Source organism: Herminiimonas aquatilis (assembly GCF_042665175.1).
Lineage (GTDB): Bacteria > Pseudomonadota > Gammaproteobacteria > Burkholderiales > Burkholderiaceae_D > Oxalicibacterium > Oxalicibacterium aquatilis.
In genome coordinates, this window is the sequence record NZ_JBHTCC010000003.1 from 115,344 (window position 1) to 173,014 (window position 57,671).

The 57,671-nt window shown below is 51.7% G+C and carries 53 protein-coding genes and 2 tRNA genes (2 of these 55 cut by a window edge); 42 read left to right on the top strand and 13 right to left on the bottom strand.

What is annotated here, in order from left to right; all coding sequences use genetic code 11:
* The 5 genes from hflK to ACFQO0_RS13005 form a co-directional block, all read left to right on the top strand.
* A protein-coding gene (gene hflK, locus ACFQO0_RS12985) for an FtsH protease activity modulator HflK (RefSeq protein ID WP_382235291.1) crosses the window boundary here: on the top strand, positions 1 to 173 show its 3' portion. It extends 1,129 nt beyond the left edge of the window; the window shows 173 of its 1,302 coding nt (coding positions 1,130-1,302); its start codon lies off the left edge, out of view; its stop codon occupies positions 171 to 173.
* Positions 173 to 1,063 carry a protease modulator HflC gene (hflC, locus tag ACFQO0_RS12990; protein WP_382235293.1) on the top strand — a complete coding sequence of 297 codons (891 nt, stop codon included), beginning with the start codon at positions 173 to 175 and terminating at the stop codon, positions 1,061 to 1,063. Before hflK ends, hflC begins: the two co-directional genes overlap by 1 nt.
* 209 nt (positions 1,064 to 1,272) lie before the next feature.
* Complete coding sequence (locus ACFQO0_RS12995) at positions 1,273 to 2,424, top strand: ATP phosphoribosyltransferase regulatory subunit (protein WP_382235295.1); 1,152 nt, start codon at positions 1,273 to 1,275, stop codon at positions 2,422 to 2,424.
* Positions 2,425 to 2,427: 3 nt separating this feature from the next.
* On the top strand, positions 2,428 to 3,741 hold the full coding sequence (locus tag ACFQO0_RS13000) for an adenylosuccinate synthase (RefSeq protein ID WP_382235297.1): 1,314 nt from the start codon (positions 2,428 to 2,430) through the stop codon (positions 3,739 to 3,741).
* Positions 3,742 to 3,764: 23 nt separating this feature from the next.
* A complete protein-coding gene (locus tag ACFQO0_RS13005) occupies positions 3,765 to 4,301 on the top strand; it encodes a phosphoribosyltransferase (RefSeq protein WP_382235299.1) in 537 nt (178 codons plus the stop codon).
* A gap of 183 nt (positions 4,302 to 4,484) precedes the next feature.
* Here ACFQO0_RS13005 and ACFQO0_RS13010 read toward each other — a convergent pair.
* Positions 4,485 to 4,569: transfer RNA gene (locus tag ACFQO0_RS13010), tRNA-Leu, on the bottom strand.
* Between the two features lie 148 nt (positions 4,570 to 4,717).
* On the opposite strand from ACFQO0_RS13010, the gene rnr reads away from it, so the two are divergent.
* From rnr to ACFQO0_RS13030, 4 genes are all read left to right on the top strand, one after another.
* The gene (gene rnr, locus ACFQO0_RS13015) at positions 4,718 to 7,180 is read left to right on the top strand and encodes a ribonuclease R (protein ID WP_382235301.1); all 2,463 of its coding nucleotides are present in this window, start codon (positions 4,718 to 4,720) and stop codon (positions 7,178 to 7,180) included.
* A gap of 2 nt (positions 7,181 to 7,182) precedes the next feature.
* The gene (rlmB, locus tag ACFQO0_RS13020; protein ID WP_382235303.1) at positions 7,183 to 7,926 is read left to right on the top strand and encodes a 23S rRNA (guanosine(2251)-2'-O)-methyltransferase RlmB; all 744 of its coding nucleotides are present in this window, start codon (positions 7,183 to 7,185) and stop codon (positions 7,924 to 7,926) included.
* 155 nt (positions 7,927 to 8,081) lie between these two features.
* Positions 8,082 to 8,825: a serine O-acetyltransferase gene (gene cysE, locus ACFQO0_RS13025; protein ID WP_382235305.1), complete on the top strand. Its 744-nt coding sequence runs from the start codon at positions 8,082 to 8,084 to the stop codon at positions 8,823 to 8,825.
* Between the two features lie 23 nt (positions 8,826 to 8,848).
* Positions 8,849 to 9,553, top strand: a complete 705-nt coding sequence (locus tag ACFQO0_RS13030) for a YceH family protein (protein WP_382235307.1) — start codon at positions 8,849 to 8,851, stop codon at positions 9,551 to 9,553.
* A 75-nt stretch (positions 9,554 to 9,628) separates the two neighbouring features.
* Here ACFQO0_RS13030 and ACFQO0_RS13035 read toward each other — a convergent pair whose 3' ends face one another.
* The 3 genes from ACFQO0_RS13035 to ACFQO0_RS13045 all read right to left on the bottom strand — a co-directional run bounded on the left by ACFQO0_RS13035 (position 9,629) and on the right by ACFQO0_RS13045 (position 11,637).
* Complete coding sequence (locus ACFQO0_RS13035; RefSeq protein WP_382235309.1) at positions 9,629 to 10,432, bottom strand: UDP-2,3-diacylglucosamine diphosphatase; 804 nt, start codon at positions 10,430 to 10,432, stop codon at positions 9,629 to 9,631.
* A gap of 38 nt (positions 10,433 to 10,470) precedes the next feature.
* Positions 10,471 to 10,959: a peptidylprolyl isomerase gene (locus ACFQO0_RS13040; RefSeq protein ID WP_382235311.1), complete on the bottom strand. Its 489-nt coding sequence runs from the start codon at positions 10,957 to 10,959 to the stop codon at positions 10,471 to 10,473.
* 99 nt (positions 10,960 to 11,058) lie between these two features.
* Positions 11,059 to 11,637: a peptidylprolyl isomerase gene (locus tag ACFQO0_RS13045; RefSeq protein ID WP_382235313.1), complete on the bottom strand. Its 579-nt coding sequence runs from the start codon at positions 11,635 to 11,637 to the stop codon at positions 11,059 to 11,061.
* A 499-nt stretch (positions 11,638 to 12,136) separates the two neighbouring features.
* Here ACFQO0_RS13045 and cysS point away from each other — a divergent pair, with 499 nt between their 5' ends.
* The 7 genes from cysS (at position 12,137) to ACFQO0_RS13080 (ending at position 18,808) form a co-directional block, all read left to right on the top strand.
* Positions 12,137 to 13,534 carry a cysteine--tRNA ligase gene (gene cysS / locus ACFQO0_RS13050; RefSeq protein WP_382235315.1) on the top strand — a complete coding sequence of 466 codons (1,398 nt, stop codon included), beginning with the start codon at positions 12,137 to 12,139 and terminating at the stop codon, positions 13,532 to 13,534.
* Positions 13,535 to 13,539: 5 nt separating this feature from the next.
* Positions 13,540 to 14,187, top strand: a complete 648-nt coding sequence (locus tag ACFQO0_RS13055) for a DNA-3-methyladenine glycosylase family protein (protein WP_382235922.1) — start codon at positions 13,540 to 13,542, stop codon at positions 14,185 to 14,187.
* 42 nt (positions 14,188 to 14,229) lie between these two features.
* Positions 14,230 to 15,204, top strand: a complete 975-nt coding sequence (locus tag ACFQO0_RS13060) for an acetyl-CoA carboxylase carboxyltransferase subunit alpha (RefSeq protein ID WP_382235317.1) — start codon at positions 14,230 to 14,232, stop codon at positions 15,202 to 15,204.
* A 3-nt stretch (positions 15,205 to 15,207) separates the two neighbouring features.
* Complete coding sequence (tilS, locus tag ACFQO0_RS13065; RefSeq protein WP_382235319.1) at positions 15,208 to 16,599, top strand: tRNA lysidine(34) synthetase TilS; 1,392 nt, start codon at positions 15,208 to 15,210, stop codon at positions 16,597 to 16,599.
* Between the two features lie 152 nt (positions 16,600 to 16,751).
* Positions 16,752 to 18,005, top strand: coding sequence for an aspartate kinase (locus ACFQO0_RS13070; protein WP_382235321.1), 1,254 nt, complete (start codon positions 16,752 to 16,754; stop codon positions 18,003 to 18,005).
* A 100-nt stretch (positions 18,006 to 18,105) separates the two neighbouring features.
* Positions 18,106 to 18,199 (top strand) — tRNA-Ser (locus tag ACFQO0_RS13075).
* An 84-nt stretch (positions 18,200 to 18,283) separates the two neighbouring features.
* Positions 18,284 to 18,808: a hypothetical protein gene (locus ACFQO0_RS13080; RefSeq protein ID WP_382235323.1), complete on the top strand. Its 525-nt coding sequence runs from the start codon at positions 18,284 to 18,286 to the stop codon at positions 18,806 to 18,808.
* A gap of 127 nt (positions 18,809 to 18,935) precedes the next feature.
* Here the strand turns inward: ACFQO0_RS13080 and ACFQO0_RS13085 are convergent, their stop codons facing one another.
* Complete coding sequence (locus ACFQO0_RS13085; protein WP_382235325.1) at positions 18,936 to 19,202, bottom strand: hypothetical protein; 267 nt, start codon at positions 19,200 to 19,202, stop codon at positions 18,936 to 18,938.
* 749 nt (positions 19,203 to 19,951) lie between these two features.
* Between ACFQO0_RS13085 and flhD the strand changes: the two genes are divergently transcribed.
* The 23 genes from flhD (at position 19,952) to ACFQO0_RS13200 (ending at position 41,494) form a co-directional block, all read left to right on the top strand.
* The gene (flhD, locus tag ACFQO0_RS13090) at positions 19,952 to 20,269 is read left to right on the top strand and encodes a flagellar transcriptional regulator FlhD (RefSeq protein WP_382235327.1); all 318 of its coding nucleotides are present in this window, start codon (positions 19,952 to 19,954) and stop codon (positions 20,267 to 20,269) included.
* A 64-nt stretch (positions 20,270 to 20,333) separates the two neighbouring features.
* Positions 20,334 to 20,882 carry a flagellar transcriptional regulator FlhC gene (flhC, locus tag ACFQO0_RS13095; protein WP_382235329.1) on the top strand — a complete coding sequence of 183 codons (549 nt, stop codon included), beginning with the start codon at positions 20,334 to 20,336 and terminating at the stop codon, positions 20,880 to 20,882.
* Positions 20,883 to 20,915: 33 nt separating this feature from the next.
* On the top strand, positions 20,916 to 21,722 hold the full coding sequence (locus ACFQO0_RS13100; RefSeq protein WP_382235331.1) for a class I SAM-dependent methyltransferase: 807 nt from the start codon (positions 20,916 to 20,918) through the stop codon (positions 21,720 to 21,722).
* A gap of 188 nt (positions 21,723 to 21,910) precedes the next feature.
* Complete coding sequence (gene motA / locus ACFQO0_RS13105) at positions 21,911 to 22,771, top strand: flagellar motor stator protein MotA (RefSeq protein ID WP_382235333.1); 861 nt, start codon at positions 21,911 to 21,913, stop codon at positions 22,769 to 22,771.
* A gap of 56 nt (positions 22,772 to 22,827) precedes the next feature.
* Positions 22,828 to 23,913, top strand: coding sequence for a flagellar motor protein MotB (motB, locus tag ACFQO0_RS13110; protein WP_382235335.1), 1,086 nt, complete (start codon positions 22,828 to 22,830; stop codon positions 23,911 to 23,913).
* A 40-nt stretch (positions 23,914 to 23,953) separates the two neighbouring features.
* Positions 23,954 to 24,502 carry a chemotaxis protein gene (locus ACFQO0_RS13115; protein WP_382235337.1) on the top strand — a complete coding sequence of 183 codons (549 nt, stop codon included), beginning with the start codon at positions 23,954 to 23,956 and terminating at the stop codon, positions 24,500 to 24,502.
* Between the two features lie 63 nt (positions 24,503 to 24,565).
* Complete coding sequence (locus ACFQO0_RS13120) at positions 24,566 to 24,931, top strand: response regulator (RefSeq protein WP_382235339.1); 366 nt, start codon at positions 24,566 to 24,568, stop codon at positions 24,929 to 24,931.
* A 50-nt stretch (positions 24,932 to 24,981) separates the two neighbouring features.
* Complete coding sequence (gene cheA / locus ACFQO0_RS13125; RefSeq protein ID WP_382235341.1) at positions 24,982 to 27,132, top strand: chemotaxis protein CheA; 2,151 nt, start codon at positions 24,982 to 24,984, stop codon at positions 27,130 to 27,132.
* 14 nt (positions 27,133 to 27,146) lie between these two features.
* Positions 27,147 to 27,638 (top strand): chemotaxis protein CheW, encoded by a 492-nt coding sequence (locus ACFQO0_RS13130; RefSeq protein ID WP_304931824.1) that lies wholly within the window; start codon positions 27,147 to 27,149, stop codon positions 27,636 to 27,638.
* 177 nt (positions 27,639 to 27,815) lie between these two features.
* A complete protein-coding gene (locus ACFQO0_RS13135; RefSeq protein WP_382235343.1) occupies positions 27,816 to 28,691 on the top strand; it encodes a CheR family methyltransferase in 876 nt (291 codons plus the stop codon).
* 10 nt (positions 28,692 to 28,701) lie between these two features.
* The gene (cheD, locus tag ACFQO0_RS13140; RefSeq protein ID WP_382235345.1) at positions 28,702 to 29,313 is read left to right on the top strand and encodes a chemoreceptor glutamine deamidase CheD; all 612 of its coding nucleotides are present in this window, start codon (positions 28,702 to 28,704) and stop codon (positions 29,311 to 29,313) included.
* 42 nt (positions 29,314 to 29,355) lie between these two features.
* On the top strand, positions 29,356 to 30,432 hold the full coding sequence (locus ACFQO0_RS13145) for a protein-glutamate methylesterase/protein-glutamine glutaminase (RefSeq protein WP_382235347.1): 1,077 nt from the start codon (positions 29,356 to 29,358) through the stop codon (positions 30,430 to 30,432).
* 147 nt (positions 30,433 to 30,579) lie between these two features.
* Complete coding sequence (cheY, locus tag ACFQO0_RS13150) at positions 30,580 to 30,978, top strand: chemotaxis response regulator CheY (RefSeq protein ID WP_382235349.1); 399 nt, start codon at positions 30,580 to 30,582, stop codon at positions 30,976 to 30,978.
* Between the two features lie 97 nt (positions 30,979 to 31,075).
* A complete protein-coding gene (gene cheZ, locus ACFQO0_RS13155; protein ID WP_382235926.1) occupies positions 31,076 to 31,645 on the top strand; it encodes a protein phosphatase CheZ in 570 nt (189 codons plus the stop codon).
* Between the two features lie 63 nt (positions 31,646 to 31,708).
* A complete protein-coding gene (locus ACFQO0_RS13160; protein ID WP_382235351.1) occupies positions 31,709 to 32,917 on the top strand; it encodes an EAL and HDOD domain-containing protein in 1,209 nt (402 codons plus the stop codon).
* A 154-nt stretch (positions 32,918 to 33,071) separates the two neighbouring features.
* The gene (gene flhB, locus ACFQO0_RS13165; protein ID WP_382235353.1) at positions 33,072 to 34,244 is read left to right on the top strand and encodes a flagellar biosynthesis protein FlhB; all 1,173 of its coding nucleotides are present in this window, start codon (positions 33,072 to 33,074) and stop codon (positions 34,242 to 34,244) included.
* The gene (flhA, locus tag ACFQO0_RS13170) at positions 34,241 to 36,325 is read left to right on the top strand and encodes a flagellar biosynthesis protein FlhA (RefSeq protein WP_382235355.1); all 2,085 of its coding nucleotides are present in this window, start codon (positions 34,241 to 34,243) and stop codon (positions 36,323 to 36,325) included. Before flhB ends, flhA begins: the two co-directional genes overlap by 4 nt.
* A complete protein-coding gene (gene flhF, locus ACFQO0_RS13175; RefSeq protein WP_382235357.1) occupies positions 36,322 to 37,620 on the top strand; it encodes a flagellar biosynthesis protein FlhF in 1,299 nt (432 codons plus the stop codon). The genes flhA and flhF overlap by 4 nt, the downstream gene beginning before the upstream one ends.
* Positions 37,613 to 38,428, top strand: a complete 816-nt coding sequence (locus ACFQO0_RS13180; protein ID WP_382235359.1) for a MinD/ParA family ATP-binding protein — start codon at positions 37,613 to 37,615, stop codon at positions 38,426 to 38,428. Before flhF ends, ACFQO0_RS13180 begins: the two co-directional genes overlap by 8 nt.
* A 3-nt stretch (positions 38,429 to 38,431) precedes the next feature.
* Complete coding sequence (locus ACFQO0_RS13185; RefSeq protein ID WP_382235361.1) at positions 38,432 to 39,163, top strand: RNA polymerase sigma factor FliA; 732 nt, start codon at positions 38,432 to 38,434, stop codon at positions 39,161 to 39,163.
* The gene (locus ACFQO0_RS13190; protein WP_382235363.1) at positions 39,145 to 39,885 is read left to right on the top strand and encodes a flagellar motor protein; all 741 of its coding nucleotides are present in this window, start codon (positions 39,145 to 39,147) and stop codon (positions 39,883 to 39,885) included. Before ACFQO0_RS13185 ends, ACFQO0_RS13190 begins: the two co-directional genes overlap by 19 nt.
* A 25-nt stretch (positions 39,886 to 39,910) precedes the next feature.
* Positions 39,911 to 40,693 carry a flagellar motor protein MotD gene (gene motD / locus ACFQO0_RS13195; RefSeq protein ID WP_382235365.1) on the top strand — a complete coding sequence of 261 codons (783 nt, stop codon included), beginning with the start codon at positions 39,911 to 39,913 and terminating at the stop codon, positions 40,691 to 40,693.
* A 57-nt stretch (positions 40,694 to 40,750) separates the two neighbouring features.
* Positions 40,751 to 41,494, top strand: a complete 744-nt coding sequence (locus ACFQO0_RS13200) for a hypothetical protein (protein WP_382235367.1) — start codon at positions 40,751 to 40,753, stop codon at positions 41,492 to 41,494.
* 64 nt (positions 41,495 to 41,558) lie between these two features.
* On the opposite strand, the gene ACFQO0_RS13205 is transcribed toward ACFQO0_RS13200, so the two are convergent.
* The 8 genes from ACFQO0_RS13205 to dapC form a co-directional block, all read right to left on the bottom strand.
* The gene (locus ACFQO0_RS13205; protein WP_382235369.1) at positions 41,559 to 42,404 is read right to left on the bottom strand and encodes a Rossmann-like and DUF2520 domain-containing protein; all 846 of its coding nucleotides are present in this window, start codon (positions 42,402 to 42,404) and stop codon (positions 41,559 to 41,561) included.
* Positions 42,405 to 42,429: 25 nt separating this feature from the next.
* A complete protein-coding gene (locus ACFQO0_RS13210; RefSeq protein WP_382235371.1) occupies positions 42,430 to 44,406 on the bottom strand; it encodes an ATP-binding cassette domain-containing protein in 1,977 nt (658 codons plus the stop codon).
* 214 nt (positions 44,407 to 44,620) lie between these two features.
* Entirely contained in the window at positions 44,621 to 45,511 is an 891-nt protein-coding gene (prmB, locus tag ACFQO0_RS13215) for a 50S ribosomal protein L3 N(5)-glutamine methyltransferase (RefSeq protein ID WP_382235373.1), read from the bottom strand.
* 162 nt (positions 45,512 to 45,673) lie between these two features.
* Entirely contained in the window at positions 45,674 to 46,801 is a 1,128-nt protein-coding gene (gene dapE / locus ACFQO0_RS13220) for a succinyl-diaminopimelate desuccinylase (RefSeq protein WP_382235375.1), read from the bottom strand.
* A 4-nt stretch (positions 46,802 to 46,805) separates the two neighbouring features.
* Complete coding sequence (locus tag ACFQO0_RS13225; RefSeq protein WP_382235377.1) at positions 46,806 to 47,159, bottom strand: ArsC family reductase; 354 nt, start codon at positions 47,157 to 47,159, stop codon at positions 46,806 to 46,808.
* Positions 47,160 to 47,161: 2 nt separating this feature from the next.
* Positions 47,162 to 48,289, bottom strand: coding sequence for a PilT/PilU family type 4a pilus ATPase (locus tag ACFQO0_RS13230; protein WP_382235379.1), 1,128 nt, complete (start codon positions 48,287 to 48,289; stop codon positions 47,162 to 47,164).
* 52 nt (positions 48,290 to 48,341) lie between these two features.
* Positions 48,342 to 49,166, bottom strand: coding sequence for a 2,3,4,5-tetrahydropyridine-2,6-dicarboxylate N-succinyltransferase (dapD, locus tag ACFQO0_RS13235; protein ID WP_382235381.1), 825 nt, complete (start codon positions 49,164 to 49,166; stop codon positions 48,342 to 48,344).
* 61 nt (positions 49,167 to 49,227) lie between these two features.
* On the bottom strand, positions 49,228 to 50,442 hold the full coding sequence (dapC, locus tag ACFQO0_RS13240) for a succinyldiaminopimelate transaminase (RefSeq protein WP_382235383.1): 1,215 nt from the start codon (positions 50,440 to 50,442) through the stop codon (positions 49,228 to 49,230).
* Positions 50,443 to 50,696: 254 nt separating this feature from the next.
* On the opposite strand from dapC, the gene smc reads away from it, so the two are divergent.
* From smc to ligA, 3 genes are all read left to right on the top strand, one after another.
* Positions 50,697 to 54,224: a chromosome segregation protein SMC gene (gene smc / locus ACFQO0_RS13245; RefSeq protein ID WP_382235385.1), complete on the top strand. Its 3,528-nt coding sequence runs from the start codon at positions 50,697 to 50,699 to the stop codon at positions 54,222 to 54,224.
* A gap of 285 nt (positions 54,225 to 54,509) precedes the next feature.
* Positions 54,510 to 55,634, top strand: coding sequence for a cell division protein ZipA C-terminal FtsZ-binding domain-containing protein (locus tag ACFQO0_RS13250; RefSeq protein ID WP_382235387.1), 1,125 nt, complete (start codon positions 54,510 to 54,512; stop codon positions 55,632 to 55,634).
* A gap of 2 nt (positions 55,635 to 55,636) precedes the next feature.
* Positions 55,637 to 57,671, top strand: partial view of an NAD-dependent DNA ligase LigA gene (ligA, locus tag ACFQO0_RS13255; protein WP_382235389.1) — the 5' portion only. It continues 68 nt past the right edge of the window; 2,035 of the gene's 2,103 nt are visible here — the first part of the coding sequence; the start codon lies at positions 55,637 to 55,639; its stop codon lies beyond the right edge, outside the window.

The following is a 57,671-nucleotide window of genomic DNA, read 5'->3' on the forward strand; positions in this document are numbered from 1 at the left end:
CATTGGATAAGTTGATTTCGCAGACATCTGCCGACGCTGCAGCGAACGCGCCATCTACAGCAGCCTCTACTACACCCGTAGTACCATCTGGTTCAGTCGCATTGGAGACGCAATTGCAGCAGGAATCCCGTACCCGTGATAGCCGTATTTCCCGTGATCGGGAGGCTCGATAATGAATCGCCTAATTTCTGTTGTAATCGCATTAGCGATCCTGGTTGGCGTATTTTTTTCGACCATATTTGTAGTGGATCAGCGTCAGTACGCAATCGTGTTTGCGCTGGGTGAAGTAAAAACAGTCATCAGCGAACCTGGTCTGCATTTCAAGTTGCCGCCCCCGTTCCAGAATGTGATTTTCCTTGATAAACGTATTCTGACACTGGATACACCAGACGCTGATCGCTTCATCACTGCGGAAAAGAAGAATATTCTGGTCGATGCTTTCGTGAAATGGCGTATCGTCGATCCACGTTTGTATTACGTCAGCTTTAGTGGCGATGAACGCAGTGCGCAAAATCGCATGGCGCAAATCGTCAAGGCTTCGCTGAACGAAGAAATTACTAAGCGCACAGTGCGTGAAGTAATTTCCGGTGAGCGCGGCGCGGTCATGGACGGCATTCAGAAAAAAGTAACGGAAGAAGCGAAGCAGATCGGTGTCGAAATTGTTGACGTACGTTTGAAGCGTGTTGATTACGTCGATCAGATCAATGCCTCCGTTTTTGAACGCATGAAGTCCGAGCGTGCACGTGTGGCCAATGAATTACGTTCTACCGGTGCTGCGGAATCCGAGAAGATTCGTGCGGATGCTGATCGTCAACGTACCGTGATTCTGGCTGAAGCGTATCGCGATGCCGAGCAGGTTCGCGGTGAGGGCGATGCCAAAGCGTCGCAAATTTACGCACAAGCATTTGGCCAAAGCCCTGAGTTCTACAAGTTCTATCGTAGCCTCGAGGCCTATCGTGCCAGCTTCAAGACGCGTAACGATATGCTCGTGATTGATCCGAATTCTGAATTCTTTAAATACTTCAAAAATCCGACGACTGGCAGTAGCGCTCCGAAGAAATAATCTGTCTGCCGTGAATGTATAGAGATTGACCTCTCGGGACCTAAGATCCTGTCCATTCACGGTGGTAGTTTCTTTTTAGAGCCATTGCCTTATAACAAGAGCGAATAATTTTGACAGGCAGAATCTGCTTTGGGATTTTGTCTTGCCACATATGTGGGCAATATTAGTCGTGTTCTATTTTCTTTTTTTGACCTAATTCATTTCCCGTCATGCCTAATTGGCTATTGCCTGAAAATATTGCCGATGTTTTGCCGTCTGAAGCGCGCAAGATTGAAGAACTGCGCCGTTTAATCATCGACAGCTTTCACCTATACGGCTACGAGCTGGTTATGCCACCGATGCTGGAATATCTGGAGTCACTGCTTGCAGGTGCGGGTCAGGATATGGATTTACGCACCTTCAAGCTGGTCGATCAACTGTCGGGTCGCACCTTGGGTGTGCGTGCAGACATGACCACACAAGTGGCACGCATAGATGCGCATCTGTTGAATCGCAGCTCGGTAACACGCTTGTGTTATTGCGGTAGCGTACTGCAAACGCGTCCTAACGGTTTGCATGCAACGCGCGAACCTTTGCAAATCGGTGCCGAAGTATACGGTCACGCCGGTTTGGAGGCCGATGGCGAAATTCAGGAGCTGGCACTGGCCTCTCTGGCATTGGCCGGCTTTACGCATGTGCGCTTGGATTTGTGTCACGTCGGGGTGTTGCGTGCGCTGCTGGAAAACGATGTAAGCGCGCAGAAGGATGAGCGCGCACTGTATACTGCGTTGCGTGCGAAAGACGTGCCTGCTTTGGAAGAGATCACCGCGGCCTACGGCGCCGAAACGCGTCGTGCCTTGCTGGCATTGCCAGGTTTGTATGGTGATGTGGCTGTCATTGCGAAGGCGCGCGAAGTATTACCGAACTTGCCTGGGATTACCAAGGCTCTGGATGAATTGAATGCCTTGGTCAGCCTCGCAGGAAATGCCAACGTGACGATCGATCTGGCAGACTTGGGCGGCTATCAATACGAGAGTGGCGCGATGTTTGCGATCTATGTTCCCGGCCTGCCGAACGCGGTTGCACGTGGTGGTCGGTACGACCATGTAGGTGAAGCATTTGGCCGCGCCCGTCCGGCTACCGGCTTTTCGATGGATTTGCGCGAATTGGCGCGACTGTTACCAGTAGCTGAGCCCAAGCGTGCGATACGCGCACCATGGGGACGCGAACCGGCATTAGGTAAAGAAATTGGCGCATTGCGCAAGGCTGGGGAAGTCGTGATTCAAAGTCTTTCCGGCCACGAAAACGATCAGGATGAGTTCGAGTGCGATCGCGCACTCGTGCTTGAAGATGGCAACTGGATTATCAAAAAATTAGGTTAAGTGATGTCTACAAAAAGCATGGCAAAAAACGTCGTAGTAATCGGTACCCAGTGGGGCGATGAAGGCAAGGGCAAGATCGTCGATTGGCTGACCGATCATTCGCAAGGCGTGGTGCGCTTTCAGGGCGGCCACAATGCGGGCCATACGCTGGTTATCGGCGGTCACAAAACCGCATTGCAACTGATTCCATCCGGCATCATGCGCGACGGCGTGGCGTGCTATATCGGTAATGGTGTGGTGCTGTCGGTCCCCGACGTGCTGCGCGAAATCGACAAGCTGGCTGCGATCGGCGTAGAAGTGCCGTCGCGTCTGAAAATCTCGGAAGCTTGCCCGATCATTTTGCCTTATCACACAGCACTCGACGTTGCGCGTGAAGTAGCCCGTGGCGATGCGAAGATTGGCACCACTGGCAAAGGCATCGGGCCGGCATACGAAGATAAGGTTGCACGTCGCGCCATTCGTGCAGCCGATCTGCTGAACGAAAAACGTTTTGCAGAAAAGCTGCGTGAAAACCTCGACTATCACAACTTCGTTTTGGCTAATTACCTGAAGGTCGCGACAGTCGATTACCAAAAAACATTGGATGATGCGTTGGCCGATGTACCGCGCCTGAAACCAATGGTAGGTGATGTCTCGAGCGCGCTCTATGCAGCATTCAACGCAGGTGCGAACCTGCTGTTTGAAGGTGCGCAAGGCAGCTTGCTCGACGTTGATCACGGTACTTATCCCTACGTCACTTCCAGCAACTGCGTGGCAGGTAATGCGTCGACCGGTTCGGGAGTTGGTCCAGGCATGTTGCATTACATTCTGGGTATTACCAAGGCATACACCACACGCGTAGGTTCAGGTCCGTTCCCATCCGAACTGCCAACCGATGCAGGCGTCGGCAAGCATCTGGCAACCGTTGGTCATGAGTTCGGTACGGTTACCGGCCGTGCGCGTCGTTGCGGCTGGTTCGATGCCGCATTGCTGAAGCGCTCGGTCCAGATCAATGGCGTGACCGGCATGTGCTTTACCAAACTGGACGTGCTGGATGGTTTGGAATCGCTGCGTATTTGCACGGGTTATAAATTGAATGGCAAAACGGTTGATATCTTCCCGGTTGGTGCGGAAGATGCAGCAGCCTGCGAGCCGATTTACGAAGAAATGCCAGGCTGGAAAGAAACAACAGTCGGTGCAAAAACGCTGGAAGCCTTGCCGGCAAATGCACGTGCTTATATCGACAGAATCGAGAAACTCGTAGGCGTACCTATCGACATGATTTCAACCGGTCCTGATCGAGAAGAAACCATCGTATTGCGTCATCCGTTCAAATAAGATTAATACGAACAGTCGGCAGTATGTCTGAAGCCAGCGATAAGGATTTATGGGTTGCATGGGATGAATATCACCATGCAATCGAACGTCTTGCTTTGCTAGTGTATGAGTCTGGCTGGAAATTCGATCAAATACTTTGCCTGGCGCGTGGCGGTTTGCGTCCAGGCGATGTCTTCTCCCGCATTTTCGATGTTCCACTGGCGATACTCTCGACCAGTTCTTATCGCGAAGATGCCGGCATGACGCAAGGCATGCTGGATATCGGCAGGCACATCACGATTACCAACGGCACCTTGAGCGGCCGCATTTTGCTGATTGATGATCTGGTTGATTCCGGCGTGACGCTGGAAAAAATTCAATCGCATCTCGCACAGCAATTCCCTGAAGTGACAGAAGTAAAGTCTGCCGTCATCTGGTACAAAGCTTGCTCATCAGTCAAGCCTGACTACTATCTTGAATATTTGCCGCACAATCCATGGATACATCAGCCGTTTGAAGAATACGATGGGCTGCGTCCGCAACAATTAGCGGCGTGGATGAAAAAAGGCGAAGTTGAATAGTTGCGTGTAGTGATGCTGTCATGCTCGGCTGGCAATATGCGGTGAGCGGGGTGGGTAACACAGAGCGATACTAGGAAAAAATGCGAGCAATCGGATATCAAATCGACTGCAATATATGACTGCAAGAAAAAGCAGTCTGAAAAAGAAAAACCCCGTTGACGAATCAACGGGGTTTTAATAACTTGGTGCCCACGGAGGGACTCGAACCCCCACACCTTGCGGCACATGGACCTGAACCATGCGCGTCTACCAATTCCGCCACGTGGGCCTACAGAAAGATCAGCAGTATAGCGGAAAACATTTGAAAGTCAATCACGGAATGCAATGAATTTGCATGATTGCTGACTTATTGTGCAAACATTGTCACCGTCCGTTACACTGACTCCCGTTCCAATAACAATTAACTGAAACAGCTTTTGAGCCAATACTCTTATACCATTCCCAGCCGTGAGGAAATTCTCGGCATCTTACGCACAGCGACCACGTCGCACGATGCGCCATCCCTTGCCACCGCACTCGGCGTAAAGCCTGATGAGATGGACGGCCTCATGCGCCGCCTGAACGCCATGGAGCGCGATGGCCAGATCAAGCCGGATCGTTCCGGTAATTATCAACTCGCGAACTCGTCCAATTTTATTGAGGGCCGCGTCAGCAGTCATCGTGATGGCTTCGGTTTCCTGATTCCTGATGACGCCAGTGCGGACATCTTTCTGCCAGAAAAAGAAATGCAGAAAGTCCTGCACGGTGATCGTGTACAAGCACGCATCATCGGTACCGACAGACGCGGTCGTCCTGAGGGCACCATCGTTGAAGTTGTATCGCGTGCGAACACCCATGTGATTGGTCGTTTGCTGAATGAAAACGGCATATGGGTAGTCGCACCTGAAGATAAGCGCATTGGCCAGGACATCATACTTGCGGGTTCGCCAGGCAAGGCTAAAACCGGTCAGGTGGTTAGCGTAGAGCTCACAGAGCAGCCTTCGCGTTTTAGTCAGCCTGTAGGCAAGATCGCCGAAGTACTGGGTGACATCGATGATCCAGGGATGGAAATTGAAATCGCCGTGCGCAAGTACGGTGTGCCGCATGAATTTTCAGAAGAAGCCAAAAAAGCAGCAGCCAAATTGCCAAGTGAAGTCCGCGCTATCGATATAAGCGATCGCGTCGATTTGCGTGATGTACCGCTAGTGACTATCGACGGCGAAGATGCGCGTGACTTTGACGATGCAGTTTATTGCGAGCCATGCAAAATTGGTAAGGCAGATGGCTTCCGGTTGATCGTTGCCATTGCTGACGTCAGCAACTATGTCAAACCAAACGAAGCGCTGGATGTCGATGCGCTGGAACGCAGTACTTCCGTGTATTTCCCGCGTCGCGTGATTCCCATGCTGCCGGAAAAATTATCGAATGGCTTGTGTTCGCTGAATCCGGGTGTTGATCGTTTGACCCTGGTGTGCGATGCAGTGATCACGGCTAAAGGTGAAATCAAGGCTTACCAGTTCTATCCAGCCGTGATTCATTCCGCCGCACGTCTGACGTATACCGAAGTTGCCGCTGTCCTTGGTAATACCAAAGGCATAGAAGCCGCGAAGCGCCCGGCGCTGGTGCCGCATCTGTTGAACCTGCACGGCGTATATCAAGCCTTGCTGCAAGCGCGTCACGCGCGCGGTGCGATTGATTTCGAAACGACAGAAACCTACATTGTTTGTAACGAAGTCGGCAAGATTGAACAAATTCTGCCGCGCACGCGTAACGAAGCGCACAAGCTGATTGAAGAATGCATGCTGGCCGCCAACGTATGTGCCGCTGATTTGCTGGAGCGTCACAAGCATCCAAGTCTGTATCGCGTGCACGCGTTGCCGACCAAGGAAAAATTGAATCAGGTGCGTACCTTCCTGAAGCAAGTCGGCTTGAATCTGGGCGGCGGCGACAAGCCTAGCGCATCCGATTATGCCGAGTTGATGCCGAAGATCAAGACGCGTCCCGATGCATTGCTGCTGCAAACGATGTTGCTGCGGTCGATGCAGCAAGCGGTTTACAGTCCTGAAAATATCGGTCACTTTGGCTTGTCGTATGAGGCTTATGCCCATTTCACTAGCCCGATTCGCCGTTATCCGGATTTGCTGACACATCGTGCTATCAAGGCGATTTTGCAAGGCAAGCGTTATACGCCTAAGGGCATAGACACCAGCGTGTTGAACACGATGTTATCGCCTGCAGCGCGCAAGAAGCATGCGCAAGATAAAGCCGAAGGCAAGCAAAAAGCTGAAGGCGATCTGGCGATCTGGGAAGCACTGGGCATCCATTGCTCCGCCAATGAGCGACGTGCCGACGAAGCGTCGCGTGACGTAGAGGCATGGCTCAAGTGCTACTTCATTCGCGACAAGCTGGGAGAAGAATTCACTGGTGTGATTTCCGGTGTGGCAACCTTCGGTATTTTCGTGCAGCTGGATTCACTGTTCATTGAAGGCATGGTGCATGTGACCGAGCTGGGTGCCGATCACTTCAAATTCGATGAAGCACGTCACGAGTTGCGTGGCGAGCGCACGGGCATTCGATATCAGTTGACTGATAGGGTGACGGTTCAGGTCAGTCGAGTCGATCTGGATGCACGCAAAATCGATCTGCGCCTGGTTACCGAGCCCGGCATCCGTACGGTCTTGAAGAATGAAGCTCGCCGTGCCGATAACGAGCACCTGCAACGTACGCAAAAAGCGGAACAAAAAGGTGTTGCAGGCAATAGCGCTAAAAAGAGTACCGTGAAAACCGGCACCAGCACGGCTAGCGCGCCGCCTGCCAAAAAAACCAAAGCCAAACGTGCGCCGGCGACGCCAAACAAGCAGCGTCCACCGGCAACCAAACCAAGCAAGAAGAAACGATAAAAATGAAGAGCAAGATGATTTTCGGCTTTCATGCCGTGACAGCGCGTTTGCGTCATGAAGCCTCTTCGGTAGAAGAAATTTATATTGACGCCAGTCGTCACGACCAGCGTATGAAGGATTTGATACGCGCTGCCGAAGCTTCCAAGGTAAGAATTATTTCAGCCGATGACGCACGCCTGAGCAGTATCGTTGGCACGCGTCGTCACCAAGGTGTCGTGGCCAAGGCCGGCGAACTGTCGCTGGCACGCAATCTGGATGAGTTGCTGGATGCAGTCGATGGTCCGCCGTTGTTGCTGGTACTTGACGGTATTACCGATCCGCATAATTTGGGTGCTTGCCTGCGTGTGGCGGATGGCGCAGGTGCGCACGCGGTGATTGCGCCTAAAGACCGTGCAGTAGGTTTGAATGCGACAGCAGCCAAAGTTGCCAGTGGTGCGGCGGATACGGTTCCATACATTACGGTAACGAATCTGGCACGTACCCTGCGTGAACTCAAGGAGCGCGACATCCTGTTGATCGGCACCACCGACGATTCTGAAAAAGGGCTGTATGAAGCCGATTTTTCCGGCCCGGCGGCATTGATCATGGGCTCGGAGGGTGAGGGCATGCGTCGCCTGACCCGCGAAACCTGTGATGTGCTGGTTGGCATCCCCATGTTCGGTTCGGTGGAAAGCTTGAATGTTTCCGTGGCTTCGGGCGTTTGCCTGTATGAAGCACGCAGGCAACGGATCGCCAGCGGTTCATAAGACGCGATGTCATAAACGCGATGGATGTAGCAGTCATCCATCGATCAATACATAAAAGCCGTACAACTCATGATGGAAGGCTACTCAGCGTCCATCATGACTTGCTATAACAGGCTAATATTGTTGCTTCAGCATTTTTCGCATATCCATATTCCATGTTTAGTCGTATTCGAGAAGATATCGCCAATATCATTGTCCGCGATCCCGCCGCGCGCAGTGAATGGGAAGTCATAACCTGCTATCCGGGTTTGCATGCCATCGTGATGCAACGCTGGGCAAACTGGTTCTGGCGCAATGATTTGAAGTGGCTGGGACGGTTTACCTCGCATATTGCACGCTGGTTGACCGGGATTGAAATTCATCCGGGCGCAAGAATCGGTCGCAGGGTTTTTATCGATCACGGTTTTGGCGTGGTGATCGGTGAAACAGCTGAGGTTGGCGACGACTGCACGATTTATCAGGGCGTCACCCTAGGCGGGACTTCGCTAAGCAAAGGTGCGAAGCGCCATCCTACGTTGGGCAACGGTGTGATCATCGGCGCTGGCGCTCAGGTGCTGGGTGCATTCACGGTTGGCGAAGGCGCCAAGATAGGATCGAATGCCGTGGTCGTGAAGGAAGTCCCTGCGGGTGCCACTGCAGTAGGCAATCCGGCGCGCATCATCCTGAAAGACAATGCGCGGGATGAAGCAGCGGCGCGGATGTTTGCAGCCTATGGCGTCACACCGAATGGCGATGATCCCTTATCCAAGGCCTTGCACGGCTTGATTGATAATGCCGCGACGCAGGAACATCAGATCGAAAGAATTCTGGCAGCTTTGAAATGCGCCGGTATTGATTGCGAAACCTTGCTTGCTACAGAAAAATTCGATCCGGAAGAAATGAACAAGCTGGTCGAATAACAATCACTGAATAAGTACTTTAAATGAATGATGATGTAAGTAATTCTGTATCTCTGGAGCAGACAGCCAGTGAGCAATTCCTGTTGGATGCGGGAGAAATCCGCGTGCTGGCAGTACTGGCTGAAAAAGAAGCGCTCACGCCGGACAGTTATCCGATGTCGCTGAATGCGCTGACGAACGGCTGCAATCAATTAACCAGTCGCGATCCTGTGATGTCCCTGAGTGAATTGGACGTACAGGCAATTCTGCAACGTTTGATGGATGAGAAGTACGTTGCCGAGGTTAATCAGGCTGGCGCACGCGTCAGCAAGTATCAGCATCGCTTGCGCATGAAGTGGTCGCTGGAACAGGACAAGCTGGCGGTGTTGACCATTCTTATGCTGAGGGGAATACAGACTGCCGGGGAAATCCGCACGCGTTCCGGGCGCCTGCATGAATTTTCTTCGATTGCTGATGTCGAGGCGGGATTGCAGTTTCTGATGGATAAATATCCACCGCTGGTTGCGCGTCTACCGCGTGCACCAGGAACCAAGGAGGCGCGTTATGCCCCCTTGTTATCAGGCGAGGTTTTTTCTGAGTCGAGTGAAGCGTCAGCGCTTACCGGCACTTCAACTCATGTGAGTCGGCAAGATCGCATGACTCAGCTTGAAGAAGAAGTCAGCGCTTTGCGGCAGCAAGTTACTGCATTATCAGAACAGTTTCAAAAATTCCAAAAACAGTTTGAATAAAGCCGCATGGATGCGCTGCTCATGGTCATTGAGTGGCTGTGAGCAGTCGCCTTATCGATGTCGGAAGAATGTCTTCTAATTGCCGATTTCAACACCATACAAATCAAAGCGACGGATTGTTCCTGTCGTATCTAGGGCGAGCCAGTCTCCCCGCGGCTCAGCACCATCCAGATCCCAGTCCGATAAGACATAGCGCACACGGGTCTTGCCATTTGCCTGATAGTCATGGCGCGCCGGCCTGTGGGTATGGCCGTGGATCATGATCGCTGTTGCCGTTTGCGCGAACAAACCGGCAATGGCTTCATTGTTGACATCCATGATGTCGTAAGACTTGTCACGCTGAGCAGCACGACTGCCGGCACGCAGATTTTCGATGATGGCTTTGCGTTGTATCAGCGGCAAGTTGAGAAAATTCCTTTGCCATTCAGCATCTCTGACCTGAGCACGAAACTGCATATAAGCCGCGTCGTCGGTGCAATAGGCATCGCCATGCGTAAGCACCAGCAAGCGATCGGCTATCGTCGTCACAAATGGATCGGGCAGCAGCGTCAGATTACAGCTTTTTGCGAATTGCTCGCCGACCAGAAAGTCGCGATTGCCTGCAATCCAGAAGACCTCAATACCACGGTCACTGAGATTCCTGAGCTCCGTTACGACTTGTTGGTTGTATGCATCGGGTATGTCGTCATCGCCTGCCCACGCTTCAAAAATATCGCCCAGCAAATAAAGCCGTTGGGTTTTTGTTGCTTGTGTATGCAGGAAGTTGAAAAATGCCTCGGTCGTTCGTGGCATCGCAGCCTGCAAATGCAGGTCAGAAACAAAAAGCGCAGCCTGCAATGGCTGCGCTTGTTTGTTCGAAGCAGAGGATGAAATTGTCATATCGTGCGTCGAGAATGATGCGTTGTCAGAAGTAAAGATTAGATGACTTCTGCTTTTTCGATGATTACATCTTCTACCGGTACGTCAGCAAACATGCCGCTGCGGGTCGTTTTGACTGACTTGATTTTTTCGACGACATCGGTGCCATCTGTAACTTTGCCGAATACGCAGTAACCCCAGCCGTCTTGGCCTGGATAGTCGAGGAAAGTGTTGTTGTTGATATTGATGAAAAATTGGGCAGATGCAGAGTGCGGGTCCGAAGTGCGTGCCATTGCCAAAGTGTAGAGGTCGTTCTTGAGGCCGTTCTTGGCTTCGTTTTCAACTGTAGCGTTGGTTGGCTTTTGTTTCATGCCTGGCTCGAAACCGCCGCCCTGGATCATGAAGCCGTCGATCACGCGGTGGAAAATGGTGCCCGCATAGTGGCCGGAGTTAACGTAGGCCAAAAAGTTTTCAACCGTCTTGGGCGCTTTTTCTGCGTCGAGTTCGATGGTGATTTTGCCGTGGTTGGTGGTGAGGATGACTGCCATATTATTCCTTGAACTAGGTAAAGTGAAACTGACTAAGTGATGCTAAATGAGTGATGCCAAATGAGTGATGCGAACAATTATGCGTAATTTATTGAGTGATTATTTTGTAATAGTGGCGGATTCAATCACGACAGCCTGCACTGGCACATCCTGATAAGGGCCGCGATTACCGGTGCTGACTTGCTTGATCTTGTCGACGACTTCCGTTCCTTTGACGACTTTGCCGAATACGGCATAACCCCAGCCATCTACACCAGGATAATTCAACATGTTGTTGTTTTTCGTGTTGATAAAGAACTGCGCAGTTGCGGAATGTGGATCGCCGGTGCGAGCCATCGCAATGGTGTAAGTGTCGTTTTTCAAACCGTTTTGCGCTTCATTGCGAATCGGTGCGCGTGTTTGTTTTTCACGCATGTTTTTGTCAAAGCCGCCACCTTGAATCATGAAGTTGCCTATTACACGGTGAAAAATGGTGCCATCGTACTGACCACTTTTAACGTATTGCAAAAAGTTTTCGACCGATTTAGGAGCCTTCTCAGGATTTAATTCCAGTTCGATATCTCCCAAATTTGTTTTCAATACCACGTGAGGCGCATCTGCTGCATGCGCCAGTTGGAACGCGCCAGACAGAGATAGAGCAGCAAGCAGGGTCATGACACGACGGCGGGAAAATTTCATTTTGACTTCCTTTATTGATAGCTGTTGTGCGGTTAATTATTGCCATATGTTCATGACGACATGATGTCGAAATCAGGTTTGTCTTGTGTGATTCCAGGGATGCTGTGCGTAGCGATGCTGCAGTTGCGCGAAAGCCTACACTGTCATATTATGCCGTCCCGCTTGCGAGTTAGGCATCCGGTGGAATACTGTCACCAAATTAAGACTCGTTTTCCCCTTGCGAAATGCGTGGCATAGTGGAATTTGAATCGATTTAATCGACAACGTGTGGGACACAAGGTAGCAAAAATCAAACGGAATTCAAGTCTGCAGTAGAGCATTTCATCAATGCTATACTGCCGCAAAAATGTGCATTTTATCAAAAAGAAGTATGACAAAGTGTTTTGGCGACATAGTCGCCTCAGCGCCTGGATTTGCAGATACGGGTTGTAGGCCAGATGTATAAAGCCTGGCAACAAAAATCTTGCAGCAAATTCCTGGCCAAAACAGATAACCATTCATGAGTGCCCTGAAGATCTACAACACGCTGGCGCGTGAAAAGCAGTTGTTTACTCCGATTGATCCGGGCAAAGTCCGGATGTACGTGTGCGGCATGACGGTGTACGACTATTGTCACATCGGACACGCGCGCGTCATGGTGGTATTCGATCTGGTCCAGCGCTGGTTGCGCACTTCAGGTTACGAAGTGACTTACGTTCGCAATATTACTGATATTGATGACAAGATCATCAAGCGTGCAGCGGAAAATGGCGAGTCGATTTCAACGCTGACGCAACGTTTTATCGATGCAATGGATGAAGACGCTACCGCACTTGGTGTGCAAAAGCCGGATCACGAACCGCGCGCGACCAACTACGTGCCGCAAATGCTGGGCTTGATTGAAACGCTGGAGCGCAACGGCCTTGCGTATAAATCATCGGATGGCGATGTTAATTACTCGGTGCGCGATTTTTCCGGTTACGGCAAGCTGTCGGGCAAGTCGCTCGACGATTTGCGCGCCGGTGAACGCGTCGATGTTAATACCGGGAAGCGCGATCCGCTGGACTTCGTATTGTGGAAATCATCGAAAGAATCCGAGCCTGAAGAAGTCAAGTGGTCATCCAAATGGGGGAGTGGTCGTCCCGGCTGGCATATAGAATGTTCGGCAATGGCTTGCGATCTATTGGGTGAGCAATTCGACATTCACGGCGGCGGTGCAGATTTGCAATTCCCGCATCATGAAAACGAAATTGCACAATCAGAAGGGGCGAGCAAGCATACGTTCGTCAACTACTGGATGCATAACGGTTTCGTGCGTGTGGATAATGAAAAAATGTCCAAGTCCTTGGGCAATTTTTTCACGATACGCGAAGTGCTGGAAAAATTTGATCACGAAGTTGTACGCTTCTTTATACTGCGTGCGCATTACCGTAGTCAGTTGAATTATTCCGATGCACATCTGGATGATGCGCGAAATGCATTGACGCGCATGTATACAGCGTTGAAAGAGGTGGCGCCTGACGATCTGCCTTTGGATATGACGGAAACACACGCAGCGCGCTTTGCAGATGCGATGAATGATGACTTCAATACTCCGTTGGCAATTGCCGTTTTGTTTGAATTGGCAAATGAAATCAATAAAAATAAATCCGCCGTATTGGCGCGCCAGTTAGTCAAACTCGCTGGTATAGTCGGTCTTTTGCAGCGCCCGCCGCAGGAATTTTTACATGCCGGATTGGCAAGTACGGAAGACGGTGGCGCTCTGGAAACATTTGTTACCGAGCAAATTGCCGCACGCGTACATGCTAAAAAAGAAAAGAATTTTGCCGAGGCTGATCGCATTCGCGCGGGCTTGCTGGAAAAGGGCATCATTCTTGAAGATAAATCTGGCGGTTTGACCGAATGGCGAAGGGCTTAAGCTGGATGGTAAAGATGATTGCTGCTGATGAAACGCGCCTCCTGCCAGTTTACTGGGAGGAGGCGAAGGCCGAGCTGATGAAGCGCGACCGCATCATGCGCAAGCTGATTCCCCAGTTTGGCGACTTGCATCTGGTTGGCCGCAACGAACCTTTTTCGACGCTGGCACGCTCCATCATCAGCCAGCAGATTTCTGTAAAATCCGCAGATAGCGTTTGGCAACGCTTCCTCGAAGTGTGTCCAAAATGTACGCCAGCCCAGGTAATCAAGGCCGGCGACAAGCTCGCCAGCTGTGGTTTATCCAAGCGAAAATCAGAGTACATCCTCGATCTGGCCGATCATTTCAAGGCAAAACGTGTCAATTGTGACAAGTGGGCCGAGATGGCGGATGAAGACGTTATTGCCGATTTGATTCAAATTCGTGGCATCGGACGCTGGACAGCGGAGATGTTTTTGATATTTAATCTGCTCCGGCCGAATATATTACCGTTGGACGATCTTGGTTTGCTGGCTGGCATCAGTCGCAACTACTTTTCGGGCGAGCCGGTTTCTCGTAGTGACGCGCGCGAAGTCGCAGCGAATTGGGAGCCGTATCGCACAGTGGCAACCTGGTATCTGTGGCGCAGTCTGGACGCAGTACCAGCAACAAATTAAACATATACGAAATCCACCTCGTGTTGATCAGAAGGAGGCACGATGAGTAAAACGACTTTCCTGGGCTTTGAACAGCCGATTGCAGAACTCGATTCCAAGATCGAAGAGCTGCGCTTTGTACAAGACGATTCCGCAGTCGATATCTCGGAGGAGATTGATCGCCTGTCAAAGAAGAGCCAGCAGCTGACCAAGGATATCTACGCCAAGCTCACGCCTTGGCAGGTGTCGCAGATTGCACGTCATCCACAGCGTCCATACACCATGGACTATGTGAATGAAATTTTTACCGACTTCCATGAATTGCATGGCGATCGCAGCTATGCGGACGATTTGTCTATCGTAGGCGGTCTGGCTCGCTTTAACGGCATGCCTTGCATGGTCATTGGCCATCAAAAAGGGCGCGATACCAAAGAACGCAGCTTGCGTAATTTCGGTATGCCAAAGCCGGAGGGCTATCGCAAGGCGATGCGCCTGATGAAGCTGGCAGAAAAATTCGGTTTGCCGGTATTCACCTTTGTTGATACGCCTGGTGCATTCCCGGGCATTGACGCAGAAGAACGTGGTCAGTCGGAAGCGATTGGGCACAATCTCTACGTAATGGCAGAACTCAAAGTTCCGCTGATTGCAACCATCATCGGCGAAGGCGGCTCTGGCGGTGCGTTGGCGATTGCAGTTGGTGATGCGGTCCTGATGTTGCAATACTCGACTTATTCGGTGATTTCGCCAGAAGGTTGTGCATCGATTCTGTGGAAATCCGCAGAGCGCGCATCCGATGCAGCAGAAGCCTTGGGTCTGACAGCACATCGCTTGAAGGCGATGGGCTTGATCGACAAGATCATCAATGAACCACTGGGCGGCGCGCATCGCGATCCGAAACAGATGGCAGCATTGGTCAAACGTGCATTGGCGGATACCGTGCGTCAATTCCAGGGTATGAAAACCAAGGATCTGCTGGCAGCACGTCATGAAAAACTGATGAGCTACGGTAAATTCAAAGAGATTACTACACCGGAATGAGCCTTGACCACTAAAGACATTGCGGCAACGCAAAGTGAATGTGAACGCGCGTTAGGGGAAATCCGGACGCGCGTTTCTCTTTCCGGATCTGCTCCACAAAAGATCGCCATCGCTTACAGCGGCGGGCTGGATTCGGCCGCCTTGCTGCATCTGTTGCATGCGTACGCAGCGCAGCATGAACTTGAATTGTTTGCCTTCCATGTTCATCATGGATTGAGTCCGAATGCCGATCAATGGCTGCTGCATTGTCAGCAGCTATGCGCCAATTTGAACGTTGTATTTGATGTACGGCGTGTGCAGATAGCGAATCAGGAAAAGAGCGGTGTCGAGGAAGCGGCGCGCCATAGTCGCTATGCGGCCTTGGGTGATATGTGTCGCGCGCATGATGTACCTTTATTGCTGACTGCACACCATCAGGACGATCAGGCAGAAACCGTACTGCTGCAATTGTTGCGCGGTTCCGGTGTCGCAGGGTTGTCGGGGATGGATAGTGCCAATCATGCCGCGGATTTACTTGGTGATGCGACTTTGCTGATGGGCAGGCCGCTGCTGCAACTGACGCGTGCCGATTTGGAAAAAGTCGTCGCCCAGAATGCAATCGCTTTTGTCGAAGATGAATCCAATCTTGATCCACGCTACGCGCGCAATGCCCTGCGCCATCAGGTGATGCCGACGCTGGCACAACATTTCCCCGGCTTCCAGCAACGCTTTGCACGCACCGCGCAGCATGCACAATCGGCGCAGCGCTTGCTGGTCGAACTGGCTGCGCAGGATTTGAAGGTCTGTCTGGATGGCGAATGTCTGGATATCACCAAGCTGAAAAATTTTAGCGCTGATCGCATCGATAACATGTTGCGCTACTGGTTTGGCGTACGCGGTGTACGCATGCCATCGACATCCTGGCTCAATGAAATGCGGTCGCAACTGCTAGAAGCCAAACACGATGCCCAATTGTGCGTGACGCATGCGGATTGTCATATTCGGCGTCATCGCGACCGCGTCTTCATTACGCCGAAGCTGGCCCCTGAAACACTGGAGCAGCCACCGCCACCTTTTGAATGGAAGGGCGAAGCTGCGATTCATTTTTCGGAGTTCAGTGGCACCTTATATTTTGAAACGGCAGAGCAGGGCATAGCTGCCGACTGGTTGCGTTCACAGCTTTTGATGCTTCAATTGCGTAGCGGTGGCGAGCGCTTGAAACCGGCATGGAATCGCCCGACCAAAAGCCTGAAATACCATTATCAGGCGTGCGATGTTCCCGCATGGGAGCGCGAACGCCTGCCGTTGGTCTTTGCCGGCAAGCAATTATTGTTCGCGGCAGGAATCGGCATGGATTGCCACCAAATCAGTAGCGAAGCCGGTCCGCATATCCAATTTCGTTGGCAATTCGATTAGCGGCAATACCGTCTGCTCGCATTTTTGGTTACTTTGGTAAGCAGAAAGTGGCTGGTAGCCTTGTCGGCCTTGTCATTCTGCGCCGCAAGCTGTAAAGTCGTGGGTTAATTTTTCCAGCTTACTTCTTTTTTCAAGAGCGTTTTTCTATCCTTATGGCTTTAATCGTTCACAAATACGGCGGCACGTCGATGGGCTCTACCGAGCGCATCAAGAATGTCGCCAAACGCGTTGCCAAATGGCATGACGCTGGGTATCAAATCGTCGTAGTACCGTCGGCCATGTCTGGCGAAACGAATCGCTTGATCGGCCTAGCTAAAGAGTTGATGCCGCAACCAAATCCGCGCGAACTCGATATGCTGGCCTCGACTGGTGAGCAGGTTTCCGTTGCCTTGCTGGCCATGGCCTTGCAAGCTATCGGCAAGGAAGCGGTGTCCTATGCAGGTTGGCAGGTTGCGATCAAGACCGACTCCGCTTTTACCAAGGCGCGTATTCAATCGATAGATGACGTAAAGGTCAAAAAAGATCTTGATGCGGGTCGCATCGTTATCATCACCGGTTTCCAGGGGGTCGACGATGACGGTAATATCGCGACGCTGGGACGTGGCGGCTCTGACACTTCGGCCGTTGCCGTGGCGGTCGCGTTGCAGGCACAGGAATGCTTGATTTACACCGACGTCGACGGTGTGTACACGACCGATCCGCGTGTTGTGTCAGAAGCGCGTCGCCTGAATACTGTTACGTTTGAAGAGATGCTCGAAATGGCGTCGCTCGGTTCGAAAGTGCTGCAGATTCGCTCCGTCGAATTTGCCGGCAACTACAAGATGCCGACGCGCGTACTGTCGTCGCTGACCGACCCTTTGATGTCGCTGGAAGAAGAAGCAAAATCCGGCACCCTGATTTCGTTTGAGGAAGATACAAATATGGAACAAGCCGCTATCACCGGTATTGCATTCAATCGCGATGAAGCGAAGATCACTGTGTTGGGTGTGCCTGATCGTCCGGGCATTGCTTACCAAATCCTCGGCCCGATTGCTGCAGCAAATGTGGAAGTCGACATGATTATTCAAAATCAATCAGTCGACGGCAAAACTGATTTTACCTTCACTGTCCCGCGCAGCGAGTATGCAAAGGCGGTCGATGTATTGAATGACAGCGTCAAGGCACATATTGGAGCCGCCAGCATTCAAGGCGACACCAAGGTATCGAAAGTATCAGTCGTTGGCGTCGGTATGCGCAGCCACGTTGGCATCGCTTCGCAAATGTTCCGTACCTTGTCGGAAGAGGGTATCAATATTCAGATGATCTCGACCTCTGAAATCAAGATATCTGTTTTGATCGATGAAAAATACATGGAACTGGCAGTGCGCGCATTGCATAAGACCTTTGATCTGGAAAAAAACAATTAAGTCATATTTTGATGGCACAGTTTGGTTGACCAGACATGCCTGAAAAGCTATGATACTGAACCTTGCAGTAGCGGGCAGTATAAAGCTACTGAAGTAATGTGGAGGCGTGGCCGAGTGGTCGAAGGCACTTCCCTGCTAAGGAAGCATACGGGCTTAAACCTGTATCGTGGGTTCGACTCCCACCGCCTCCTCCAAAAGATTAGAAGCCCTTGATGAAAATCAAGGGCTTTTTTCTTTGGTCGAATTGGAACAAGTCACTTTTACTGGAACAACGCATTTTGAACACGAAAAGAAGCAAGCGCTGGAACGGCAGCATGGATACGCTGGCGGTGGAGTATTTGAATGGTGTGGTTGCGCAAATGCTGGCCTATGGCGAACGCGTGCAATTCAGTTTGATCAGTGGGCAGAAACCGAACTACCAGGTCACGAATGCCTTTGATAAAAAGATGGCTTTCGATGGGAATAACCATTTGATGCACCCGCAAGAAGACGAGTTCGCGGGCAGCAATGCCACTAGTGTATTGACGCTGGAGCAGATCAGGGCGGCGATTGCTGGTGTGGGGATTAAAAAGACGGTAGGTACGCGCACCGCGCGTGTCAGCTCACGCAGTAGTGCCGGTAGCAGCCCTGCAGCCGCCAAGGTCGGGGATTTGATCGATATTCAGAAATATGAGTACTTCAAAAACAACATCCAAAAACTGCCCGAAGGTATTCGCGAATACTCACAGGACATTAGCAAGCTGATGAAGAGTGGCATGTCGGCCGAAGCTGCCTTTGGTGAGATCGTTCAACAATACTTCTGAAGATGATCATAATGGACTGGAGTCATCGGTTCCATGCATAAAAAAGCCCGCAAATGATTGCGGGCTTTTTATTTAGATCCATGTAAATGCGTCAAATTCTTCCGATTGAAGATTGACCTAAAGACGGCTATACCCGATATATTTTTTCACCTGTCTGAACGATCTTGAATTTGGCATCGGAGAGAGGGTCCAAGGCGCGGCCATCTGCGAGCTTGTAGGTTTTACTGCCTGGCGTTCCCTCATCCGTTGTTTCTACCGGGGTTTGAAAAACTTCCACATGGTAACCAGCCCCTGTTTTTCCTTTGGCGTCGAATTTTTCTACCAAATCCATAAGAGTCTCCTTTAGGTTGAGGATGGGATATCCGATCTCACAATAGCAGATTTTGTCGCTCATTTTGGCATCCGTTTATTGAAGTGTGAAATCCACAATGACGATCAGAAGAAGGTTGTTACTGTTGTAAAAATAAAGAGTTTCAATTTTGTTAATTAATTTTCTATTTATGAATTTACTGCCACTACCGGTTTGCGCAGAGGCTTAAGGTTTATTGATATGTATCAGCTTCGATACAAGCCACACATAACCTGGATACATTTTCTGAGCATCATGCGTTTGCACGAGAAAAATCGAGCGATGAGAGGCTGCGAACAGAAAATATGCAAATTAATGAAATTATTTTGGCTGAACCCTAAAGTTTCGGGAATGCTGACCGTTATCAATCTTAGATAACGGCATAAAAATATTTTAAATTTATTTTGCTTGAACCCTAAAGTTCTACAAAAGCGTGCCGTTAAAGAGACAAGAGGCTGATAAAAAGAAGTTTTTCCTGCCTTTTTATCAAATATTTTTAAGAATTTTGGTTAATAAAAATACATAAGAATTATTCTTCCAAGCTGTTTTTGGAAAAACTTTTGGGTTGGCAATAAATGCTCAGAAGTAATACACAAGCCATTCTCCGCTCAATTTCATGTTGAGCGTATCGTATGCTGGTCGACGTTTGTAGGACAAACGCCTACCGGCCTATTGTCGTATTCTCTGTATAAAAATACCGAGTAGTGCCTATTTCAGGCAATTGTTTCCCGAATCAGAATGGCTTCACTGGCTAGCAAATGTGGCCAAAGACATTCACAGGTAAGGGGATTCACATGACAAATAACGACATCATTGCAGAAATTCGTGACGCTAATCTGGGTTACCTGATGCTGGCGCAACAAATGATCCGTGCCGACAAGGCAACTGCAATCTTCCGCCTGGGCATCAGCACTGAAATCGCTGATTTGATCGAAGGCATGAACAATGCTCAAATTTTGAAATTGGCGGGAGCTAACATGATGTTAGCCCGATTTCGATTCGACGATGGCGCCATCCTTGGAATGCTGACCAATTACAACAAAGACCGTTCACTGGCGCATTCACATGCTGCGATCTTGATGGCGGGCCAAGCCGTTGAGCAAATAGCTTAAAGTAAACAGTTGCTGTCTTAGCTCCATCGATCAAATTGCTGTAAGTCTTCTGAAGAGCGCGAATATGGCCAAGAAAAGTGTTGTGACAGAGTCCCAAGAGATTCAGCTCGCCATAGAATTGATTAATCTCGGCGCGAGGTTGCAGTTGCTGGAGTCGGAAACATCACTTTCACGCGAACGTTTATTAAAACTTTATAAAGAGTTGCGTGGCGTTTCCCCGCCAAAAGGTATGTTGCCATTTTCGACCGACTGGTTTATTACTTGGCAACCGAATATTCATTCTTCACTTTTTATCGGCATTTATAAATATCTGGTTGAGCATGCACAGATCGTTGGTATTCACGCGATAATGAAAGCTTACAAGCTGTATCTGGAGCAGGTTGATGTCGGTGAAGATGGGGAGCCTGTCCTCTCTTTGACGCGCGCCTGGACCTTGGTCCGATTTTTCGATAGTAAAATGCTGGCGACGGCATGCTGTAGTGAGTGTAGTGGTCATTTTGTGGTGCATCGCCTGGATTTGAATGCAAATTACACTTGCGGTTTGTGCCATATGCCGTCCAGAGCCGGTAAAACCAAACGAGCCAAAATGGACGCGGCATTATTGGTGGCGTGACTGGATGGTTTAACTTCTGCAAAGAGTGTCTGAGTGAAGATTGTGCGGCGCTCCGGCGCAAAACCGGCGTCGCCTGAATCAAGAAATTTTCTTCAATTGCCCGCAGTGCGGGCTCTTCTTCTTCAAATTCTTTCTTTCTTCATTGTTTTGCTTCTCGCCCGAAGTTTGGGGGCGATGCTTGGCATAACCTTGCATATCCTGCTTATTGCCTGTCTTCAGGGGACGATCGCAGCCGGTTTCTCCTATTGGCGTGGTCTGGCTTCCTGGTGGTTAGCGATTCAGTTTTTCTTCCCTGTTATTTTAGTTTTCGGTTTGTTCTTGCAACTGCCGCCGACTCTTTTTCTGTGCGCTTTCGTAATTCTTCTTTTTCTTTACTGGAGTACTTTTCGTACGCAGGTTCCTTTTTACCCCTCGAATCTGGCGACCTGGAATGCAGTATCTGATCTGCTTCCCAAGGATAAAAGTGTTCGTTTGATTGATATTGGCAGTGGTTTGGGCGGCTTGGTATTGGATTTATCGAAACGCCGTCCGGACAGCTATTTTCTTGGCATCGAAATAGCACCGCTACCGTGGCTCATAAGCTGGCTTCGTGCATGGCTCATGCGGAGTAAAGCATGTTTCACGCGAGGAGATTATGGTCGTTTGAATTTCGCGGAATACGACGTTGTGTTTGCGTATTTATCGCCTGCAGCGATGCCTGCCTTGTGGGAAAAAGCGCGTGCTGAAATGCGATCCGGTTCCATGCTGTTGAGTTATGAATTTCCGATTCCAGATGCCCAACCTGCATTCATGGTTTCACCTGCTCTAAATCAGCCGAAAATTTATGGTTGGCGAATGTAAAGTCGTTGGTTATTTTGTGGGACGTCGCCATTCAAGTTCCTGCGATTAAAGCCGTTGAAAGGCATATAGTCATGCCGAAAAAATCGAGCCGAATGCATCACTCAAAAAAACAGCTCATCATCGCGGTTGCATAATGGCAATTGTTGAGGCAATAATGGCATCCTGAAACCAAAAATCGGAGCACACGCTTGTTAGTTATCATTGGATATGTTGTCGTCCTCGCATCGGTTTTTGGCGGGTTTGTCTTGGCAGGTGGGCATTTGCACTCGCTGTTTCAACCGGTCGAGTTATTGATGATCGGCGGTGCAGCGACTGGTGCATTTTTTGTTGGGAATAACGGTAAAGCGATCAAAGCAACACTAAAGGCATTGCCTAGTGTTCTCAAAGGTTCCAAATATACGAAATCTTTGTATATGGAATTGATGACTCTGTTGTTTGAAATTCTCACCAAGGTGCGCAAGGAAGGCTTGATGTCGATTGAGGGCGACATCGATGTGCCTGAAGAAAGCGCCATCTTCAGCAAGTATCCGGCCGTCCTGGCGGATCACCATATTATTGAATTCATCACCGATTATTTGCGATTGATGGTGTCCGGGAACATGGATGCATTCCAGATCGAAAATCTGATGGATAACGAAATCGATACTCATCATGCCGAAGGTGAAATTCCTGTGCATTGCATCGCGAAGCTGGGCGACGGTTTTCCAGCTTTCGGTATTGTGGCGGCGGTGATGGGCGTAGTGCATACGATGGCGTCTGTGGGTTTGCCACCGGCGGAGTTGGGTATTCTGATCGCGAATGCGCTGGTTGGTACCTTCCTGGGTATTTTGTTGGCGTACGGTTTTGTGTCGCCGATCTCCAGCGTCCTTGAGCAAAAATTGCATGAGTCTTCAAAAGTATTTCAATGCATCAAGGTCACCTTGCTGGCAAGCTTGAATGGTTATGCGCCCGCACTTGCAGTTGAGTTTGGCCGCAAAGTCTTGTTTTCGACAGAGCGTCCTTCCTTTAACGAACTGGAAGAGCACATCAAGCAATCGAAAACAAAATAAACAGATTCTAAATACATAAGAACCAAAGAATATAGAAGAACCTAACGGAGACTTACATGGCTGACGAAGGACTCCGTCCCATTATCGTAAAACGCATCAAGAAATCCGGGGGCGGCCATCACGGCGGCGCCTGGAAAATCGCCTACGCCGATTTTGTGACTGCGATGATGGCGTTCTTTTTGTTGATGTGGTTGCTGGGCTCTACGTCCAAAGGCGATCTGCAGGGTATTTCTGATTATTTCTCCAATCCCGTCAAAGTGGCGATGGCGGGCGGTTCTGGTAGCGGTGATGCAACCAGCGTGATCAAGGGCGGCGGCAAGGACATGACACGCGTCAATGGTCAGCAAAAACAAGGCGAGAGTACTGCCCCCTCTAAGAAAAGCGACCTGAAAGCTGCGGCAGCCGAACTTGAGCGGCAAGAGACAGAGCGGCTTAAATCCCTGAAGGCGCGGATTGAAGAGGCAATTGATGCCAATCCCAGCTTGCGTCAATACAAAAATCAACTTTTGCTTGATATAACCTCGGAAGGTCTGCGCATTCAGATCGTGGATGAAAAGAACCGGCCCATGTTCGCCTTATCCAAGGCTGAACTGCAGCCGTACACTAAAATTATTCTGCACGAGATTGCCAAGACGCTTAATGACATTCCCAATCGAATCAGCTTGTCCGGGCATACCGATGCAACTCCATATTCCAGTGGTGAAAAAAGTTATAGTAATTGGGAGCTTTCTTCCGATCGCGCCAATGCATCGCGCCGGGAGTTGATTGCGGGCGGTATGGCCGATTCAAAAATGTTGCGCGTTGTTGGTCTGTCTTCTGCAGTGTTATTTGATCCCACAGATCCACTAAGTCCAATTAACCGCCGCATCAGTATTATCGTGATGAACAAAAAAACAGAAGATTCCATCACCAAAGAAAATAGGACAGTCGAGGTTAAGGATGAAGAAACGGCAAAAGAGACAGTAGAAAAAGGTGTCAATATATCCGGCATCGTCCAGCCGGCACCTATCGTGACAGCGGTAGCGGCACCTGTGCCAGCGACTGTTTCAACTGCTGTTGCAACGTCGACTAGGCCTACAGCCAATGCAACAGCAACTGCGGCTGCCGCTGCCGCTGCCGCAGCTGCGGCTGCAGGTAGATAAAACAACGGCAAATAAACGAAATAATGACTGGGTATTTCCCATGACAATAAATAATTCGTTAGCGTCGCAACTCACTGATCTTTTGTCTGGTCTGGCGGATCACGGCAGTCAACATCTGACTGAAATCGAAACAGATCTGGTGCAAACTAATGCTCTTCTCGCGGAAGCGATCGAAAAGCTGAGTGCCAGCTTCATGGCAATTCATGCCGCCGTTACCGAGCAACAGAAAATGGTCGATGCGCTATCGGATGGCACGCTTGTGTCTCCCGAGGCGACACTGGCACTGAAAGCCAAATCGATGCAAATCGATCAACACGTGAATGCTGCGGTGACCGGTTTGCAGTTTCAGGATATGACCAATCAATTAATTGGGCGCACGGTGCGTCGTGTGGTTGGATTTCGTGATGTGCTTGAAGTAGCTGGCGCCAGCAGTATTGCCATTCCCGCCGATGCGAGCAACGATCAGTTGTGTGGCGTACTTAACCATATCAATGAAACCCTGAAGAAGGAAAGTCTGGATCTGGAAAAAGAATTATGGAAGGCCGTATGTCAGACGCATATGGAAAGTGGAGATATTGAGTTGTTTTGATTCGTAGAAAAAATTTGGATTAGCGGGTTTAATAACCTGAAACGTGTATTAGCAGGAGTGAAAATGGCAAAGACAATATTGGCAGTCGACGATTCTGGTTCATTGCGGCAGATGGTGGTCTTCAGCCTGCGTGCCGCAGGCTATCAGGTCACCGAGGCCGTGGATGGGCAGGATGGACTGGACAAGGCGCAGGCACAAATTTTTGACCTGGTGTTGACCGATCAAAATATGCCGCGCATGGACGGTTTTTCGTTGATTCGTGCATTGCGTGCATTGCCGACCTATCAGAAGGTGCCAATTCTAATGCTGACGACAGAATCCAGCGATGAAATGAAAGCCAAGGGACGTGCAGCAGGGGCAAATGGTTGGTTGGTCAAGCCGTTTGATCCGCAACGTTTGACCGAGGTTGTGAAAAAAGTCATCGGCTGAAAAGCGATGAGTGTAAGCATCATTATGAGCACACACAACGGAGTGGAATAATGACCATCGATATGAGTCAGTTCTTCCAGGTGTTTTTCGACGAGACCGAAGAACTGCTGGCTGAGATGGAAAAATTGTTGTTGGCGGTTGACGTATCGGCTCCTGATGCGGAGGACCTGAACGCGATTTTTCGTGCTGCCCACTCCATCAAGGGCGGTGCTGCCACGTTTGGCATCACCGATCTGACCGAAGTCACGCACGTGCTGGAAACCTTGCTCGATAAAATACGCAAGGGTGAAATGGCCTTGGTGCCGGAACACGTTGATGCTTTTTTGTCTGCAAAAGATATTTTAAAAATGCAGCTTGATGGTCACAGGCTGCATACGCCCGTCGATCTCGATGCGGTCTCTGAAGTTCGTCTGCGGCTGGAAGCCTTGTCGCAAGAGGAGGTAGCCGCCGCGCCAAAAGCAATCCCTGCAGCAGACTTTAATACTGCTCCTCTTTCAGCCAGGACAGATCGGCGTTTTCGCATTGAACTTCCACAGGTGCCGCTGCGCGATGTGGAAGCGCTTGCCGCAGAACTTGGTTTGCTCGGTGATATCAGCCAGGATGTATTACCGGATCAACGCGCATACTTCATTCTGAGCACGCACGAAGGTCCGGACGACATTGTTGCCATCTGTTCTTTTATTCTTGACCCGCAAGACCTCAAGATTACGGAAGAGTCCGTGCCAGTGTCGGCCGGGACGAAATTGTCTATTGACGAGCGTAGCCAAGCCGAGGCGGAACAGGGGTTTGGGTTCTTTGAGCCATTGCATTCGGCCATTGCGACCAAGGACCAGGAAAATGCACAAGGTTACGGTTTTTTCGCACCGTTCGTGCCTCTCGATATTGCTGCGCCTGTGGCAAGCAAGGCTACCGATTCTGAAGAAGATGAGGCGGATGATTCGCATCACGTCGTTGTCGCAGCCGATAAAAAACCAGTTGTGAAGCGCGAAGCCGATAAAGTCGCAAACAGTGCCGAATCTTCTTCAATTCGCGTTGGTATAGAAAAAGTCGATCAACTGATCAATCTCGTTGGTGAGTTGGTCATCACGCAAGCAATGATCGAACAGCGCACCGATTCGCTTGACCCAATGCTGCATGAGCGCTTGTTGAACAGTGTCTCGCAACTGACGCGGAATACGCGTGATTTGCAGGAGGCCGTAATGTCCATCCGTATGATGCCGATGGATTATGTTTTTTCACGCTTCCCACGCATGGTACGAGATCTCGCAGCCAAACTGGGCAAGAAGGTTGATTTCGTTACGCACGGTGCAGCTACTGAGCTTGACAAGGGCTTGATCGAGCGCATCGTTGATCCTTTGACACATCTGGTGCGCAACAGTATCGATCACGGCATCGAGATGCCGGACGTACGTGCAGCGGCAGGTAAAGCACCGGCCGGACAACTTTCACTTTCGGCCGGTCATCAGGGCGGGAATATCATCATTGAGGTGAGCGATGACGGTGGTGGTCTTAACCGTGACAGAATTCTCGCCAAGGCCAAGCAACAAGGCATGGAAGTTTCCGACGACATGCCGGATGAAGAAGTCTGGCAATTGATTTTTGCACCGGGTTTTTCGACAGCGGAAGCGGTGACGGATGTGTCCGGCCGTGGTGTTGGCATGGATGTAGTGAAACGAAATATTACTGCGATGGGTGGCGTGGTTGATATTCGCTCCAGCAAAGGTTTTGGCACGACCATATCGATTTCATTACCTTTGACTCTGGCTATTCTTGACGGCATGTCGATCAAGGTTGGGGACGAAATCTACATACTGCCGTTGGGTTATGTAGTGGAATCTCTGCAGCCTGATCCAGAGGATGTAAAGGAGATCAGCGGGCAGGGCAAGGTGGTCAAGGTGCGTGGCGATTACCTGCCTTTGATACCTTTGTACAAAATGTTTGAAATTGAGCCACGCTTTATTGATCCATCTGAAGGGATAGTAGTTATTCTTGAGTCGGAAGGGCGTAAAGCAGCGTTATTCATCGATGAACTGGTCGGACAACAGCAAGTCGTTGTCAAAAATCTGGAATCGAATTATCGCAAGGTGGCGGGCATATCCGGCGCTACCATTCTGGGCGATGGCGGTGTATCGTTGATCATCGATGTAGCAGCATTATTGCGTTCAAGTCGCCAATTGAACGATGAATCCATTTATTCCTGAAGAGGAGAATTTCCATGATTCACAATGTAAAAGACAATACGACGGGTGCTGAAACTGGCAATGAATTTCTGGCTTTCACGTTGGGTAAGGAAGAATACGGTATTGATATTTTGAAGGTGCAGGAAATTCGTGGTTACGAAGCTGTGACTCGGATTGCGAATGCCCCTGAATTCGTTAAGGGTGTGGTCAATCTGCGCGGCATCATCGTACCTATCGTTGACATGCGTATCAAATTCAATCTGGGTGAGCCGACCTATGATCAATTCACCGTTGTCATTATCCTGAATATCAGCGGACGTGTGGTTGGCATGGTGGTGGATAGCGTTTCTGATGTGATCACCTTGTCGCCAGAACAGATCAAGCCGGCGCCAGAAATGGGGACTGCGTTCAATACCGATTATCTGATTGGCTTAGGCACACTGGATGAGCGCATGCTGATTCTTGTTGATATCGACAAATTGATGTCTAGTGAAGAAATGGGATTGATTGAAAAAATTGCAGCATAGGCTGCAAACGTATTGGATTCGCAAGATTCAGATTCGTAGCGGTTCAGTTGCGAGGCGTCAAACAGGATTCAAGTTGTCGTAGTTCAGAAATCGACTGTGTAAAACAGCGGATGAAATTTTGGGAGATGGCATATCCGGTACTAACGATATGCCCAAGGTGAAAAGGAAATCAGCAGTATGAAACCGAATTCTCAAGCAAGATCAGAAGGCTCCAAAGAGTTCGAGTTTACGGCACGTGATTTTGAACGGGTACGTACGCTGATTTATAAAAAGGCAGGCATTGCCCTGGCCGAGAGTAAGCAGGAAATGGTCTACAGCCGTTTGGCGCGACGTTTGCGTGCGACCGGAATTGGATCTTTTGTCACTTATCTCGACAAGCTGGAGCAGGGTGGCGATGCGGAAGAATGGGAGGCGTTCACGAATGCCTTGACGACCAATCTCACCTCGTTTTTTCGCGAAGCGCATCATTTTCCGATTCTTGCCGAACATCTGAAAAAGTTAAAAGAACCTATCGAAATATGGTGCTCTGCCGCCTCTACTGGCGAGGAGCCCTATTCAATCGCGATGACCGCCTGCGAGGCATTCAATACCTTGACGCCACCGGTGCGAATCATTGCGACCGACATCGATACCAATGTATTGAACACGGGCGCCAATGGCGTCTATTCGATAGACCGCCTCGACAAGATGTCGCCCGAACGGGCCAAGAAATTTTTTCTGCGTGGTAAAGGTGAGCGAGAAGGCTTGGTCCGCGTACGTCCCGAGTTGCGCCAGTTGATCACTTTCAAGCAGGTCAACCTGTTGTCTGACAACTGGGGTATCAACACGCAATTCGACGTTATATTTTGTCGCAATGTGATGATTTATTTTGACAAGCCAACGCAGGGAAAAATACTGGATCGCTTCGCGCCGCTGATGAAGCCAGACGCCTTATTGTTCGCGGGTCATTCAGAGAATTTCCTGTACGTGTGTGATGCGTTCAAGTTGCGTGGAAAAACCGTCTACGAACTCGATCCGGAAAAAAAAGCACGCGCGCAACTACGTCGCGCATGAGATAGAACTTATGAATGAATTAACCAAAGAACATTTCGCCACGAATGTCTACTACGATCGGACATTCGATCGTGACGCGGCAAAAATTCTGCCAGGTGAGTATTACTACACCAGCAAGGATATGTTGATCGTTACGGTGCTTGGTTCGTGTGTCTCAGCATGCATACGCGATCGCGTCACAGGCGTGGGAGGCATGAATCATTTCATGTTGCCGGATGGCGGCAGCGATGCAGATAGCCCGATTTCCGCATCGGCACGCTACGGTACATACGCCATGGAAATTTTGATCAATGATTTGTTGAAGGCGGGTGCGAAACGCGAAAATCTCGAAGCCAAGGTATTCGGTGGCGGTGCCGTGCTACGCGGATTTTCATCCATGAATGTGGGCGAACGCAATGCCCAGTTTGTGCGTGATTTTCTCAAGGTCGAGAATATACGCGTAGTCGCGGAAGATTTGAATGACATCCATCCGCGCAAGGTTTATTACTTTCCGCGTAGCGGCAAGGTATTGGTCAAAAAATTGAAACAATTGAATAACAATACGCTGGTCAATCGCGAACAGGATTACGCCAATCGCTTGCAGACAAATAATGTCGCGGGTGATATCGAGTTGTTTTCCTGATTCGATTTGACTCTATAAAAACAGTTATACCAAGGTGGCGGTATGAAAATTAAAGTATTAATCGTGGACGATTCGGCGTTGATCCGCAGCGTGATGAAAGAGATCATCAATAGCCAACCCGATATGGAAGTGGTCGGTGTTGCCCCTGATCCGATTGTGGCGCGTGACTTGATCAAGCAAACCAACCCTGATGTGCTGACGCTGGATGTAGAGATGCCACGTATGGATGGGCTCGATTTTCTTGAGAAGCTGATGCGCTTGCGCCCAATGCCAGTAGTGATGGTGTCGTCGTTGACTGAACGCGGTTCGGAAATTACACTGCGGGCGCTGGAGCTTGGCGCTGTTGATTTTGTCACCAAACCGAAGATGTCGATCCAGAGCGGCATGCTGGAATACACGGAAATGATCGCGGATAAAATTCGCGCCGCTTCCAAGGCGCGCATCAAGCCGCGCCAGATCACGTCGTCGGAGCCAGGCAAGGTTGGCGAGAGTGCCTTGCCTTTGATACGTAATCCGCTGACCAGTAGTGAAAAACTGATCATCATCGGTGCTTCGACTGGCGGCACCGAGGCGATCAAGGATTTCTTGATGCAGATGCCATCTGATTGCCCGGGTATTTTGATTACACAACATATGCCACCTGGCTTTACGAAATCGTTTGCGCAGCGATTGGACAGTTTGTGCAAAATCGATGTCAAAGAGTCTGAAGGCGGTGAGCGTATTTTGCCAGGGCATGCCTATCTCGCACCGGGCCATTCGCATTTGCAATTGGTACGTAGCGGCGCCAATTACATGACCCAACTTGATCAAGGACCACCGGTGAATCGTCATCGTCCGTCGGTGGATGTACTGTTTCACTCGGCTGCAGTGCATGCAGGGAAAAATGCTGTAGGTGTGATTCTTACCGGTATGGGTAAGGATGGTGCACTCGGCATGCTGGAGATGAAAAATGCAGGTGCTCACAATTTTGCCCAGGACGAAGCTTCCTGCGTCGTATTCGGCATGCCGCGCGAGGCAATAGCAGTCGGGGCGACACATGAAGTGGGACCTTTGAACTCATTGCCGGGTATGGTTTTAGGCTATCTTGCAACACATAGCAGTCGCGCTTTACGCGTCTAAGCCCAGGATTAATATTGCCGAGCTGGAATTCTTCCAACTCTGCGGCGGCATCAGTGCATAATAGTGGGGTTCGAAAGAGAGCGAATTGCAAACCGGTTCAATCTCTTTCAAGATCGATAACGATTCAAAGAATTAATGGAGTAATTCATGGCAGGTCCAAACACCAAATTTTTAGTCGTCGATGATTTTTCAACAATGCGTCGTATCGTCCGCAATCTTTTGAAAGAGCTGGGCTATACCAACGTTGATGAAGCGGAAGACGGTGCCATGGCACTGGCCAAGCTGCGCAGCGAACAGTTTGATTTCGTTGTGTCCGACTGGAATATGCCGAATATGGATGGCTTGACGATGTTGCAAAACATTCGTGCCGATCCGGCTCTTTGCAAGTTGCCGGTGCTGATGGTGACTGCAGAAGCCAAAAAGGAAAACATCATCGCAGCCGCACAAGCAGGCGCGAACGGCTATGTTGTAAAGCCATTTACAGCCGCGACTCTGGACGAAAAACTCGCGAAGATTTTCGAAAAACTGGCCGCTGCCGGGGCTTGAGTTGAGCACGACTTCGCGGGCAGGCGCAGCGTCTTCCGAATTGATTGAGGCAGGCGGCGATACTTCGCATGACGAAGTATTGTCGCGCGTGGGGCACATGACGCGCGCTTTGCACGATAGTTTGCGCGGCCTGGGTTTCGATCAATTGATAGAGCGCGCTTCGCACGATATTCCTGACGCACGCGACCGTCTGGACTATGTGGCTCGCATGACCGAGCAGGCGGCACAGCGCGTGTTGAACGCGACTGAGGCGGCTGGCCCGCTGCAAGATCGGATTCAGGCAGATGCCGCCAGTATGTCCAGCGAATGGCAGCAGACTCTGCAGGGTGCGTTTTCAGAAGAAAAATACCGTGTCATGGCAGCGCGTACCGTCGCTTATCTAGACCAGACCCAAGGCGCAACTGCGGAAACCAAGCAGCATCTGATGAATATCATGATGGCGCAGGATTTTCAGGATTTGACCGGGCAGGTCATTAAAAAAGTGACGGAGTTGGCGCACGGCCTTGAACAGCAGTTGCTGCAATTGCTGGTCGATTATGCGCCGCCGGAAATAAAGCGTGAAGTTGATACTGGTTTGTTGAACGGACCGCAAATCAATCCGATTGGTAACGACGTTGTTGCTGGACAGGCACAAGTAGACGATCTGCTCGATAGCCTGGGCTTTTAATACACAGGGGCAGCAATTACTGCGCTCCTTTTTGTTTTAGTTTTTTCCTTTCTCCTCGCCTCCATGTCTGAAAACAAATTCATTGTTCGAGAACCGCTGCTGAGTGCGGCGCAGCAAATTGTCGGGTACGAACTTCGTTGGGATGGCAACAAGCATGGCGACGGCATGGCCAGTGATGATGATTTGCTTGAACTGGTTACATTTGTGGCCGAGCAATTATGCGATGAAGAATCCGGTTGGCTGCTGAACGACAGTGTGCTGTTTCTAGAAGCCACACCGGCATTGATTACTTCAGCCGTGGTGCAGACCCTGCCGCCAAAAAATGTAGTGTTCCGTTTGACCGCCGCTGATCTGGCTGATGCTGATACATACAAAGCCGTGGTCGGGTTGCGAGAGCAAGGCTATGGTATTTCGCTGTGTGATGCCGAGACAGTAGCACCTGACAGTCCTTTGCTTGCTATCGTCAGCCACGTCGAAGGCTCGCTCGGCGGTGACGGCGCGTTTGCAGGTGTCGCCAGCGTTGATGGAAAGCCTTCACCTATCAAGGTTGCACGTCATATTGCCGACTGGCAGGAATACGATGCCTGCGTTGCTGCCGGCTTGCAAACCTTCATAGGCAATCTTTACCTGACACCGCGCGCCAGCGTAGAGAAGCAGGGCTTGAATTCGGCGCAAACCATCATTGTGCAGTTGATGCAGATGGTGCGTAAAAATGCAGATGTGCGCGAACTTGAGAATGTCCTCAAGCGTGATGCCACTCTGTCATACAAACTGTTCCGTTATATCAACAGCGTTGGCTTTGGCCTGGGTGCAGAAATCCAATCCTTGCGGCATGCGGTTACCATGTTGGGCTATTCACCCCTTTATCGCTGGTTGTCGCTGTTGTTGGCGACCGCCAGTACCAATAGTCATTCTGCCGTGTTGATGCAGACAGCGATCGTGCGCGGGCGTTTTGCCGAATTGGCGGGAAACGGCATTTTGCCCAAGCTGGAAGCCGAGAACCTGTTCGTGGTCGGCATGTTTTCTCTGCTGGATCGTTTGCTGGGTATTCCGATGGAAGAAGTCCTGGAAAAGATCCAGTTGTCCGAACTGGTCTCCCAGGCTTTGCTGACACGGGAAGGCATGTACGGTCCCTTCCTGGCATTGGCAGAGGCTTGTGAACCGGATAATGGCGACATCGGCGCACTTGCCGATTCCTTGTTCCTCAATGCGCGACAGGTCAATGAGGCACATTTAGCCGCATTGGCATGGGCCCAAGCTATCAAAATCTAAGCTGTTTTCAAATATACCCGCTAGGCAATATTTAAAAAGCGGGTATTTCCCACCCTATTCCCTCGATCACCCAGAAGCTTTCTAGCCAATAATCGACTCATTGGTCCGTATGGCGTCGTGTTGAACGCCTGCCGGACTACCTCAGGAGTCGGCTTTGGCTGAAGAAAGTGATCTCGAAAAGACAGAACCCGCGTCACCGCGCAAGCTGGAACAGGCGCGGGAGAAGGGTGACGTCCCGCGTTCGCGCGAACTGGCGACCTGTACTTTGCTGCTGGGCGCGAGTGCGGCCTTCTGGTTCACGGGCGGCAATATGATCACCCAACTCAATGAAGTACTCGCTTCCGGTCTGAGCTTTGATCGCGAAATGGCTTTTGATATGGAATTGCTGCTGGCGCATGCCGCAGCCAGCATCATCAAATTACTTATCGCATTTGCACCTGCCGCCCTGATCCTGATCGTGGTCGCCCTGGCATCCCCCATGCTGATTGGCGGCTGGTTGTTCAGCGCAGAAGCTTTGCAACCTAATTTTGGTCGCATGAACCCGATCAAAGGTATAGGCAATATGTTTTCCACCCGTTCCGCGGTTGAACTGGGCAAGGCGATCGGCAAGACTTTACTGGTCGGCGGGATTGCGTGGATGGTCATCAAATACGAAATCGATGCGGTGCTGGCACTAAGTGTAGAACCGTTGAAGTCCGGCATGGAACATTTGGGGCACTTGCTGATGGTCAGCTTCATCTTCATCGTGAGCGGCTTGATCATCATTGCGGCAGTGGATGCGCCTTATCAAATGTGGTCCCATGCGAAGAAATTGATGATGTCGCGTCAGGATGTGCGCCAGGAATCCAAGGAGTCTGACGGTAATCCTGAAATCAAAGCCAAGATTCGCCAGCAACAACGCGAAATGGCACGTCGTCGCATGATGTCCGAGGTCCCGACTGCAGACGTGGTCGTGACCAATCCGACGCATTATGCAGTTGCACTCAAATACTCAGAAAAAGGTAACCGCGCGCCGATAGTCGTTGCCAAGGGGGCGGATGAAGTCGCGGCAAGAATTCGTGAGCTCGCGATGGAAAACAATGTCGTGATGATGGAAGCGCCACCTTTGGCGCGTGCCTTGTTCCGCCACGCGGAACTGGGGGACGAGATCCCTGAAGCCTTGTACATCGCAGTGGCTGAAGTTCTGGCCTATGTATTCCAGTTGCGCGCGTATAGCAAAAACGGTGGTTCACGTCCGAAAAAACCGGGTGATATCGATGTGCCGCCAGAACTTGATCCTCTTAACCCCGCTGCAGAAGATGCAGACACCAATGGCCTGCCACAATGAATAGCATGAAATTATCAGCCTGGATGTCGGGCCCTGGTTCAAAAGCGATCGCGGCTCCGCTGATCATCATCATGATGTTGTCGATGATGATTTTGCCGCTGCCGGCCATCGTCCTCGATATTTTCTTCAGCTTTAATATCGCGCTTTCCATTATCGTGTTGCTGACCGCTTTGTACACGGTCAAGCCGCTGGATTTCATGGTGTTCCCGACCGTTCTGCTGGTCAGCACAATGTTGCGCTTGTCGCTCAACGTCGCTTCCACGCGCGTAGTGTTGACCGAAGGTCACAACGGCCCGGACGCAGCCGGCAAAGTGATTGAAGCATTCGGCCACTTCCTGATCGGCGGTAACTACACAGTCGGTATCGTCGTGTTCGTGATTTTGACCATCATCAACTTCACCGTTGTGACCAAAGGTGCAGGTCGTATCGCCGAGGTTGGTGCGCGTTTCGCATTGGATGCCATGCCTGGTAAACAAATGGCGATTGATGCCGATTTGAACGCCGGTTTGATCGGTGAACAAGATGCGCGTCTGCGCCGCACGCAGGTCGCGCAAGAAGCAGAATTTTACGGCGCGATGGATGGTGCAAGTAAGTATGTGCGAGGTGATGCGATCGCCGGCATTATCGTCACCGTCATAAATGTTGTCGGCGGCTTGATCGTCGGTATGGTCCAGCACGACATGGGATTTTCTTCCGCACTGGAAAACTACACCTTGCTTGCTATCGGCGATGGTTTGGTCGCACAGATTCCTTCGCTGATTATTTCAACCGCTGCCGGTATCGTGGTGTCGCGGGTTGCCAGTGAGCAGGATATTGGCGGCCAACTGATTGGTCAGCTGTTCGCCAAGCCACAAGTTCTTTACATCACGGCAGCCATCATCGGCGGCATGGGTTTGATCCCGGGCATGCCACATATCGCCTTCCTGTTCCTTGCCGGTGTGATGGCAGGCGCTGCCTATCTGGTTTCGCAACGCGCGTTGAAGGCACCGGAAGTCGAGCCTGAAGTGACGGCACCGCCGCCAGCGCCTGAAGTCGAAGAAGCAACCTGGCAAGACATCGTGCAAGTCGATACCCTGGGTCTGGAAGTAGGCTATCGCCTGATTCCATTAGTGGATAAATCTCAAAGTGGCGAGCTGCTGCGTCGTATAAAAGGTATACGCAAAAAATTCGCACAGGAAGTCGGTTTCCTGTCGCCCCCAGTCCATATACGCGACAACCTTGAGTTGAAGCCATCCGCCTATCGCATCACGCTCAAAGGTGTGGAAGTCGGTAGCGGCGAAGCACACGCGGGCCAGTTCCTTGCGATCAATCCAGGCATGGTGAGCGGTACCTTGCCTGGTCAGGCAACCAGTGACCCAGCCTTTGGTTTGCCGGCGACATGGATCGATGCAAATTTGCGCGAGCAGGCACAAGGCATGGGTTACACCGTCGTTGATGCCGGCACCGTGGTGGCAACGCACTTGAATCATTTGATCACGACGCACGCAGCAGAATTGCTTGGTCGCCAGGAAGTGCAGCAACTGCTCGACCATCTGACCAAGGAATCGCCAAAACTGGTGGAAGACCTGGTGCCAAAAATGATCCCGTTGTCGACGCTGCAAAAAGTTTTGCAAAACCTGCTGGTCGAAGGCGTGCACATTCGCGATATGCACACCATCATCGAAACCATGACCGAGCATGCGAGCTTTACGCAAGACGTCAACGAGCTGACCGCGCTGGTGCGTGTGGCACTCGGTCGCGCGATCGTGCAGCAGCTGTTCCCATCGACGAATGAATTGTCGGTGATGACGCTGGATAACCGACTCGAACGTCTGTTGACGCAAGCGTTGAGCGCAAGCGGTCCGGAAGGCGCGGGCATCGAACCCGGTCTGGCCGACACCATCGCTGCACAGGCGGAAGCCGCCACGCGTCAACAGGAGCAAATGGGATTAACGCCGGTACTGTTGGTGCCGGCACAGTTAAGGGCATTGCTGGCGCGCTTTCTGCGCCGTGCATTACCGCAGTTGAAAGTTCTTTCGCACGCAGAAGTGCCCGATTCAAAAACGATCAGAGTTACTAGCTTAGTTGGAGGCCAGATATGAATGTCAAAAAATTCACAGCAAGCACGTCGCGTGGTGCATGGAGTCTGGTGCGTGAAGCATTGGGCCCGGATGCCGTTATTCTCTCCAACCGTGCAGTGGAGGATGGCGTCGAGATTCTCGCGCTGGCTGGCGAAGACATGGCGGCACTGGCCGAGCCTATGGTCGAGAAAGCGATTTCCGAAACCACTCTGGCCGCGTTGTCACCCAAGCACAAACTGACGCATGCTCAGCCCGCACCGTTGGCTATTCCTGCTCCTGCAGTGGCCTCGGAATCTGTACCTGCAGCACCGGTATCGCAATCCGCATTGGGTGACATCAACACGGCCGAGTTGCATGACGTGATGAAAGAAATCCGCTCCATGCGCGGCATGCTGGAAATGCAGTTGGCTGAATTGGCATGGACCGATCAGCACAAACGCGAGCCAGCCAAATCCAGCGTCTTGCGCGAAATGCTGGCCGCCGGATTCAGCGCCAGTCTGTCGCGCTATCTGATTGAAAGAATGCCTGCTAATGCCAGCAAGGATAGCGGCATGGAATGGATCAAGACCATCCTGACGCGCAACCTGGCGACCATCGGCAATGAAAACGAAATTCTTGAAAAAGGCGGCGTGTATGCATTGGTCGGCCCTACCGGCGTAGGCAAGACCACGACTACTGCAAAACTGGCGGCGCGTTGCGTGATGCGCCACGGCCCCGGCAAACTCGCATTGATCACGACCGATGGTTATCGTATCGGCGGCTACGAGCAATTGCGCATTTACGGCAAGATCCTCGGTGTAATGGTGCATTCGGTCAAAGATGAAGCCGACCTGCGTATCGCCCTTGATGAACTCAAAGGCAAGCATACGGTATTGATTGATACCGTCGGCGTCAGCCAGCGCGATCAAATGGTGGCGGAACAGATTGCCATGTTGAGCGGTGCCGGCAGTCAGGTCAAACGCCTGTTGTGCCTGAACGCGACATCGACCGGCGAAACGCTTAATGAAGTAGCGCGTTCTTACATGGGCGATGGCCTTGCGGGTTGCATATTGACCAAATTAGATGAAGCTGCAACCATCGGCAGTGCACTAGATGTAGTCATTAGACAGAAATTGAACTTATACTACGTAGCTAATGGACAACGCGTGCCGGAAGACCTGCACGTCGCGAACCAACAGTACCTGGTGGACCGTGCATTCAAGCTCAAGCGCGAGACGGCACCATTCCAGTTCAACGATGCGGAAATACCTTTGGTAATGGCAAATACGGCAAGAGCAATGAACGACAAAAGTTTGCGTGAGGTGATTCTTGGCTAGTTTCGAATGTGATCAGGCAGAAGGTCTACGGCGCATGCTCGCCGGACCGAAGCCGCGCATTTTCACATTTTTATCCGCTACGTCGATTGCGGATAAAAGTGCAATGCTGGTCAATTTGAGCGCTTCACTTGCTTCCAGCGGCAGCGATGTCGTATTGCTGGACGCGTGCATGTCGAAGAATGGCATCACACGTCGCATGGGTGTTGAAGTACATGCGACCCTGCTTGATGTGGCGCGTCAACAGCGCGCCCTGAATCAAGTCGTGCAAGCCATGCCGCAAGGCTTTGGACTTGCATCTTTGACTAGCGGTTCGGTGCATGCTGCCTCGCGTGATGCTGACCAGTTGCGTCGTCTGTCGAACGCCTTCGGCGTACTGGCTGCACAATCCGATGTATTGGTGGTGGATGCAGAGTTGGACGAGAGTGATAATTTCACGATTCCTGGCATGGCCAGCGGCGACATCGTGATTCAGGTCGCCCCCGGCGCGGCTTCGATCAAGGAAGCCTACTCGTTGATCAAGCGCCTTAACAATCAATTGGGTCGTCGACCTTTTGGCATCCTGGTGACGGGAGCCGACGAGCGCGAGGCCGCACTTGTCTATCAAAACATGGCGCAGGTTGCCAGCCGCTATCTGGCGGTACAACTGCATTCCATAGGTTCAATTCCCTCGGACGAAAACACGACACGCGCTGCGCGTTTGGGGCGCGCCGTGATTGATGCATTTCCCATGGCCGGCGCGTCGGTTGCGTTCCGTCGGCTGGCAGAGCGTTTTGCCTTGTCCGCGCATGGCGCCAAGTTCGGGGCTTGATCGATGTACACGGCAGAAGGAAAATCGGATAGGGATCATCTGGTAAGTCAGCATGCACCGCTAGTCAAGAAACTCGCGCACCAGATGAAAGCCAAATTGCCTCCCAGCGTAGAAGTCGACGATCTGATCCAGGCAGGCATGATTGGTTTGCTGGACGCTGTCAGCCGTTACGAAGAAACACATGGTGCCCAGTTCGAAACCTATGCCGTGCAACGCATACGCGGTGCCATGCTGGATGAATTACGCAGCAGTGACTGGATGCCACGCAGCATGCGTCAGAACATGCGCAAGATCGAGGTGGCGATGAACAGTCTGCAGCAAAAGCTGGGCCGCCCACCGAATGAAAGCGAAGTTGCCAAGCAACTCAAGTTATCGCTGGCCGATTATCAGGATTTGCTGAGTGACGGCGGCGGGCATCAACTGGTGTATTACGAAGATTTTCACGATAGTGAAGATAACGAACACTTCCTTGATCGTTATTGCACCGACGAGTCGCCCGATCCTTTACAGAATTTGATGAACACCGGTTTCCGCTCGGCGGTTATCGCAGCCATCGAGGCATTGCCGGAACGAGAAAAAATTCTAATGAGTTTGTACTACGAACAGGAAATGAATCTGAAGGAAATCGGGGCCGTGATGGGTGTCACCGAATCACGCGTGTCACAATTACATAGCCAGGCCATCGCCAGGATGCGTGCAAATTTGAGGGAGAGAGCGTGGACTGGGGTAGCTTAATTGGCATAGCGCTTGCGCTTGGCGGCTTGCTCGCCGGACAACTGCTGGAAGGCGGCAAGCTCAGTTCACTGATTCAGCCGGCCGCGTTCATCATCGTGGTGGTGGGCACCATGGGTGCAGTCTTGCTGCAAAGCGGCTGGCCGACTTTTGTGCGCGGTATCAAAATGGCGAGTCGCGTGTTCGTGCCACAGGATGATGATTATCCAAGTCTGATGCGCGAGATGACGAACTGGAGCACGATAGCCCGCCGCGAAGGCCTCCTGAGCCTGGAGCGTGTTATCAAGGACGTCAAAGATCCTTTTATTGCGCATGGCTTGCGCTTGATCGTCGATGGCGTCGATCCGCACAAATTGCGTGGCGTGCTCGACTTGGAAATCGACGCATATGAAACGCGCGAACGTCTGGCTGTAAAAATCTGGGAGTCCGCAGGCGGTTATGCACCCACCATCGGTATTCTCGGTGCAGTACTGGGTTTGATCCATGTGATGGAAAATCTGTCTGATCCTAGTCGTCTAGGTAGCGGGATTGCCGTGGCCTTTGTTGCAACGATTTACGGTGTCGGGTTTGCCAATCTGGTGTTTTTGCCGATTGCCAGCAAACTCAAGGCGATCGTCGCCCGCGATGTCTTCAAGCACGAGATGCTGGCCGATGCGTTCTCCGGTATTGCTGCTGGTGATAATCCTCGCTTGATCGAAGAGCGCATGAATATCTACCTGATGTAACTTGCTTACAGTCCAGACAACGCACATGGCCCGCAAAAAACACGAAGAAGAACACGAAAACCATGAACGTTGGCTGGTGTCTTATGCCGACTTCATTACCTTGCTGTTCGCCTTCTTTGTCGTCATGTACGCCATTTCATCAGTCAACGAAGGCAAGTACCGCATTCTTTCCGACTCTCTCGGGATTGCTTTCGGCGGTGCTACACCCAAAACGCCAGCTTTGAAAGATCCCATCGAGGTCAACCGTCCGGCATTGAACAGCCGGCCGATTCTTACCCCGGCACAACGCGCCAGTGACGCCGCCGTCAAACGCGAAAAAGCACAGATGACGAATATCGCGCGCGATATTCTGAAAGCAATGGCACCGTTGATCAGTCAGGGCAAAGTGCGCGTGACACAAACTAGTCGCGGCGTCAGCGTAGAAATCAATGCCAGTTTATTGTTTGCTCCAGGTGAAGCAAAGCTGAGCCCCATATCGGAAAAAGCTTTGCGCGCAGTCGGCGAAGTATTGAACAAGGTCGACAACGATATCCAGGTCGAAGGTCACACCGATAACGTGCCTATCAGTAACGCGATGTTCCCATCCAACTGGGAATTATCTGCCGTACGTGCGAGCAGCGTTGTCAGGTTGTTCCTGGATAATGGCATGGATGAAAAACGCCTGGTCGCGGTGGGCCATGGCGCCAATCAACCGGTTGCCAGCAACGACACGGCAGAAGGGCGCTTGCGCAATCGTCGCGTGCAGCTGATGATTCTTTCCGGCTTACCTGAAGTCGTGACCGAAGTCCCTGTCTCAACAGAAAACTGAGCACGCGATTGATCGCAACGCCACGTTCACAATCATAGATTCACATTATAAAAAATCATGAGCATCATAGACAAAGCGCGATCAGATCGCAGAATCGCAGCGCTCTCCACACGCGTTCAGCAACAACTTAAAATCAAATTCAAAAAATCCGACGAACGCGGATGGCATTCAACTGTCAACGGAGATGCGGCTGTCATCGAATACACAGCCTGCCGCCACCCAAGCGCTGCCCTTGCACGTGAACTCTTGCAGCTTGAGATGCAATTGTCCGGCTATCGTCGCATCAAGTTGGGCATCTCTTCTGTAATTGAAAATGACGTCATGCCTAACTTCATTAGCGTGCTCGACACCGAACTTCAACGTCAAAAGTTGATTCCGAAATTCATTGAGCTCGGTTTTCAGCAGGAACAGTTTTATCGGGATTTCGATAAGAATACGCATGCCTACCTGAATCATGTGTTGACCGGACCGCCGGAAAAATTTGCAGATGTCGTGCCTTTGTTTGTCATGTTGATGAGCGTCGCCGATGCATTGGCAGTGGATGCATATCAAGAGATTTACGAGAAGTTTTTGCTTTTGAACAAAGGCACGTATGCCAAGCAGTTACTAACCATCGAACAGTTGCTCAATGACTGGGGAAAAACGACATCGATGGATCAGACTGATACGGTCAAGAAGATCATGTTGATGATCGAGCCGAAAGCCAATTTCAGCTGGTTCGGCTTTACAGATGAAAGCGGATTTCCAGATCAGGGTTTCTTTGTCGATGAAGTGTTTTCGGTCAGGCTGTTGCCGACCTGATGTTTCAATCACTTTGAACGAAGAATATTGACGCAGGAATTTGGCATTCACTGCTCCTCAAGTATTAGTTGTCACGCGTTTTTTTCGAGTGTCTGACAAGTTGAGAGGTCAGCTTCCCCAATTGTTTGTAAAGCGCGCCATAGCGGCGACTCCATTTACTGACTGCGCGATATTGATTTAATACTGTTGCTACATCGCCGCGTGCAATGGGCCCCGTCAGTGCTTTTTTCGGTCCAACTTCCAAAACATTCTCAGTCGTTTCCCGAACTAACGACGCCATCATCTTGAGCGCCACGCCTTGCGGAATTCCAGCTTGTCCATAAGTTTGCACCGCAGTGTCTAGTAGCGTCACCAGATAGTTGGATGCGAACACGGCTGCGGCGTGATACAGGATTTTTTCTTCGCTCTTGATCGCAACCAACTGCGCACCAATTGCTGTGAATAGCGGCGTCAATACATCGAGTGCGCGTTGATCGCCTTCGATACCACAGTAGGTGCCGGCGAAATCATGGATGATCTTTTTCGGTACTGCAAAACTGCGGATGGGATGAATGCTGGCGATTGCTGCGCCACGCGCGCTTGCCGCTTGCAATATTGTTGCTGGCAGAGCGCCGCTGCAATGGAAAACGATGCTGTTTGTGGAAAGGCAATCGGCGTTTGCCAGCGCCGCGCAGCAGGCTGAGATTTGATCATCAGGAGCTGCGATCAGGAAGATATCGGCAGGGTGCAGATCCGCGCAGTTATTCGCTACGCGTCCTGCGCCTATGAAAGCAATGGCATTCGTTGCGCTTGCTGTGGACCGATTCAAGATATCTTGAATTTCGATCACATGCTGATCGTGCCACAAGCGTCCCAGTGTCTGGCCGACTTTGCCACAGCCGATGATACTCAGTGTCGCAGGTTGGTTCATGCTGGTCGCTTGTGATTGGTTTTACTTACTTGCCGGCTTTTTCTAACGCTTCCTGCTGCTCGAGCCATTCCGCTTCCAGTTGCGTGACTTCCTTGGTGTAGAAAGACTGGTCTGCCAGTAGCTGTTTCAATTCTTTTTTCTTGGCTGCGTCATAGATCAACGGATCAGCAAGCGCTGTTTCTACAACGGCTTTTTGAGCATTACGCTTGGCGATTTGCTCTTCGAGTTTCTTGATTTTGAGTTCTATCGGCTTTCTGTGGGCTGCCAGTTTTTGACGATCTTCTGCTTCCTGTTTTTTCTGCTCACGTTTGTCTACTGCCGATGCCGCAGGTGCCGCTGGTGCGATGACGCTGGCGGATTTCTCTTTGACGACTGGCAGCGCTGCTGCATTGCCGGCTGCGGCATTTTTTGTCGCCAGTTTTGTCTTGAATAACCAATCCTTGTAATCATCCAGATCGCCATCGAAGGGTTGCAGTTTGCCGTCGGCGACGATGATGAATTCGTCTGTTGTTGCGCGTAGCAAATGTCTATCATGTGATACGACCATCAGCGTGCCTTCAAACTGCGCCAATGCCATCGTCAGCGCTTCGCGCGTTTCGAGATCCAAATGGTTGGTTGGTTCATCGAGCAGCAAGAGGTTGGGGCGCTGCCAGACGATCAGGGCCAGGGCCAGACGTGCTTTTTCACCGCCGGAGAACGGTGCGATCTTGCTGGTGACCATTGCACCGTTGAAGTTGAAGCTGCCGAGGAAGTTACGCAGTTCCTGCTCGCGCACGGTCGGTGCTATGTGTGCCAGATGCCAGAGTGGCGACTCTTCATGGCGCAACATTTCCACTTGATGCTGGGCGAAGTAACCTATCGCCAGTCCTTTGCCGAATTCTGAAACGCCACTCAGCGGCGCAAGTTCTGCTGCAATGGTTTTGATCAGTGTCGATTTGCCGGCGCCGTTGACGCCTAGCAGCCCGATGCGCTGGCCGATCTGCAGTGAGAAGTTGATGCCGGAAACAATTTTCTTTTCCGTGATCGAATAATCGGTTTCATTCTCGATGCGGTAACCGGCGTCGACGTTTTCCATGACCAGCAACGGATTCGGTGCAGCAGCCGGTTCGCGGAACTCAAATGAAAACTCGGCAGCAGCACGCAAGGGTGCGAGTTCTTCCATTTTCTCCAGTGCTTTCATCCGGCTTTGTGCCTGACGCGCTTTGCTGGCTTGCGCCTTGAAGCGGTTGATGAAGGATTCCAGATGTGCCCGTTGGCGTGTTTGTTTTTCCAGTGCGCTTTGCGCCAGGATCATTTGCGCTGCACGTTGACGTTCGAAACCGGAGTAGTTACCCGAGTAACGTTTCAGCTTGCGCTCGTCGATATGCACGATGACGTTTACGACGGCATCCAGGAAATCCCTATCATGCGAGATCACGAGCAAGGTGCCTGGATAGCGTTTGAGCCAGTCTTCGAGCCAGATGATGGCGTCCAGATCCAGATGGTTGGTCGGTTCATCGAGCAACAGCAGATCCGAAGGGCACATCAACGCTTGCGCCAGATTCAAACGCATACGCCAGCCGCCTGAAAAACTGGCAACCGGTTGTTCCATCTGCGCCATCGTGAAGCCCAGGCCAAGCAGCAATTGTTCGCCGCGCGAGCGCACGGTGTAGGCATCGGCATCGGCGAGAGCGCTGTACAACTCGCCTATCAATGTGCCGTTGTCGATGGTGTCTGGTTCGCTTTCGAGAAAGGCCAGCTCTTCTTCAAGGCGGCGCAAGGTGACGTCGCCGTCAATCGCGTAATCAATCGCCGAGCGTTCCAGTGGTGGGGTTTCTTGCGCGACGTAGGCGACGCGCCATTTGGATGGAAAGTCGATGGTGCCAAGGTCGGCGTGCAACTCGCCACGCAGTAATCCGAACAGGCTGGATTTGCCTGCGCCATTGGCACCGATCAAGCCGATTTTATCGCCAGGATTGAGGGTAACGTCGACTTTGTCGAGCAGTGGCTTGATGCCACGCATGAGTGAAACTTGTTGAAAACGGATCATGTGGTGTGTAAGTGGATCGCGCGGGCGACCGACTTTGCTTCTTCAATAAACGATTTAAAAATAAGCGGCAAGAAAAGTTTCTTGTTAGCCGAAAGATGGAACTGCAAGTTTTGTACCTTGCGTATGCGAAATGTCAGTTCGCTGGTGCTACCCGGTTCCCGCAACTGCGGGAACGAGCGTGTAAAAATTATTGCAATTGATCGGCGGTGACTAAAAACACCATGTCATCGCCGGCACTGGTCGTTAGCCAGGTCAGATTCAGTTCCGGGAAGGCGGCTTCTGCAAACGCGCGTTCATTGCCGATTTCCACCATCAAGATACCTTTTGGGGTCAGGCGTTTTGCTGCGCCAGCAACGATTTTGCGCACCAGATCCATGCCGTCTTCGCCCCCAGCCAAAGCAATGTGCGGTTCACGCAGATATTCTGGCGGAAGCTTGCCCATCGAAGTGGAGTTCACGTAAGGCGGATTGGTGACGATCAGATCGTATTTGTTTTCAGGCACGTTCGTGTACAGATCAGATTCGATCAGCGTGATGCGATCCTTTAACTCGTATTCCTCCACGTTGCGTTTTGCCACGGCGAGCGCATCGGCGGAAATATCGACTGCATCGACTTGCGCATTCGGGAACGCGTCGGCGAGCATGATAGGCAGGCAGCCGGAGCCTGTGCATAGTTCCAGAATGTTGGTGATTTTGTCCGGATTGCTGACCCATGGCGAAAATTGATCGGGGATCAGCTCGGCGATAAAGGAGCGTGGAACAATGACGCGCTCATCGACGTAAAAGTGATAACCGCCCAACCAGCCTTCGTTGGTGATGTAGGCGGCAGGCAAGCGCTCATCTGCGCGCTGTTCGATCACGCGCAAGACAGCGTCGACTTCGTGCTGCAATAAGTGCGCATCAAAAAATGGATCGAGTTTGTCGAGCGGAAGTTTCAATGTATGCAGGATCAGGTAAGCCGCTTCATCCAGTGCATTGGTGCTGCCGTGGCCGAAGAATAGCTTCGCGGTGTTGAAACGGGTCACTGCGTAACGCAGCAGGTCGCGAATGGTAGAGAGGTCTTTAGGCTTGATAGGCATGGTTCTATACAACTACTAAAAAGGATGAAGCCCGATATGCGTTTTACGCTTATCGGGCAGGGCAATTTTTGATCATGATGCGCAACGTTTCAGCACATCTTGATCTTTCGATTTTTCAAGGCAGTTTCGCTAAATTCTGCGTTAGCTACCTTGATGTGCTTCTTACAGCAGTAAGTTTTCCATCGTGCGGCGATAGATGTTTTTCAGTGGATCGATGAACTGCACTTCAATATGCTCATCGATTTTATGAATGCTGCCATTCGGAGGACCGAATTCGACGACCTGCGGGCAAATTTGCGCGATGAAACGACCGTCGGAGGTGCCGCCGGTGGTCGACAACTCTGTCGTCACGCCGGTTTCCGATTTGATGGCGTCTGCCATCGCATCACTCAATGTGCCTTTAGGCGTCAGGAACGGGTAGCCGCTGATGGACCATTTCAAATCGTATTCGAGGCCGTGCTTGTCGAGAATTGCATGCACGCGTTGTTGCAAACCTTCGACCGTGCTGGCCGTGCAGAAGCGGAAGTTGAAGTCGATCACCACATTGCCTGGAATGACATTCGATGCGCCTGCGCCGCCGTGCATATTCGATACCTGCCACGACGTAGGCAAATAGTATTCGTTGCCGTCATCCCATTTCTCTGCGACCAGCTCTGCCAAAGCAGGTGCGCATTCATGGATAGGGTTGCGTGCCAATTGTGGATACGCGATGTGCCCTTGTATTCCTTTGACAGTCAGTTTGCCGGACATGCTGCCGCGCCGACCGTTCTTGATCGTGTCGCCCAAGACATCCGATGAAGTCGGTTCGCCGACCACGCAGTAATCAAGTTGTTCGCCACGCGCCTTCAATGCATTGCAGACAATTACGGTGCCATCTGTGGCCGGACCTTCTTCATCGCTGGTAATCAGGAAACCGATCGAACCCTTGTGATCCGGATGCGCTTGCACGAATTCTTCTGCGGCAATGACCATAGCCGCGATCGATGTTTTCATATCCGCAGCACCGCGACCATACAGTTTGCCGTCGCGATGCGTCGGCACAAATGGCGGCGAGGTCCATTGATCCAAGGGGCCCGTAGGCACGACGTCGGTATGACCTGCGAATACCAGCAGCGGCTGTGCTGTTCCCTTGCGTGCCCACAGATTGGTCACGCCATCGGACTCGATGGTTTCGCAGACAAAACCCAGAGGCGATAGCAATTCGATCAGGCGGGATTGGCAGCCTTTGTCTTCCGGTGTGACAGATGACAGTGAAATCAGTTCTTCAGTGAGAGCGAGCGTCTTGCTCATAAAATTAATCTTGAAAAATGTGTTGATAAAGATCGGCGGAGAAGCCGACTGTCGATTTTTTGTTCTTGACCAGTACCGGACGTTTGATCACGGATGGCGATTCCAGCATCAGTTCGGTGGCGCTGGCATTATCGATAATGGATGCCTTGCGTTCATCCGGCAGATTGCGCCAGGTTGTTCCTTTGCGATTGACCAGCACGTCCCACTGCACATCGCGTAACCAGCCTGCGATCAGCTCGCGCGTAATGCCATCTTTCTTGAAGTCATGAAAGACAAAGTCGGTGCCATTGTTGCTGAGCCAGGTGCGTGCTTTTTTGACTGTGTCGCAATTGGGGATGCCATACAGAGTGATCGTCATGCTTACATTTTCAATGTGAATTCAGTGAAGCTGGGGCCTTGTTCCTCTTCCGGCTCTTCCACTTCAATTTTTTGTGCCGAATTATTCAGCAGCCAGAACAAATTGCTGGCAGAGTCGGCGTGCGCCAGTGCTTCGTCCTGCGTGACGACACCATCCTTGATCAACTGCATCAAGGCTTGCTCAAAGGTTTGCGAGCCTGGCGACATGCTCTTCTCGATCGCTTCCTTGATCTGCGTGATTTCGCCTTGCTCGATCAATTCTGCTATGTGACGCGTATTCATCATGATCTCGACTGCAGCGCGACGACCACCGTCGATGGCACTGATCAGGCGCTGCGAAACAATCGCGCGCAAAGTCGATGAAAGATCCGTCAGCAGCGACTGGCGATTTTCAATTGGATAGAAATTGATGATCCGTGTCAGTGCCTGATAACTATTGTTCGCATGCAGTGTCGCCACGACCAGATGCCCGGACTGCGCGTAGGCGAGCGCTGCCGCCATGGTTTCCTTGTCGCGAATCTCGCCGATCATGATGCAATCGGGTGCTTGCCGCAATGCGTTGCGCAAGGCCACCGACAGGTTGGCCGCATCGCTGCCGATTTCGCGCTGATTGACGACCGAACGTTTGTTCTTGAACAGATATTCGATCGGATCTTCCAGCGTCAGGATATGACCAGTACGTAGCGTATTGCGATGGTCCAGCATCGACGCAATCGTCGTAGACTTACCCGAGCCGGTGGAGCCGACAACCAATAACAGGCCGCGCTTTTCCATGATCATGGTAGCCAATGCAAACGGCAAGTTCAGCGTATCTAGCGCGGGAATTTCGCCCGGGATGTAACGCAATACGGCAGAAATACTGCCGCGCTGGCGAAATGCCGACAAGCGGAAGCTGCCAACGCCAGCGACAGGAACACCAATATTGAGCTCGTTCTCGCGTTCGAGTTCTTCCATCTTTGCTGCCGGCACAACTTCCGCCAGCAACGACATGATCGCTTTCTGGTCCAGCTTCTGCTGGTTGATCGGCATCAGGCTGCCATTGATCTTGATATGGATCGGCGAATTGACTGCGATAAACAAGTCAGATGCTGCTTTTTCCTTCATCAGGAGAAATAACCGATCCATTGCCATGAGCGAATCCTTAGGTGGACATCAAAACGCGAGTTACAGTTTGCTGTTGCAATCAGTCACGCAGCAATTCGTTAATGGCTGTTTTCGAACGCGTTTGTGCATCCACACGTTTGACGATCACAGCGCAGTACAAGCTGTATTTGCCATCGGCGGAAGGCAGGTTGCCGGATACGACAACGGAGCCTGCAGGAATGCGGCCATAGGTGACTTCACCGGTTGCGCGGTCGTAAATTTTGGTCGATTGGCCGATGTAGACGCCCATCGAGATGACCGAGTTTTCTTCGACGATGACGCCTTCAACGATTTCCGAACGGGCACCGATGAAGCAGTTGTCTTCGATGATGGTTGGGTTGGCTTGCATAGGTTCCAGCACGCCGCCGATACCGACGCCGCCGGACAAGTGCACGTTCTTGCCGATTTGTGCGCATGAACCCACTGTTGCCCATGCATCGACCATCGAGCCTTCATCAACGTAAGCGCCGATGTTGACGAAGGACGGCATCATGACAACGTTTTTGCCGATGAAGCTGCCATGGCGTGCGACTGCAGGCGGGACGACGCGGAAGCCGCCTTTGGCGAAATCTTCAGCGGTGTAGTTGGCAAACTTGGTCGGAACCTTGTCGTAGAACTGCATATGTTCGCCGGATGGCATGGCGATGTTGTCTTCCAGACGGAACGACAGCAAGACTGCTTTCTTTACCCATTGATTGACAACCCATGCACCGCTGTCTTTTTGCGCCACGCGCAATGTACCTTCGTTCAATTGCGCGATGACTTGCGATACGGCGCTACGTACATCAGCAGGCGCGTTTTTAGGTGAGAAGTCTGCACGGTTTTCCCATGCCTGGTCGATGATCTGTTCGAGTTGTTGTGTCATGTGAGTACTTATCGGTTGATGATAAAAATAAAATGATTAAAGGCTGGAATGCAGAAAATGATCAGGTACTTGTGCCAGATAATTTCTTGGTAAATTCGACGATACGTTGTGCGGCTTCCAGGCATTCTTCGACTTCGGCTACCAGCGCCATGCGTATGCGATTTTGCCCGGGATTGATGCCATGTGCTTCGCGGCCCAGATAGCTGCCCGGCAATACTGTGACATTATATTCGGCATAGAGGCGCTTCGCGAATTCGATATCGTTGACGGCAACCAGTTTGTCGACTTTGGCCCACAGGTAAAAACCGGCGTCCGGCAACTCGACATCCAGTACTTCCTGCAGCAATGGCGTGACTTGCTTGAATTTCCTGACGTATTTTTCACGGTTGTCGATTACGTGTTGCTCATCGTTCCATGCAGCAATCGAGGCGCTTTGTACGGATGGGCTCATCGCGCTGCCGTGATAGGTGCGGTAGAGCAGGAATTTCTGGATGATCTCTGCATCGCCAGCGACAAAGCCGGAACGCATGCCCGGCACGTTGGAGCGTTTCGACAGACTGGAAAAACCGATCAGGCGCGGGTAGCCTTTGCGTCCCAGTTTGTGGGCGGCTTCCAGTCCGCCTAAAGGCGCTTCGGCCCCGAAATAAATTTCGGAATAGCATTCGTCGGCTGCGATCACGAAGCCGTAGCGATCCGATAAGGCGAACAGTTCGGCCCAATCATCCTGCGTCAATACCGCGCCGGCCGGATTACCTGGCGAACAAACGTAGACTAGTTGCACGCGCGACCATACTTCATGCGTTATGGCCGCAAAGTCAGGCGCAAAATTGCGCGCCGGATCGCAATTAACAAAGTAAGGCTGGGCGCCAGCCAGATAGGCGGCACCTTCGTAAATTTGATAGAGCGGATTCGGGCACACAACCAGTGCATGCTTGCTTGGATCGATGACGGTTTGCGCCAGTGCAAACAACGCTTCGCGTGAACCGTTGACCGGCAGCACTTGCGTGGCCGGGTCCAGCTTGGGCAGGTTGTAGCGACGCTCCAGCCAGCCAGCAATCGTCGCGCGCAAGGCTTCCGTTCCCGCCGTGGTTGGGTAAGTCGCCAATCCATCCAGATTGTCGGCCAGCGCCTTTTGGATAAACGCCGGCGTTGGATGCTTGGGCTCACCGATACCGAGGCTGATAGGGCGATAGGCGGCGTTCGGCGTGATACCGGCAAACAATTGTTTGAGTTTTTCGAACGGGTAGGGTTGCAGCTGATTCAGAAGTGGATTCACGGCGGAGAGCGAAAAATGTGCGATCAGTGTTAACAGTGGGTGTTAATTGATGCAAGGTTCAAAGTGGCAACATTATACCGCTCCGGAGGCTGTAACCGTAGCGCGTCTGATGTCTTGCAAAACGTTGCCTTCCAAATGCTAGTAAACGTTATTGCAAATGCTATGATTACCCCCTTTCGCGGGCTCTTTTGCCGCATCCGCCGACTCGGTCGGATACTTAATTTCTGTTGTATATCCTGGGAACGGTTGCTAACGTGCGTTTAACTTCGATTAAATTGTCTGGATTCAAGTCTTTCGTCGATCCAACGAACTTTCAGGTGCCGGGCCAGTTGGTGGGTGTAGTTGGTCCTAACGGTTGCGGCAAATCCAATATTATCGATGCTGTACGCTGGGTTTTGGGTGAATCCAAGGCTTCCGAGCTGCGCGGCGAGTCAATGCAGGACGTTATTTTTAACGGTACCAACACCCGCAAACCGGCAGGGCGCTCATCGGTCGAACTGGTATTTGACAATGGCGAAGGCAAAGCTGCCGGCCAGTGGAGCCAGTACGCAGAGATCGCGGTCAAGCGCACGCTGACACGCGACGGTACGTCGACTTACTACATCAATAATCAGGCGGTACGCCGCCGCGACATCCAGGATATTTTCCTCGGTACGGGTCTTGGTCCACGTGCGTACGCGATCATCGGACAGGGCATGATTTCGCGCATCATTGAGGCGCGTCCGGAAGAACTGCGTATTTTTCTCGAAGAGGCTGCCGGCGTATCGAAGTACAAGGAACGTCGCCGCGAAACCGAAAACCGACTGCAAGACACGCGCGAAAATCTGCTGCGGGTGGAAGATATCCTGCGCGAATTGAATGCCAACCTGGAAAAACTGCAAAGTCAGGCCGCCGTAGCGCAAAAATTCCACGAACTGCAAGCCGATCAGGATGAAAAGCAAAAGTTGCTGTGGTTGCTCCGCAAGAATGAAGCCAAGACCGAGCAGGATAAATTCTTCCGCGATATCGAGAAGGCGCAACTCGAACTGGAAGAGCAAACCGCCAAGTTGCGTCATGTTGAAACTGAACTCGAACACATGCGCCAGGCGCATTACGGCGCGGGCGATCGCATGCATCAGGCGCAAGGCCATCTGTATCAGACCAATTCGGAAATCGGCAGTCTCGAAGCACAAATCAAGTTCGTTATCGAATCGCGCAGTCGCCTGCAATCTCAACTCAATTCACTGACCGCGCAACGCGATCAATGGCAGCGCCAGGGCACGCAATATCAGGACGATCTGGTCGAAGCTGAAATGCATCTGGAAGAGCAGGCGATGCGTGTCGAACAGGCACAGGAAATCGCGCATCGTGAAAACGATCGTATTCCTGCATTGGAGCAAGCATGGCGCGAAGCGCAATTGAAAACGACTGAGTCTCGCGGCAAAATCATGCAGGCGCAGCAGCAGATCGAACTTGAATCTGCGCATCAACGCAACGCTTCCAATATCCTGTCCAGCCTGACGGTGCGTCGCGAGCGCTTGCAGCAAGAAAAGCAGGGCCTCAATTTGCCGGACAGCACGCATCTGTCTAATCTGAAGATGCAACTGGAAGAAAAGCAGGCCACACTCGAAGAGGCGACAGAACAACTGGAAGTCGCACAAGAACAGTTACCCAAACTTGAAGAAGAGCGCCGTACCGCGCAACAGCAGGTCAATACCGAAACGGCTAACAACGCGCAACTCGAAGCGCGCCTGACTGCATTGAAGCAACTGCAGGAAAACATACAGACGCAAGGCAAAGTCCAACCGTGGTTGCAGAAGCACGAGTTGAGCGAGCTGCCGCGCCTGTGGCAAAAACTGCATATCGATCAGGGTTGGGAAACTTCGCTGGAATCGGTATTGCGCGAGCGCACATCGGCGCTGGAAATGTCCAATCTCGATTGGGCCAAGGCTTTCTTCAACGATGCACCGCCGGCCAAGCTGGCTTTGTTCACGCCGAATGCAGTGCCATCGGAAGCGAGCCCTACGCAAGCCGGCCTCAAGCCTTTCCTGAGCCTGCTGCAACTGAATGATCCTAGCCTGCGCGCATTGATGCAGGATTGGCTGCATAACGTTTATGTTGCTGACGATGTAGCCGCGGCTTTCGTTGATCGCAATAAATTGCCTAATGGTGCGTATTTCGTCACCAGGCAAGGGCATGTCATCAGCAAATCAAGCGTGCGTTTCTATGCGTCTGATTCCGAGCAGGATGGCATGCTGGCGCGCCAGCAGGAAATCGAAAACATCGGCAAGCAATTGCGTGCGCAGCACATGCTGGCAGACGAAGCGAAATCGCGCTCTGTCCGTGCCGAATCCGCACTGACGCAAGCGACGCAGCGCTTGCAAGAGATACGTCAGCGCGTCAACACGCTGACGCAAGCGGTGCATGGCTTGCAAATCGATGTGATGAAATTATCGGAAGTGCAGGAGCGTTTCAACCAGCGCAGCACTCAGATCGCAAGCGATCTGGAAGAAATCGCTGCACAGGAAGCCGAACAGCAGCAAGTCAAGGCAGAGTCGGAAGCCAAGTTCGAACAACTCGATGGCGAGCTGGCTGAATTGCAGGAGACGCATGAAGAAGGTCAAACCGATTACCTGAGCAAGGAACAGCAGTTGAATGATGCGCGCCAGCGTGCGCGTGAACTGGAGCGTTCGGCGCAGGAAGCGGAATATGCAGAGAAGTCGCAACGCAGCAAGATAGAAGAATTGAAACGCAGTATCGCCACCGCACTGGAGCAGGCGGCGCAGCTGTTTGCCAACATGCAGCAAGGTAGCCTGGAACTGGAGAGCCTGGACGATCAGGCCGCGCAAGCCGGTTTGCAAACGCTGCTCGACAAACGCACCGATCAGGAGCGTGCGCTGGCCGATGCGCGGCACGAACTCGATCAGCTGACACAGCAATTGCGCGGTCATGACGAAGCGCGCATGCAGGCTGAACGCAGTTTGCAACCGCAACGTGATCGCATTACTGAATTGCAGTTGAAGGAACAGGCGGCACGCTTGAATCAGGAACAGTATGCGCAGCAGCTGATCGAAGCCCAAGCAGATGAAGCGGCGTTGATGGAAAAACTCAATGGCGATACCCGACCTTCCTACCTGCAAGGCGAGGTAACGCGGTTGACCAATGCGATTGCTGCGCTGGGCGCGGTCAATCTGGCGGCGCTGGATGAATTGGCGACCGCGTCGGAACGCAAAAACTTCCTTGATGCGCAAAATGCCGACCTGACCGAAGCAATCAATACGCTGCAGGATGCGATTCACAAGATCGACAAGGAAACGCGCGACTTGCTGCAAGACACCTTCGACAAGGTCAATCATCACTTCGGGGAACTGTTCCCGATTCTATTCGGTGGCGGTCAGGCCAAATTGACTATGACCGGCGAAGAAATTCTGGACTCGGGCGTGCAAGTGATGGCGCAACCACCGGGCAAAAAGAATGCGACGATTCATCTGCTGTCAGGCGGCGAGAAGGCATTGACGGCGACGGCGCTGGTGTTTTCGATGTTCCAGCTGAACCCTGCACCTTTCTGTCTGCTCGATGAGGTCGATGCGCCGCTGGATGATGCCAACACTGAACGTTTTTGCAATATGGTCAAACGCATGTCGGCGCATACGCAATTCCTGTTTATCTCGCATAACAAGATTGCAATGGAAATGGCACAGCAACTGATCGGTGTGACGATGCAGGAGCAGGGCGTGTCGCGGATTGTTGCGGTGGATATGGAGTCGGCCACCAGTTTTGCGGCAGAAGCACAGACCGTCTGAGTTTTTGCCGAGACGCAATGAATAATTGATATTGGCTGACAAGTGATTTTTCGAGAGCGGATTGCGTGGGCGATCCGTGCTCCCGGACTTAACCTGAATACAGGTTGTACGGTATCCTGAACGCTGGTTGCCGCTAGTTGCGGCACGCTGTTTCATAGAATATCGCCCGACCATTGAACCCTGGATTTTTATGACTTACTCTGTTTTATATGATTTTTTCGGTGGCATCTTTTGCCCTATGGATGTCTGCATGATGAAAAATCAATTCCCTATTCAAGGTGCCGTATGACAGACCTGCAAACCAGCCTTATGGTAATTGGCGGCGCGATTGTGGTCGGCGTCATTTCCTACAATAAATGGCAGGAATACAAAGCCAAAAAAAGTGTGGAGCGCGCGTTTTCCTCGTCACACGACGATGTCTTGATGGGGACTGCCGAGCAAGATGCCGCGCCAGTGTCTGCGCCAACCTTTAATACGGACCGGCGCGAACCGACCTTGTCATCCGCCGAGCTAACCCATGTTGAGGCAGATCCTTCTTCCGAAGGCATGGCATCTGAAGCGCGCGTGCAAGAAGAACTCGATGCGCCGATTGACATGATGCAACCGGTAGAAGAAAAGGAATTGCCGGTCGATTATCTGATCGATTGCACGATTCCTCTGACCATGACGACGCAACTACGCGGCGAAAAAATTCTGCCCGCTTTGCAATCCTTGCGTCATGTCGGCAGCAAGGCAGTACATTTTGCCGGCCAGCATATCGATGGCGGCTGGGAAGCGATCACGCATGGCGGCATTTACAAATCCCTGATGGCGGGTGTGCAACTGGCTAACCGCAGCAATGCATTGAACGAACTTGAATATTCCGAATTTGTCATGCGCCTTCGCCAAATCGCCGATGATTTCGACGCTGATCCTGATGTGCCGGATATGTCGGAAGTCATGGTGACAGCGCGTTCACTGCATCATTTTGTCACCGAGTACGATGCCAAGCTGAGCGTCAATGTGCAATCCAATGGCGCGCCGTGGTCGGTCACGACCTTGCTGGCAGCATTGGAGCGGCAGGGCTTCGATGTGCGTCCCGAAGGCCGTCTGGTGATGCCTGATGGTGATGGCGGCGTGTTGTTCTCGCTTTCCACCAATGTCACTTTGGCGGAAGAAACGACCAATCGTCTGACCTTGTTGCTGGATGTACCGGTTGTCGCGCCGGAACGCGATGGCTTCGGTGCCATGATCGCTTGCGCACGGTCGCTGTCTGCGCGTCTCGACGGCACCGTCGTCGATGACAGTACCCAGCCCTTGTCTGATGCGTCGCTGAATGAAATCGGCGGTCAGATTGAAGTGTTCTATGCCGATATGGAAGCAGCGGATATTCCGGCAGGTTCCAACCGGGCATTGCGTCTATTTAACTGATTATGCAGCCGGATCTGTTTTCCACGGCATCGCAACATACGGATACTGCGCAGTCTGAAAAAAAAGCGCCAGAGATGCCAGATGCCAGCAATCCGCCTGCACGTGCCGCATGGTTGCGCGATGAATTGAATCGTCACAACTACGCCTATCACGTACTCGATAATCCATCGATTCCGGATGCGGAATACGACAAGCTGTTTCGCGAATTGCAGGCGCTGGAAGTAGCCCATCCCGAATTACTGGTTTTCGATTCACCTACGCAACGCGTCGGTGCATTGGCAGCATCGGCCTTCCCCCAAGTTACGCACTCGGTCCCGATGCTGTCGCTGGGTAATGGATTTGACGATGCTGATATCGTCGCTTTCGATAAGCGTGTCAGCGATGGTTTGCACAGTGCAGAGGAAGTCGAGTACGCGACCGAATTGAAGTTCGACGGGCTCGCAATCAATTTGCGCTATGAGGACGGGATACTCGTGCAAGCTGCCACGCGCGGCGATGGCGCGACCGGTGAAAACGTCACCGCCAATATACGCACCGTACGCGAGATACCTTTGCGCTTGCATACCGCGACGCCACCAACGGTATTGGATGTGCGCGGTGAAGTCATGATGTACAAGGCCGATCTGGCCAAGCTGAATGCACGTCAGCGCGAGTTGGAGGCGAAGGAGTTTGCCAATCCGCGCAATGCTGCCGCCGGCAGTTTGCGTCAGCTCGATTCGCGTATTACCGCGCAGCGCACCTTGCGCTTCTTTGCCTATGGCGTCGGTTTGCTGGAAGGCGCCGATATGCCGACATCGCACTCCGCCTTGCTGGATTGGTATGCAGAACTCGGTATCCCGGTTTGTGCGGAGCGGGCGGTGGTCAAGGGTGCGCAAGGCTTGCTCGAATTCTACAAAAAGACAGCAGAAAAGCGTGCACAACTGCCTTACGAAATCGACGGCGTTGTGTACAAGGTCAATCACCTCGACCAACAACAGCAACTCGGGTTTGTTTCACGCGCACCGCGTTTTGCCATTGCGCATAAATTCCCGGCAGAAGAAGCACTCACCACGGTGCAGGGCATAGAAGTGCAGGTCGGTCGCACCGGTGCCATTACGCCGGTCGCGCGTCTGGCACCGGTGCTGGTCGGTGGGGTGACGGTCACCAATGCGACCTTGCATAATGAAGATGAAGTCCGTCGCAAGGATATACAGATAGGCGATACGGTAATCGTGCGGCGTGCTGGCGATGTCATTCCAGAAGTGGTGTCCTATGTGCCAGAGTTGCGGCCGGCGCATGCGCAGCCTTTTGTAATGCCGACAAATTGTCCTGTCTGCGGTTCACCCATCGTGCGCCTGGAAGATGAAGCTATCGCGCGCTGTTCGGGTGGCTGGATCAAGTGTTCGGCGCAACGCAAAGGCGGCTTGCTGCACTTTGTTTCCCGTCGTGCGATGGATGTGGAAGGGCTGGGCGACCAACTGGTAGAACAATTGGTCGACAAGCACATCATCACGACCGTCGCAGATTTATACAAGCTGGGTTTTCGCGCGCTGGCCGAGTTGGATAGAATGGCCGACAAATCTGCGCAGAATGTCCTTGCCGCTTTGGAGAAGTCCAAGACCACGACGTTTGCGCGTTTCATTTATGCGCTCGGCATTCGTCATGTAGGCGAAGCAACGGCCAAGGAACTGGCGCGTCATTTCGGCAATCTGGATGCGCTATTGGCTGCGTCCGAAGAGCAATTGCTTGAAGTCTCAGACATTGGCCCGGTGGTGGCGAAATCGATCAGGGCATTTTTAAGCGATCCATTGAATATCGAGTTGCTTGAACAGTTGCAGGCGGCAGGTGTGCATTGGCCGGAACATGTAGTTGAAAACAAGCCCAAACCTTTTGCCGGGAAGACTTTTGTGTTGACCGGCACCTTGCCAACCTTGAGTCGCGACGCCGCCGCTGAAAAAATTGAAGCAGCGGGCGGCAAGGTTGCCGGTTCTGTGTCCAAAAAAACCAGCTACGTTGTCGCGGGCGCAGAAGCTGGCAGCAAACTTGCTAAAGCTGAAG

What these genes read in the sequence shown, in the direction of transcription:
- ACFQO0_RS13185 (WP_382235361.1), top strand. Translation starts at nt 38,432, where the DNA reads ATGTACACGGCAGAAGGAAAATCGGATAGGGATCATCTGGTAAGTCAG.
- ACFQO0_RS13135 (WP_382235343.1), top strand. Translation starts at nt 27,816, where the DNA reads ATGAAACCGAATTCTCAAGCAAGATCAGAAGGCTCCAAAGAGTTCGAG.
- ACFQO0_RS13070 (WP_382235321.1), top strand. Translation starts at nt 16,752, where the DNA reads ATGGCTTTAATCGTTCACAAATACGGCGGCACGTCGATGGGCTCTACC.
- cheA (WP_382235341.1), top strand. Translation starts at nt 24,982, where the DNA reads ATGACCATCGATATGAGTCAGTTCTTCCAGGTGTTTTTCGACGAGACC.
- ACFQO0_RS13045 (WP_382235313.1), bottom strand. Translation starts at nt 11,637, where the DNA reads ATGAAATTTTCCCGCCGTCGTGTCATGACCCTGCTTGCTGCTCTATCT.
- ACFQO0_RS13035 (WP_382235309.1), bottom strand. Translation starts at nt 10,432, where the DNA reads ATGACAATTTCATCCTCTGCTTCGAACAAACAAGCGCAGCCATTGCAG.
- ACFQO0_RS13085 (WP_382235325.1), bottom strand. Translation starts at nt 19,202, where the DNA reads ATGAGCGACAAAATCTGCTATTGTGAGATCGGATATCCCATCCTCAAC.
- ACFQO0_RS13115 (WP_382235337.1), top strand. Translation starts at nt 23,954, where the DNA reads ATGACAATAAATAATTCGTTAGCGTCGCAACTCACTGATCTTTTGTCT.
- ACFQO0_RS13145 (WP_382235347.1), top strand. Translation starts at nt 29,356, where the DNA reads ATGAAAATTAAAGTATTAATCGTGGACGATTCGGCGTTGATCCGCAGC.
- motB (WP_382235335.1), top strand. Translation starts at nt 22,828, where the DNA reads ATGGCTGACGAAGGACTCCGTCCCATTATCGTAAAACGCATCAAGAAA.
- ACFQO0_RS13130 (WP_304931824.1), top strand. Translation starts at nt 27,147, where the DNA reads ATGATTCACAATGTAAAAGACAATACGACGGGTGCTGAAACTGGCAAT.
- cheZ (WP_382235926.1), top strand. Translation starts at nt 31,076, where the DNA reads ATGACGCGCGCTTTGCACGATAGTTTGCGCGGCCTGGGTTTCGATCAA.
- hflC (WP_382235293.1), top strand. Translation starts at nt 173, where the DNA reads ATGAATCGCCTAATTTCTGTTGTAATCGCATTAGCGATCCTGGTTGGC.
- ACFQO0_RS13030 (WP_382235307.1), top strand. Translation starts at nt 8,849, where the DNA reads ATGAATGATGATGTAAGTAATTCTGTATCTCTGGAGCAGACAGCCAGT.
- prmB (WP_382235373.1), bottom strand. Translation starts at nt 45,511, where the DNA reads ATGCCTATCAAGCCTAAAGACCTCTCTACCATTCGCGACCTGCTGCGT.
- flhF (WP_382235357.1), top strand. Translation starts at nt 36,322, where the DNA reads ATGAATGTCAAAAAATTCACAGCAAGCACGTCGCGTGGTGCATGGAGT.
- ACFQO0_RS13230 (WP_382235379.1), bottom strand. Translation starts at nt 48,289, where the DNA reads ATGGCAATGGATCGGTTATTTCTCCTGATGAAGGAAAAAGCAGCATCT.
- rlmB (WP_382235303.1), top strand. Translation starts at nt 7,183, where the DNA reads ATGAAGAGCAAGATGATTTTCGGCTTTCATGCCGTGACAGCGCGTTTG.
- flhA (WP_382235355.1), top strand. Translation starts at nt 34,241, where the DNA reads ATGAATAGCATGAAATTATCAGCCTGGATGTCGGGCCCTGGTTCAAAA.
- ACFQO0_RS13005 (WP_382235299.1), top strand. Translation starts at nt 3,765, where the DNA reads ATGTCTGAAGCCAGCGATAAGGATTTATGGGTTGCATGGGATGAATAT.
- ACFQO0_RS13060 (WP_382235317.1), top strand. Translation starts at nt 14,230, where the DNA reads ATGAGTAAAACGACTTTCCTGGGCTTTGAACAGCCGATTGCAGAACTC.
- flhD (WP_382235327.1), top strand. Translation starts at nt 19,952, where the DNA reads ATGACAAATAACGACATCATTGCAGAAATTCGTGACGCTAATCTGGGT.
- cheD (WP_382235345.1), top strand. Translation starts at nt 28,702, where the DNA reads ATGAATGAATTAACCAAAGAACATTTCGCCACGAATGTCTACTACGAT.
- ACFQO0_RS13210 (WP_382235371.1), bottom strand. Translation starts at nt 44,406, where the DNA reads ATGCGTGGCATCAAGCCACTGCTCGACAAAGTCGACGTTACCCTCAAT.
- ACFQO0_RS13055 (WP_382235922.1), top strand. Translation starts at nt 13,540, where the DNA reads ATGGTAAAGATGATTGCTGCTGATGAAACGCGCCTCCTGCCAGTTTAC.
- flhC (WP_382235329.1), top strand. Translation starts at nt 20,334, where the DNA reads ATGGCCAAGAAAAGTGTTGTGACAGAGTCCCAAGAGATTCAGCTCGCC.
- cysS (WP_382235315.1), top strand. Translation starts at nt 12,137, where the DNA reads ATGAGTGCCCTGAAGATCTACAACACGCTGGCGCGTGAAAAGCAGTTG.
- dapD (WP_382235381.1), bottom strand. Translation starts at nt 49,166, where the DNA reads ATGACACAACAACTCGAACAGATCATCGACCAGGCATGGGAAAACCGT.
- ACFQO0_RS13000 (WP_382235297.1), top strand. Translation starts at nt 2,428, where the DNA reads ATGTCTACAAAAAGCATGGCAAAAAACGTCGTAGTAATCGGTACCCAG.
- cysE (WP_382235305.1), top strand. Translation starts at nt 8,082, where the DNA reads ATGTTTAGTCGTATTCGAGAAGATATCGCCAATATCATTGTCCGCGAT.
- ACFQO0_RS13205 (WP_382235369.1), bottom strand. Translation starts at nt 42,404, where the DNA reads ATGAACCAACCTGCGACACTGAGTATCATCGGCTGTGGCAAAGTCGGC.
- ACFQO0_RS12995 (WP_382235295.1), top strand. Translation starts at nt 1,273, where the DNA reads ATGCCTAATTGGCTATTGCCTGAAAATATTGCCGATGTTTTGCCGTCT.
- cheY (WP_382235349.1), top strand. Translation starts at nt 30,580, where the DNA reads ATGGCAGGTCCAAACACCAAATTTTTAGTCGTCGATGATTTTTCAACA.
- ACFQO0_RS13250 (WP_382235387.1), top strand. Translation starts at nt 54,510, where the DNA reads ATGACAGACCTGCAAACCAGCCTTATGGTAATTGGCGGCGCGATTGTG.
- ACFQO0_RS13160 (WP_382235351.1), top strand. Translation starts at nt 31,709, where the DNA reads ATGTCTGAAAACAAATTCATTGTTCGAGAACCGCTGCTGAGTGCGGCG.
- dapE (WP_382235375.1), bottom strand. Translation starts at nt 46,801, where the DNA reads ATGAGCAAGACGCTCGCTCTCACTGAAGAACTGATTTCACTGTCATCT.
- ACFQO0_RS13200 (WP_382235367.1), top strand. Translation starts at nt 40,751, where the DNA reads ATGAGCATCATAGACAAAGCGCGATCAGATCGCAGAATCGCAGCGCTC.
- ACFQO0_RS13225 (WP_382235377.1), bottom strand. Translation starts at nt 47,159, where the DNA reads ATGACGATCACTCTGTATGGCATCCCCAATTGCGACACAGTCAAAAAA.
- motD (WP_382235365.1), top strand. Translation starts at nt 39,911, where the DNA reads ATGGCCCGCAAAAAACACGAAGAAGAACACGAAAACCATGAACGTTGG.
- ACFQO0_RS13120 (WP_382235339.1), top strand. Translation starts at nt 24,566, where the DNA reads ATGGCAAAGACAATATTGGCAGTCGACGATTCTGGTTCATTGCGGCAG.
- ACFQO0_RS13040 (WP_382235311.1), bottom strand. Translation starts at nt 10,959, where the DNA reads ATGGCAGTCATCCTCACCACCAACCACGGCAAAATCACCATCGAACTC.